The sequence below is a fragment of the Yersinia sp. J1 genome (assembly GCF_050586585.1).
Taxonomy (GTDB): Bacteria; Pseudomonadota; Gammaproteobacteria; order Enterobacterales; family Enterobacteriaceae; genus Yersinia; species Yersinia entomophaga.
The window spans coordinates 115,343-172,789 of record NZ_JBOBDP010000006.1 but is presented as its reverse complement, the minus strand read 5'-3'; the positions used below and the strand labels follow the sequence as shown (position 1 = coordinate 172,789).

The following is a 57,447-nucleotide window of genomic DNA, read 5'->3' as shown; positions in this document are numbered from 1 at the left end:
TGCAGGGTTGCGGCGACGGCCAACCCTGCTCGGAAGCCTCCACGGCGAGTGAGGAGAAACCGAACTATTCGGCTTGCGAAACCTGATCCAATTTTGACTTTGGAAAACTCAGCGCTGATTCTGAGATTAAAAAACAATCAAAAACCCTTCCTTACAAACAACCCAACCCTACTCCATCCCCTTTATGACCTTCACCGCTTCTTCGATTTTCATCACCAACTTTTCATCACTTATATTGCTCGTGCCCTGAATCAAAAACGGTGGCAGGAAATCCATCCCGGTCAGATTGGCCGTAGCGTGGAAAGGTAACAATAGGTTTTCAATCGGATAGCGATTGTATCCATTAGCGCTATAATCCTGAGCTCGGCTACCGGTCGAAACCACCAATTTCAGCGGTTTACCTTGCAGCCGCGTGCCCTCACTGCCATAGGCGAAACCGTAAGTTAATACCGCATCCTGCCATTCGCTTAAAATCGCCGGCGAGCTGTACCAGTAAAATGGAAACATCATCACCACAACATCGTGCGCATCCAATAACGCCTGCTCACGAGCGACATCAATCTTAAAATCTGGATAAGCACGAATCAGCTCGTGAACGGTGACATTCGGCAGCGGACGCAAAGCGTCAATCAACTGACGGTTGATACGAGACTCATCCGGATTACGGTGTGCCGCTAATACTAAAATACGAGACATAATGATTCCTTCTGCGGTTTTATTACGTCATTTTTTCATTTCTCCCGATGTTGGTGTAGTCTGTAATCGGCAACATCAATTTAAACTAAAGGTATCAACCATTATGTCGCTGCCTTCGGATCTCCATCGTTTACTCCCCGCCTTTCTCAGCGCCGCTCAAAGCGATAATTTCTCCGCCGCAGCCCGCAAGCTAGGGGTCACGCCTGCGGCTATCAGTAAAAACGTTCGCGTACTGGAAGCAAAACTTGGCGTCAGGCTGTTTCAACGCAATACCCATAACGTAGTACTAACCGATGAAGGCGAAGCGATGCTCGCCCGCGTAGCGCCACTGTGGCAAGCATTATCCACCGCGCTGGAAAGTGTCCAAAGTCAGGAACAGCAGCCCAGCGGCACCGTACGTATTAGCGTGATCCCCGGATTTGCCCACCAGCTGCTTATGCCGCTGATTCCGACTTTTTTAGCCCGTTATCCGCAAATCGATTTAGATATTTCGCTGGATGCCAGAGTGGTTAACCTGGTGGGGGAAGGGTTTGATGTGGCCATTGGTAATCGTAACGATCCCGACAGCCGCTTGATTGCCCGCGAGTTCTCTCCGGTGCAAATGGTGCTGGCCGCCTCTCCCGATTATCTTGCCGAGAATGGAACGCCGCAAACCATAGAAGATTTATATCAGCATCAGGCGCTGTTGCATCGCAATCCAGCAACCGGCCGCGTAGTAAAATGGCAATTACAACAAGATCACCGCGTCAAATTCGTTGAACCCGCCGGACGTTTGATCGTTTCTCAGCCCGCCATGATGCTGGATGCCACTCTGGCGAATATGGGTATTGCCTATCTGGCAAAGTGGCACACTGCCGCCCATTTCTCTGCTGGTCGTTTACAACCGGTATTGGAGAAACACTGGCCAGCCTCCGTTCCGCTATGGCTGTATTATGCTTCGGCAAATCTGCCTCCCCGTGTGCGGGTTTGGGTCGATTTTCTGCTAGAGCATTTTCGCGATTCGACAAAAAATCCACTAAAAATTTCAAATTTGTGATCGACTGTACAGGGAATAAACCTAAAGAATATTTCCTTGTCCTAAGTCAAATAAGTTGGCTGTCACTTCCGATTAAACCCATATATAGTGTCTATCAAAAGCAAAACACCTATATATAGTAGTTATCCACAGTGTCATCCACATTCCTCCGCAGCCCTTTCCAGCTGTGGGATTGCCTTGTGGATAACCCTGCATAACGGGAAACAGGAGTCACATCGTGAAACCAGTAGTGATTAAGCGGGACGGTTGTCAGGTACCTTTTGACGAGGTGCGCATTAAAGAAGCCGTGGAGCGTGCAGCTCTGGCTGTCGGCGTGGTAGACGCGGATTATTGTGCCACCGTCGCCCGCGTGGTCGCTCAAAAAATGGAAAACCAAACGCAGGTCGATATCCGCGAAATTCAAAACGCGGTCGAAAATCAGCTGATGGCCGGTGATTATAAACAGCTGGCGCGCGCCTATATTGAATACCGCCACGATCGCGATGTGTCACGAGAATTACGCGGTCGCCTGAATCAGGAAATTCGTGGTTTAGTAGAGCAAAGCAATATGGCGCTGCTCAACGAAAACGCCAATAAAGACAGTAAAGTGATTCCGACTCAGCGGGATCTGCTCGCCGGTATTGTGGCGAAACACTACGCTAAACAGCATATTTTACCGCGAGATGTGGTGCTGGCTCACGAACGCGGCGAAATTCATTATCACGATCTGGATTACTCGCCTTTCTTCCCAATGTTCAACTGTATGTTGATCGATTTGGACGGCATGCTGACCCAAGGCTTTAAAATGGGTAACGCTGAAATCGAGCCACCAAAATCAATTTCTACCGCGACGGCGGTGACCGCCCAAATCATCGCTCAGGTTGCCAGCCATATTTATGGCGGTACAACCATCAACCGAATTGATGAAATTCTGGCTCCCTTTGTGACCGCCAGTTACAACAAACACCAGCGTATAGCCGAAGAATGGGCAATTCCAGATGCGAAAGGCTACGCCATGGCGCGTACCGAAAAAGAGTGTCACGACGCTTTCCAATCACTGGAATACGAAGTGAATACTCTGCATACCGCCAACGGACAAACCCCGTTTGTGACCTTCGGTTTTGGTCTGGGAACCAGTTGGGAATCCCGAATGATCCAGCAGGCAATCTTGCGTAATCGCATTGCCGGCCTGGGTAAAAACCGGAAAACCGCCGTGTTCCCTAAACTGGTGTTTGCCATCCGCGACGGCCTGAACTATAAGTTTGGCGATCCAAATTACGATATTAAACAACTGGCTTTGGAATGCGCGACCAAACGTATGTACCCAGACATTCTTAATTACGATCAGGTAGTTAAAGTTACAGGTTCATTTAAGACGCCAATGGGTTGCCGCAGCTTCCTCGGCGTTTATGAAGAGAATGGCAAAGAAATCCACGATGGCCGCAACAATTTGGGCGTTATCAGCCTGAACCTGCCGCGTATCGCTCTGGAATCCCGAGGCGATGAAGCTCGCTTCTGGCAGTTACTGGATGAGCGTCTGTCGCTGGCGAAAAAAGCCCTGATGACACGTATTGCTCGTCTGGAAGGTATCAAAGCTCGGGTTGCGCCTATTTTATATATGGAAGGAGCCTGCGGCGTTAGACTACAAGCCGATGATAATATTGCAGAAATATTTAAAAATGGCCGAGCTTCCATTTCTTTGGGCTATATAGGTATTCACGAAACGGTTAACGCGCTATTTGGCAATCAAACCCACGTCTTTGACGATCAGCAACTGCGTGACAAAGCTATCGCCATCGTTTCCCATCTGAAAGATGCAACCGATAGCTGGAAAGATGAAACCGGCTACGCCTTTAGCCTTTACAGTACGCCGAGTGAAAACCTGTGTGACCGCTTCTGCCGTTTGGATACTGCCGAATTCGGCATTGTTCCAGGCGTTACTGACAAAGGTTATTACACCAACAGCTTCCATCTGGACGTGGAAAAGAAGGTTAATCCTTACGATAAACTGGATTTTGAAGCCCCTTATCCACCGTTGGCGAACGGCGGTTTTATTTGCTACGGCGAATATCCAAACCTACAGCACAACCTGAAAGCGCTAGAAGACGTATGGGATTACAGCTATCACCGCGTGCCTTATTACGGCACCAACACACCTATTGATGAATGCTACGAATGCGGTTTTACCGGTGAGTTTTCCTGCACCAGCAAAGGTTTTACCTGCCCGAAATGCGGTAATCACGAGCCGTCCAAAGTCTCGGTGACGCGCCGGGTGTGTGGCTATTTGGGAAGTCCGGATGCGCGTCCGTTCAACGCCGGGAAGCAGGAAGAAGTGAAGCGCCGGGTTAAACATCTGGCCAATGGCCAGTTGGGTTAATCCAGTCAGTATTTAAGAGTATTCGGGCGGCCAATAGGTCGCCCTGAAAATCTAACCAACTAACGTCGGACAAAGATCATCAATTATCATCAATACTATCCTGTCGATGTGATTAATGGCCCCGGAACCCGCTGTACGCTGTTTGTTTCCGGCTGTGTACACCAATGCCCCGGCTGCTATAACAAGAGCACCTGGCGGCTCAATTCCGGCAAGCCATTCACAATACAGATGGAAGACCAGATCATTGCGGATCTGAATGACACCCGCATCCGCCGCCAAGGGTTATCCCTGTCCGGAGGCGATCCGCTGCATCCAGAAAATCTCTCCGCTATTTTGTCACTGGTTAAGCGTGTGCATGCCGAATGCGATAATAAAGATATCTGGTTATGGACTGGCTACGAATTGGCTGAGTTAAGCAATGAACAGCGCGAAGTGGTGGATTTGATAAATGTATTGATCGACGGGAAATTTGTGCAGGGTCTCAAAGATCCCTCGCTAATTTGGCGTGGCAGCAGTAATCAAATCGTGCATAAACTGCGTTAAACCTCGATAAAACTGTGCCTCCGCTGACACTACGCGGAAGCATTCCTCACACCATCATAATGTAAAAATCAGTTAGCAAAGTTATAGGTGAAGGTGGCGTTAAAACGCCAGTCACGGCGAGTACTATCGCTTGGGACATCGCCGATTGGCCGCGCGCCTTCCAGTGAGAAAGAATAATGTTTGTTATCGCCAAAAGTGACGCCCACGGCATAAGACGCCAATTTCTTCGCCGGTAGCTGCGGCGTATTGAAGAAGGTTCTGGCCGTATCCACCAGCATATAAGGCTGAATGGTTTTCAGCCATTGCCCCTCCCGATTATGGATATAGCGCATTTCCACCTGCCCGCCGTAGCCATAGTCACCGGTGGCCTCACTATCAGGATAACCGCGGCCATAACGCAGCCCGCCAAAAGTTGCCTGTTCCGCTTCCGGTAACACATTATCCGACCAATCCCCTTCTGCCGACGCGCTTAAACGCCATTTCTCCGCGAACAAATAGGCGGTATCTCCACTCACTTTCCAGCGAGTGAATCCTAAATCCCCCCAAGGCGTAGAGCTGCTTGCCAGCGCGCCGTTAATCCCTTGTCGAACGCTAAAGCGGGTACTCCAATAAGCCTGGGTATATTCCCGATAGCCCAACAACGCCACTTCTGCCGCCGGGTAATGCATACTCTGATTTTGATCCGGCAAATCCCGTAATTGATTATTGAAGTTATTGAATCGGGCGCGGGATTTCAGATCGTAGCTTTTATCCACATAATCCAGACCGCCGCTAACCGTCCATTGTTTCTTCTGCGTTAGATACAGTGGATAACTGAAAACTACCCCGCCGTTATATTGGGTCTGCTCCGCGCGCGCTGACAGGGTAATATTGTCCGGCTGCAAAGTCAGAACATCGGTGTAGTCTTTAGGATTCTGTTTATAGTAACTGCCTTTCAACTGCATCAGCAGGCCGTTATCACCCAAATATTGTTGGTAGTTCAGCCCTAGATAACGATCGTTATCTTTATTATTGATAGGCAATAGTGTCGCGACGCCCAACTGTTCGCCATAACCGGTAAAACCGCTAAAAGTGGCATTGAGTACACCGGTATATACGCCTTTACGACTATCCAGCGCGGTGCTGACATTCCAGCTACGCGGATGATCGGCCTTAACTTCCAAAACCGTAGCGCCGTAGATATTGTTAGGATTTTTCGCCGTGGCGGTAACCTTCGCGTCCGGCGTTCTGCTCATTAAAATGGTATAGCGTTCGAAAACCTCTTTGGTGAGAGGCTTATCAGCCATAATGCGCTTGGATAATTTGGTTAGCCAACGCCCCAATGCGGCGTTATCACTTTTAATTAGCGTATTGCCAATATATCCCTCAACCAATCCTATTTTTAATGTACCGTTATTAAAATTATCTGCCGGTAAATAGGCGTAGGATAATACATAACCATCCTGTTGATATAATTTGGTAATAGCCTGAGTAGCAACCATCAAATTCTTTAGCGGCACCTTCTTCCCAATATAAGGAGCAAAAGGGGCCAGCAATGTTTTAGCATCGTAGCGAGTGCCGCCAATAAAATCCAAATGGCGAACGTCTATGAGTGTATCTAGCGTTAACGCATGAGAAGGGGCTGGCGTGTTTAACGCGGGAGGCTGCGGTCTGGCCGGTTGGGGTTTGGGTATTTCACGCGCGAGTCTTGAAGGGTTATTTTGATCGATTAACATCGGGACGGTATTTGCTAAGGTATTTTCTGCCACGGCAATGAATAAAAAAAACAGCCAAATTCTGTTCTTCATCGTCCATTTCCTTATTTGCATTTGCGCATAAATTTATTATGGAGCAAAAGAAGCGCTCCCCAATGCTTCAGGGGAGCGTAATAGGTTATGTTATTTATTAAGTATTGTTGTTCCTAATAACCCACCGTTTGTGGCGGTGTTAGTGCTTGCCCCTGCGTTACCCGTTAGCGTATTAGTGACGCCGCCGAGTAATCCGCCGTTAGTTGCCGTACCGCTGGTAACACCCGCGCCTGCGGTCAGGCCACCTAGGGTATTAGTTACCGGAGCTAATACGTTAGTATTGGCGCTACCGCTCACCGTAGCTCCGGCGGTCACGCCTCCTAACAATCCACCTCCGGTCGTCGTGGTGGGTGTCACCACCCCACCAGAACTGGCAACGGCCTGGCCGGTACTTTGTAGCGTTTGACCTACGCCAGCCAGCGTTGGTGATGCTGCTCCAACTTGAGTCCCCGTTGCCGACACAGTGTTACCTACACTATTCAGTAAACCACCGACAGGTGCACCCAGCCCCGTTGCACCACCCACGCTTTGTGTTATGCCTTGGGTATCTGCAACCACTGGCGTAACCAGACCCGTTGCCGCCGTGGTGACTTTAGAAGTCGCGCCGGTTTGCAAATCCTGCGATAAACCATTGCCAATGCTGGTGACTGCACCACCGGCCCCTGCAACCAGACCACCCGCAGTGTTAGTTACGCCACCCAGCGGCGTATTATTACCCACCCCGCTGACGGTACTACCCAAGCCGGAAACCCCGGTGCCGACATCCGCCACGGCTTTCGGTACACCCGCAGCCGTCACACCTAATGCATTAGGATTATTACCTAATTGTCCAACGCCGTTCTGGATACCACTTCCGATATCGGTAACCGCATTACCTGCGCTATCCACCACTGTGACCACGCCGCTACCAGCAATAGGAATGCTGCCAACCGGAGTCTGGCTAACCACATCTTTTACTTCGGAACCCACGCCACTGACCGCACCACCGACGCCGCCTAATACGCTTCCGACGACTAAAGGAGGCGTAGAAGTGCCTGTTCCGGTTCCACCGCCGGACCCCGTTCCACCTGAGCCACTGCCAGCCCCACCACCAGTACCAGTACCAGTACCTGTTCCACTGCCGCCAGCGCCGGAGCCTGACCCAGAACCGCTACCGCTGTTTGCCGTCGTGCCGTCACCCGTTCCGCTGGCGGTACTACCCGTTGTCTGACCACTACTACCTTTCGCGGTGTTGCTGGAGCCACCACCGCTCCCACTACATGCCGCCAATGAGCAAGCCAGGAGGATCGCCAGGCTTATTTTGCTCAAACGGCCGAGATTTTTAGGGCACATAATGCAACCCCCTACGTTGATAACGCCAAGGCGGCGCTAATTAATTGTAAGAGGCACTTATATTTCATTCCAGTTAACAGAGTGTTTATTTTTAATCTATTTGATGTTTTTTCATACAGAAAAAGTATGCGTATGAAATCACTCATCTTCCTCTCAGCGTTGACAAACTTCCTCTTTTGTCTCCTTCCTTCTTCCCGTAACTAAAAAGATTCATCGTTATGCCATCTGAGCATAACCGAACTGTCATTAAAGCTTGCCAGCATAGTTGGCAGATCGTTGATGAGTAAATTCCATGAAGCCAACCCATGATTCGCTTACCCATCTTCCACTACATTGTTCAGCAAAGGGGATTGGGCTTATTACATTGATGGAGGTTATACCCGCCATGCAGTTATCTAGACAACCGACCAGTTTTCCCACCCGCTATCAGCAAATTGCCGCCCAGTTGGAGCAAGAACTGCGCGGTAACTATCGCTGCGGCGATTATCTGCCCTCTGAGCAACAGTTAGCGGATCGCTATCAGGTTAACCGCCATACTCTGCGTCGGGCGGTAGATGAGCTGGTGCAGCGCGGCTGGCTACAGCGCCGTCAGGGTATTGGCATTTTGGTGCTCATGCGCCCTTACGATTACCCGCTGCACGCTCAGGCCAGATTCAGCCAAAACCTGCTACAACAGGGCAGCGATCCCACCAGCGAGCGGTTGCTGGCGGTGCTACGTCCTTGCACCGATCACATCGCCAAAGCGCTGTCGCTGCTCGAAGGGGAACATGTGATTCACCTACGCACTTTGCGTCGGGTTAACGGCGTGCCGGTGTGCGTAATCGATCACTATCTGCCCGATCTCACCTGGTGGCCAGTGCTACAGCAGTTTTCCTCCGGCTCTTTGCATCAGTTCATTAGCCAGCAATTGGGCCAATCCCTCAACCGAAGTCAGACCCGTATCAGCGCTCGTCGCGCGCAGGCGAAAGAAAGCCGTCTGCTGGAAATAGCCACCCACGCGCCTCTGCTGTGTGTGCGTACTCTGAATATTCATGCCGGTAGCAATAAGGTTGCGGAGTACTCCGTCAGCCTGACCCGTGCCGACATGATCGAACTGACCATGGAGCATTAAATGGAAAGTAACTCTACCCGGCAGGGCTGGATGTCAGTATTGGCTCACAGCCAACCGGAAGATCTGCTCGCTCACTGGCAGACGCTGAATCTCAGCCCGCGCTATCAGGTTATCCGCGCGCCAGAAATCGGCCTAAACCAGCTACAGGCCAGAATGGGCGCTACCGGGAAACGCTTTATTCTCGGAGACATGACCATCACTCGCGCGGTAGTCAGGCTGGAAGAAAACGATGAAATTTATGGTTATAGCTACATTGCCGGACGCAATAAACCCCATGCCGAACGCTGCGCGCTGTTGGATGCCCTGCTACAGCAAACTGCGCTGCACGAATTGCTGCAAAAAACGGTGATTACCCCACTGGCAGCATTGCAGCAAGAGCGCCACCAGCAGCGGGCTCGCGCCATTGCCACCAGCCGGGTGGACTTCTTCACTTTAGTGCGAGGAGAAGACTGATGACACTGCTTAATCATTTTGATCAACCCATTGACGATTCCCAACGCGCCTTTCGCCAAATCCTCAAAGCGCTCAGCGAACCGGGTATACAGGTCACTCTGCCGCATCGTCAGGGCTGGAAAGAACTTAACCCAGCGGCAACCAGCGTGTTGCTGACGCTGGCAGATCAGGAAACCGCCGTTTATCTGGATGGCGATTTAAATAACGATTTGATTCGGCAAAACCTACGTTTTCATACCGGCGCGCCGGAAGCTATCGCCACTCAGCAGGCGGTTTTCGCGGTATTTCGTCACCACATAGCCGCTGAGCAGTTGGAGATCTGCCCGACGGGCGATGAAGTGTCGCCGGAGCTTTCCGTTACGCTGATTATTCAGGTCGATAACCTGCAACAAGGCACGCCATTACACCTGCGTGGGCCCGGCATTGAAGAACAGCGTCAAATCGCTCCTCACCTACCTGCGGCGATACTGAACTATCTGATTAATCGGCCAAATACTTTCCCCACCGGAATGGATGTCCTATTGGCCTGTGGAGAAGATCTGATGGCCATTCCCCGAACAACCCAAGTAGAGGTGCGCTGATGTACGTAGCCGTAAAAGGGGGCGAAAAAGCCATCGAGGCCGCCCATCAACTCTTGGCTCACCAGCGACGCGGTGATCCAAAAATCCCGGCGATCGACTGCGAGCAGATCGAGCAACAACTGGGTCTGGCGGTGGATCGGGTAATGACAGAAGGCGGAATTTACGATCCTGAACTGGCCGCGCTGGCGATCAAACAGGCCGGAGGCGATCTGGTGGAAGCGATCTTCCTGCTGCGCGCCTACCGTACGACGTTGCCTCGCCTTGCCGTCAGCCAGCCGCTGAATACTGCCAATATGCGTCTGGAGCGGCGGATCTCGGCAATTTACAAAGATCTGCCCGGCGGACAAGTTCTTGGCCCGACTTACGATTACACCCATCGCCTGCTGGATTTCGCCCTGCTGGCCTCAGGCGATGTGCCTGCTGCGCCCAAAGGTGGAGAAGCGCTACCGGAGAACTGCGCCCATGTGTTTAATTTATTAGTACAGGAACAGCTTGCATTAATGGAACAAGACGACGGGCAACAGCCCGACGATATCACCCGCAATCCGCCGGTTTTCCCTTGCAATCGCTCTGCGCGTTTGCAGCAATTGGTACGCGGCGACGAAGGTTTTTTGCTGGCGCTGAGCTATTCCACCCAGCGCGGCTATGGCCGTACGCATCCCTTTGCCGGCGAGATCCGCAGCGGTTATTTGACGGTGTCGATCGCGCCAGAGGAGCTGGGGTTTACCATTGATATTGGCGAAATCCTGCTGACCGAGTGCGAAATGGTTAACGGGTTTGTCGATCCCGAAGATCGTCCACCGCATTTTACCCGCGGTTACGGCCTGGTGTTTGGTCGAGCGGAGCGGAAAGCCATGTCGATGGCCTTGGTGGATCGCGCCCTGCAAACCCAGCAATACGGGGAAAGCATCGCCAGCCCGGCGCAGGACGAAGAATTTGTACTGTCTCACGCTGATAACGTCGAAGCCGCTGGCTTTGTTTCCCATCTTAAATTACCTCATTACGTTGATTTTCAGGCCGAACTTGAACTGCTGAAACGCCTGCGCAGCGAGTATCGGGCCGAACATCAGGAGCCGCACCATGACTGAGGTTCTCACCGGTTACAATCTGGGTTATCTGGACGAACAAACCAAGCGCATGATTCGCAGAGCCATTCTGAAAGCCGTAGCCATTCCCGGTTATCAAGTGCCGTTCGGCGGCAGAGAAATGCCGATGCCTTATGGCTGGGGCACCGGCGGTATTCAGCTCACCGCCAGCGTGATTGGCCGCTGCGACGTCCTGAAAGTGATCGATCAGGGAGCCGATGACACCACAAACGCGGTTTCTATCCGCCACTTCTTCCAGCGGGTCTGCGGCGTAGCCACCACGGAAAAAACTACCGATGCCACTTTGATCCAGACTCGCCACCGCATTCCGGAAACCTTGCTGGCGGAGGATCAAATTCTGATCTTTCAGGTTCCCATTCCTGAACCACTGCGCTTTATCGAGCCGCGGGAAACCGAAACCCGCAAAATGCATGCGCTGGAAGAATACGGCGTGATGCAGGTGAAATTGTATGAAGATATCGCCCGTTACGGCCATATTGCCACTACCTACGCCTATCCGGTGAAGGTGAACGATCGCTACGTTATGGACCCATCTCCTATTCCCAAATTTGATAATCCGAAGATGCATATGATGCCAGCATTACAGCTATTTGGCGCAGGCAGGGAAAAGCGTATTTATGCCCTTCCGCCGTTTACCAAAGTGGAAAGCCTCGATTTTGACGATCATCCCTTTACCGTTCAGCAATGGGACGAACCCTGTGCCCTATGCGGCTCTCACCACAGTTATCTGGATGAAGTGGTGTTGGATGATCTCGGCAATCGTATGTTTGTATGTTCCGATACCGATTATTGCCAACAACAGCTTAGCGATACCGCTGCGGCCAGCCAATCCGAGGTGAATGCCTGATGAAACCTGCACAACTGGCCGCGACTCCGTTACTTTCAGTGGAAAATCTGACCCATTTATATGCGCCGGGCAAAGGTTTTAGCGATGTGTCTTTTCAGCTCTATCCCGGTGAGGTTCTGGGGATTGTCGGTGAATCCGGATCGGGGAAAACCACGCTGCTAAAATCCATTTCCGCGCGACTGGCTCCCCAACAGGGACAAATCATTTATCGACCCGACGGGCAGCAAGAACAAGATCTGTACGCGATGGCAGAAAGCCAGCGTCGCCGCCTGTTACGTACCGATTGGGGCGTGGTTCACCAGCATCCTCTCGACGGTCTGCGCCCGCAGGTATCCGCGGGCGGCAACATTGGCGAGCGTTTAATGGCTATTGGCCAGCGTCATTACGGCGAGATTCGCCAACAGGCCGGACGCTGGCTGGAAGACGTCGAAATTCCGATTTCTCGCCTCGACGATCTACCGACGACGTTTTCCGGTGGCATGCAGCAACGGCTGCAAATCGCCCGAAATTTAGTGACTCATCCAAAATTGGTGTTTATGGATGAACCGACTGGCGGGTTGGACGTTTCAGTTCAGGCGCGATTGCTGGATTTACTGCGCAGTCTGGTCGTGGAAATGCAGTTGGCGGTGGTTATTGTGACCCATGATTTGGGCGTCGCGCGCCTGCTGGCACATCGTCTGCTGGTGATGAAAGAAGGGAAAGTCATTGAGAGTGGCTTAACCGATCGGGTGCTGGACGACCCGCATCACGCCTATACCCAACTGTTAGTGTCATCGGTGCTGCAAAACTGATGCACACCTCGACGCGACACCCTTCGGCCTTTGCGGGAATAGAAAATGAATCAGCAATTACGGGTTGAAAACCTCAGTAAAACCTTTGTATTACATCAGCAACAGGGCATTCGCTTACCGGTACTCCATCGGGCAGAACTGGCGGTAAACAGCGGTGAATGCGTCGTACTGCACGGCCATTCAGGCAGCGGAAAATCAACGTTGCTTCGCTCTCTTTACGCCAACTATTTGCCAGACAGCGGCCATATTTGGATAAAACACCAGGGCGAATGGATCGATATGGTGCATGCCGAAGCCCGTCAGATTTTAGCGGTTCGCCGTCACACCCTGGGCTGGGTCAGCCAGTTTTTACGTGTGATTCCGCGTATCAGTGCGCTGAATGTCGTGATGCAGCCGCTGCTGGAATTAGGCGTTGAACGCCACATTTGTCAGGAACGGGCGGCATCATTACTTACTCGCTTAAATGTGCCGGAACGTCTGTGGCATCTGGCTCCTTCGACCTTTTCCGGCGGTGAACAACAGCGTGTGAATATTGCCCGCGGTTTTATCGTCGATTACCCCATTTTGCTGCTGGATGAACCAACGGCTTCACTGGATAACGTCAACAGCGCTGCGGTGGTCAGCCTGATCGATGAAGCCAAACAGCGAGGCGCGGCTATCGTTGGTATTTTCCATGATGAGGCCGTACGCCAGCACGTCAGCGATCGCTTGCAGATCATGACGCCACCCCAGTTCGACACCCTTCAGGAGATCCCAGCATGATCCTCAATAATGTGAAACTGGTTCTGCAAGATCGCACGATAGCCGGATCGCTGGAGATCCAGGACGGAATGATTCGCAGTTTTACCGATCGCCCCAGCCAACTGCCTCAAGCCATTGACGGTGACAATGGCTGGCTATTACCTGGGTTGATCGAGCTACATACCGATAATCTGGACAAATTCTTCACCCCGCGCCCCAACGTAGACTGGCCCGCACATTCTGCCATGAGCAGCCACGATGCGCTCATGGTTGCCAGCGGTATGACCACGGTGCTGGATGCGGTGGCCGTGGGCGATGTGCGCGACGGCGGTCATCGGCTGGAGAATTTACAGAAAATGATTAATGCGGTGGTGAATAGTCAGCGTGCTGGTTTAAATCGGGCAGAACATCGCATTCATTTACGCTGTGAATTGCCTCACCACACCACGCTGCCATTATTTGAAAAACTGATGGATCAACCCGAGCTATCTTTAGTTTCCCTGATGGATCATTCGCCGGGTCAGCGTCAATTCGCCTCCCGTGAAAAATATCGGGAATACTATCAGGGCAAATATCATCTTAATGATGAAAAAATGGCGCAGTTTGAAGAAGAACAAATCAATCTATCTGCTCGCTGGGCGGCGCCAAACCGCAGTGCCATTGCAGCCCATTGCCGCCAGCGCAATATTTCTCTCGCCAGCCACGATGATGCCACCGCCGAGCACGTTGCTGAATCTCAGGCGCTAGGCAGCGTTATTGCCGAATTTCCCACAACGGAAGCGGCGGCGCGAGCCTCTCATCAGCACGGTATGCAAGTTCTGATGGGCGCGCCCAATATCGTGCGCGGCGGCTCGCATTCCGGCAATGTTGCCGCCCATAAGCTGGCCTCATTAGGCGTGTTGGATATACTCTCTTCCGATTACTATCCGGCCAGTTTGCTGGATGCCGCTTTCCGTATTGCTCAGGATGCAAGCAACGATTTCTCTCTGCCACAGGCGGTAGCGTTGGTGACCTGCAATCCGGCTCGCGCATTAGGATTAACCGATCGCGGCGTCATTGAAGAAGGTAAGCGAGCGGATCTGGTTTTGGCGAGAAATCAGGGCGAACACGTCTACGTGCAAAACGTCTGGCGTCAAGGCATTCGGGTGTTCTGATGGCGCACTTAATCTATCTGATGGGGCCATCCGGCGCTGGCAAGGATTGCCTGCTTTCCGCGCTACGCAAAGACCAGCAACATAAAATTCTGGTAGCGCACCGCTATATCACTCGCCCAGCAGATGCCGGTGCTGAAAATCATATTGCACTGAGCGAGGAGGAATTCTTGCAGCGCCAGGCGCAGGGGCTGTTTGCTTTAAGCTGGCAGGCACATCAGCATCATTATGCCTTAGGCGCGGAAATAGACCTGTGGCTGGAAAAAGGGCTGGATGTGGTAGCCAATGGCTCAAGGGCGCATCTTTCCCACGCTCAGCGACGCTATGGGCACCGACTGCTGCCGGTCTGCCTGGCGGTGTCTCCGGCAATTCTGCGGCAGCGTTTACTACAGCGTGGGCGCGAAGATGAGGCTCAAATCGCTCAACGTCTGGCAAGAGCTGCGCATTATCAGCAACGTTTACCCGCCCATTGTGTACGGCTAGATAATGATGGTTCGCTAACCGATACCTTACACCGGCTGAAAAATCTGATTCAACTGGTGGTAAATACGCATTCGCAGGAGCTTATGAGTGGAAAATAAAATGCAGCTAACCCTTCTGGGAACCGGCGGAGCACAGCAGGTTCCGGCATTCGGCTGCGATTGCCCAGCCTGCCAGCGCGCCTGTCAGCAGCCCAGATTTCGGCGTGGTCCATGCAGCGCCATGCTGCGTTATCAGGGAGAATCGCATTTTATTGATGCCGGTTTACCGACGTTAGGAGAGCGTTTTTCTGCGGACGAAATTCAGCGTTTTTGGCTTACACATTATCACATCGATCACGTTCAGGGGTTATTTCCGTTACGTTGGGGCTATTCCAGCCCAATTCCCGTCTACGGCCCGCCGGATGCCGACGGCTGCGACGACCTGTTCAAACACTCTGGAATACTGGATTTCCAACCGCCGTTAACTCCTTTTCAACCGCTGGACATCGCCGGTTTACAGATAACGCCCCTGCCGCTCAACCACTCAAAACCAACCTTTGGTTATCTCTACCAAAGTCCGCGCCGAACGCTGGCCTATCTGACCGATACCGCCGGTCTGCCAGAGTCTACCACCGCTTTTCTGGCTCGGCTGCCGTTAGATCTTCTGGTGATGGATTGCAGTCATCCGCCGCAAACCAATGCTCCACGCAACCATAATGATGTGAGCATGGCCTTGGAGATCCACCGGCAATTACGCCCGGTAAACACCCTGCTCACCCATGTCAGCCACCAGTTGGATTGCTGGCTGATGAATAACTTGCTGCCCGCCGGCGTTGCCGCAGCCTACGATAATCAGGTGATCATACTCTAGGAAGCAGATCGGTTATCCGAAATTTTTCCCGCCGGCTGCATGGCATCCGATTCGATAATCACGGTGCCGCTGTGAGCAACCGTAAAAGCCTGCTGCAACATCGCCTGCGCCACATTTTTTGCGGAAATTGAACGCCATTTCTTCGGTAGCACTGCAAACAGCGGCGCGGTCAAACGTTCGGTCAGACGCGGTACCGGACGTTTACCGGTCAGCATAGAAGGCCGGAATATGCTGAGTTGCGGCCAGCCTTGCTGACTCAACGCTCGTTCCGCTTCACCTTTGGTTCTGCTGTAAAGCAGCCAGGAATGCGGATTGGCCCCCATGGCGCTTACCACCAACAAATGGCGCGCACCCAGTCGCAGGCCGGTTTCCCCCGATTCTACCACTAAACGATAATCTATTGCGCGAAACGCCGCCTGAGTCCCCGCCTGCTTACGGGTAGTACCCAGACAGCAAAAAACTGCATCTACCGGAGCGCTTAAGGTTTTCAGCAAAGTACTCATATCGTCAGCCTGTGGATTGGTCAATTTATTCATTACCGACAAAGGCTTACGCGTAGGAGCAATGATGTGGCTAATTCTGGCATCTAGCCGCAATAATCTTAATAGTTCCCCACCGACCAGACCGCTCGCGCCCAATAATAAAACCTTCACGATTAAATCTCCTTAACCCCATGAATAAGATAAGAATAGCCGGATCGAAGAAACCGCGCAGGGAAAACATCGTGCCAGAACAACGGGGATACTTTTCCACCACAATACCCAAATGAAAACACGATTCGGATAAAGATAATATTTGGATGGAGACAACGCTCCCGTGAAGACAATACGCGAATGAAATAAATGGCACTATGGCATAAGCCAGCAAGATGTTTGGTGGTTCACGCGGAGTCGCGTACCCAGTACAACTTTTTGCCAAATCCCAAGGTATTATTCGTCATTTTGATATCTTGCAAACTTAGCCGCCAGATCGGCGCAGAGGCCACTTTTGCGATAGGAAAGCGCCGACAGTAACGCTGACGCGCCAACTTATCGTCATCATCGCTTAGCAAACTAATCTCTCCTCGGTACTGCACCCCCTTAATCAAGGCTACACTGCGAGGCTGCGTAGCAATAGTGCCGACCACCTGAGGGTTTTTCTGCATCAGTTCACCGTGGCGAGTATGGCCTTCCGTCATTAGAAATAACGCCATTTGCTGCGGTTCAAAAACATAAAAACAGTTGGCACACCACATATCGCCCGCGTGGCTTGCGCACAGCGTCAACACATGCTGCTTCAGTAAAAACTGGCTAATCACCTGTAAATCATCTGGATTATTCACTGCGAGCTCCTCTGTATTATCATTGCAGTGTAACCGAACCCGATCACAAAACGCGAAATGAGCCAGACAAGATTTCCCTTCAGGCAGGACTAATTGTTCTGTTATCCGGTGGATGAAATAGCAGAAAGACATAACTAAATTGTATCTAATAGTGATTTAGCTATCATTTCTTATATAAACCCATTTTGCATTTATATGCATAAAAACGGGATAAATCTCGATTAAGATTTAATTAATCAGAATTAACAAATAGAAAACAATTTACGGGTGAGTGCGCTCTCAATTCTATTAATAAACCTATTAGGATATTTCTATGTGTCAGGTATGTTAAATATAACTTACTGCGCTCTCGTGAAAATAATCATAAAAACGCATAAAAACCGAAATAGATGAATAAAGAAGTAAATATATTCATGATTTAGTCAAAACACATTTTAAAATCCGAACAAAATGTGACGCACATCACGGAATGAATGAGTGTTATCGCTAGAATAGCCCGCATCAACCCATTGTTCAAAAACAAAGAGACGTTACGAAAATGGAAAATAACAACAAGAAGATGGCGCATATAAGGCGGACAACTCATCTTATGATGCCGGCTCATCGTAGCTATTTTAACTTCTCTTATTTCCATTACAGATAATATCCCTCCTGCGATGACATCCGTACTTATTGGATCGTCATTGTCATAAACACAATATTTAGCTTGTGCGAAAATTGCGAATGCATTTGGCGTCGGTTAACTATTGTCTGTTTCAAAAATGATGCTTAATTATCGATTTACTTAACCTACAGATTTACATTTTTCATCTGTCGGAATAAATCGTTCGTTAACTTATCCAATTAATTCGTGATGTGAACTTTTGCCGTAATTTAATGGCTTAAGAAATTCTTTGCCTATTTTTTAGGTGAGAAACAGTGCAGGCGAAAATTAGCATTTCAAATAATTAATGTCTCAACGTCATTGATGTGGATTGCTATACAAAAAAATTAATGAAACGAAATCCAACGCACCTACAAGTTGGACGGGTTGATACACCCTAAATAAAAGAGAGCAAAAATGAAAAAATTAAATATTGCGGCAAGTGCTTCAGCAATCTCTTGTTTTGAAACCCAGCGGGAAATTGTTGATGTTTTACATACTGATTTTACCGATGTTTCAGCGGTGGTTTTATCAGTTCAAGATATAAATAATGGCGTTATTGATTCCATTCATAAATTAGGGTTTAACATTCCTATTTTCGCTGCCGTATGCTGCGAAGAAGAGCTAAATAATGATGTATTGCCTTCCCTCAATGGCGTATTTGAATTGTGCGGTGACAACACCGGATTCTACGGTAAACAATTAGAATCTGCTGCCGAAAAATACGAAAATGAGCTATTACCACCATTTTTCAACACACTAACAAAATACGTTGAAATGGGTAATTCTACTTTCGCCTGTCCGGGTCATCAGGGCGGCCAATTCTTCCGCAAACATCCGGTAGGTCGCCAATTCTTCGATTTTTATGGCGAAACAATTTTCCGTTCAGATATGTGTAACGCTGATGTCAAATTAGGTGATTTGCTGATTCATGAAGGCGCGCCTTGCGATGCACAGAAACACGCGGCAAAAGTATTTAATGCCGATAAAACCTATTTCGTTCTTAACGGGACTTCAGCCTCTAATAAAGTCGCAACCAATGCGATTCTGGCCCGTGGCGATCTGGTTCTGTTTGACCGTAATAACCATAAATCTAACCATCACGGTGCCTTAATTCAAGCTGGCGCAACGCCAGTTTATCTGGAAACGGCTCGTAACCCGTTTGGCTTTATCGGCGGTATCGATGCCCACTGTTTTGAAGAAAAATACCTGCGTGAACAAATACGTAGCGTATCGCCTGACCGTGCTGATGCACCTCGTCCTTTCCGATTGGCAATTATTCAATTGGGAACTTACGACGGCACCATTTATAACGCTCGTCAGGTTGTCGATAAAATTGGTCATTTATGCGATTACATTCTGTTCGACTCCGCCTGGGTTGGCTACGAACAATTTATTCCAATGATGAAGGATTGTTCACCATTATTACTGGAGCTGAACGAAAACGATCCGGGTATTATTGTGACCCAGTCAGTACATAAACAACAGGCTGGCTTCTCTCAAACGTCGCAAATTCATAAAAAAGATAAACATATTAAAGGTCAGGATCGTTACTGTAATCATAAACGCTTTAATAACGCCTTTATGCTTCATGCATCCACCAGCCCATTCTATCCATTATTCGCCGCTCTGGATGTCAATGCGAAAATGCATGAAGGGGAAAGCGGCCGCCGTATGTGGTTGGAATGTGTTAAAAACGGGATTGAAGCCCGTAAAATGCTGTTAAATACCTGTTCTATGATTAAGCCTTTCGTTCCGGTTAGCGTAGACGGAAAACCGTGGCAAGAATATGACACTGAAACCATGGCGCAAGACTTGCGTTTCTTTAACTTTATTCCCGGTGAGAAATGGCATGCTTTCGAAGGGTATGAAGCTTCCCAATATTTTGTTGACCCTTGCAAGCTATTATTAACCACGCCAGGAATTGATACCAATACTGGTGAATATACTCAATCAGGTATTCCAGCTACTATTTTGGCTAATTTCCTGCGGGAAAATGGCATTGTGCCAGAAAAATGTGACCTCAATTCAATTCTGTTCTTATTAACACCTGCAGAAGACCTGGCAAAAATGCAGCATCTGGTTGCGCAAATCGCCCGATTCGAGCGTTTCATTGAAGAAGATGCTTTGTTGTGCGACGTATTACCAACGGTCTATCGCAATAATGAAGCCCGTTATAAAGGTTACACCATTGGCCGCCTGTGTCAGGAAATGCACGACCTTTACGTCAGCTACGACGTAAAACAATTGCAGAAAGAAATGTTCCGTAAACAATATTTCCCGAAAGTTATGATGAATCCGCAAGATGCCAATATTGAATTTGTTCGTGGCAACGTAGAGCTGGTTCCATTATGTAAAGCAGAAGGTCGTATTGCCGCAGAAGGCGCGCTTCCTTACCCACCGGGAGTATTGTGTGTCGTTCCTGGGGAAGTTTGGGGTGGCGCAGCGCAACGTTATTTCCTGGCATTAGAAGAAAGCATCAATTTATTGCCTGGCTTTGCACCAGAATTACAAGGCGTGTATTTACAAGTAGACGAAGACGGCTGGAATCGCGCCTACGGCTACATGATGAAAAAATAATAAATATTTTATTTATACAACACCAAAAATGACACTCAAACCTGCGGGGATATTTATCTCCGCAGTCTCTGAAAGATAAAAAGAGAAAATAATATGAGTAAATCTAATAATAAGATGGGCGTAGTACAGTTAACCATTCTGACGGCGGTTAACATGATGGGTTCTGGCATAATTATGCTACCAACTAAACTCGCCGAAGTCGGCACCATTTCTATCGTATCTTGGCTTGTCACCGCCGTAGGTTCCATGGCGCTGGCCTATGCTTTCGCCCAATGCGGCATGTTCAGCCGTAAATCTGGCGGTATGGGCGGCTACGCCGAATATGCCTTTGGTAAATCCGGCAACTTTATGGCGAACTATACCTACGGTGCATCGTTGCTGATCGCCAATATCGCCATCGCTATTTCTGCCGTTGGCTATGGTACTGAATTGCTGGGCAGCACTCTCAGCCCGCTGGGGATCTGTCTGGCGACCATTGGCGTCCTCTGGTTAGCAACAGTCGCTAACTTTGGCGGCGCACGCATTACCGGCCAAATCAGTAGTGTAACCATTTGGGGCGTTATCATTCCTGTGCTGGGTATTTCAGTTATCGGTTGGTGGTGGTTTAGCGCCGATGCCTATGTCGCCTCCTGGAACCCACACGGTTTCCCAACCTTTGAAGCTATCGGTTCATCCATCTCCATGACTCTATGGGCCTTCCTGGGTCTGGAATCCGCCTGTGCCAATACCGATGCGGTAGAAAATCCTGAGCGTAATGTTCCTATCGCCGTGCTGGGCGGTACTTTAGGCGCGGCCTTTATCTACATTATTTCGACCAACGTGATTGCCGGTATCGTACCAAACATGGATCTGGCTAATTCCACTGCGCCTTTCGGTCTGGCATTTGCCTATATGTTTACCCCTGCCGTGGGTAAAATAATTATGGCGCTAATGATTATGTCCTGCGTAGGTTCCCTACTCGGCTGGCAGTTCACCATCGCACAGGTATTCAAATCCTCTGCGGACGAAGGTTTCTTCCCGAAAATCTTCTCTAAAGTGAGTAAAGCCAATGCGCCGATCAAAGGCATGTTGACCATCGTCATTATTCAGAGCGTCCTGTCTCTGATGACTATCAGCCCATCGCTGAATAAACAGTTCAATGTGCTGGTCAATCTGGCGGTCGTAACCAACATCATTCCATATATTTTGTCTATGGCTGCTTTGGTTATCATTCAAAAAGCCGCTAACGTACCGGCAGCTAAGGCTCGTCGAGCCAATATCATTGCCTTTATCGGTGCCATGTATAGCTTCTACGCCCTGTATAGCTCAGGTCAGGAAGCCATGATGTGGGGCGCGATTGTGACCTTCCTGGGCTGGACGCTCTACGGCCTGGTTTCACCTCGCTTTGCTCTGGCAGATAAAACCAAATAAGCAGCAGCTTCACGGGCGGCAAGCCCTTTGCCGTCCGCGTTGTTTCCTCCGGTTTTTCATACCGGATAAAAAAACCGTGCTTCAGTCCTGATTCCGACGATAATATTCCCGCCCCTCATTCAACAGAGAGCGTTATGTCGGAAAGCATCTGGTCTATTTATCTGATTCGTACCGCCGCAGGCAGTTTATATACCGGTATAACTACCGATGTTTCACGCCGTCTGGCACAGCATCAGTCGGGTAAAGGCGCTAAATCTTTGCGAGGAAAAGGAGAATTGAACCTGGTTTTTCACTGCGTGGCGGGCGATCGCTCCACCGCGCTAAAACTGGAATATCGCCTGAAACAGCTGACAAAAAAGCAAAAAGAAAGGCTGGTACGCGACCAGCCTTCTTGTGTAGCAGATTTACTGTTACCTGAAAAATCAGCAATAATTACAGCTGATTAAAGGCTTCGGCGTAATTTACCTGGCCAGTGACTCCATCCAAAGCATCGGGAGCCAGTGAGTAAACCTGAAATGCCGCTTCGCAACCTGGCCAACGGCAATATAGCTGAGCGTCAGCCGCAGGTTTGAAACCAAAACGCTGATAGTATGCCGGATCGCCCAGTACCACCACGGCGGAATAGCCGAATTCATTCAGCGCGTCCAAACCTTCATATACCAGTTTTTCGCCCAACCCCTGACGGCGTAAATCTTCTTTCACGGCCAGAGGACCCAAACCGACCCACTGACGATCTTCCCCTTCAATATCTACCGGGCTGAATGCTGCATAGCCCACCACGCCACCTTCATCATCGGTCGCGACGATACCTAGCGTCAGTAAACCGTCTTCACGCAGTTGTTGCACCAGCTTTGCTTCCCCATCGCTGGGAAAAGACTCACGCAGCAGTTTATCGATCCCCGGTGCGTCTACTGGGATCTCGGTACGGATCAACACGATACCACGGCACGGGAAGTCTGCTCCGCGCCCTCTTGTTGCCCTGCTTCAATAAAATCGGCCAGTTGTTGCAGACCCACTCGTAGCAATGTTGGCATGGATTCCAACTCGATGGCATCCATCAAATTTTTTACATACAGGCCCAATTCGGTATCCCCTTCAATACGCAGTCGACGCTGGAAAAACAGCGTGTCCGGATCTTCTTTACGGGCAGCGATCAATACAAGATCGTTGGCATCACCACTGAAGCTGACATCAGCGTCCGCCTGTTGGCTCACCACCAGCCTACCGTTTTCCACTGTCATAAACCATTGTAATGCGAGATCCCGCACTTCAATCTTCAGCCAGCGACCAGCAAGAAACTTCAGATCGCCCTCTTCAAGCGCCTGGCGGAACTGCCAGCTTAGTACCTGTTCCAGTACCTGACGCTGCACAGCAAAAGGCGTAATTTTCAGCGGGGCCCGCAGCAGCGCAGGCCCTTGGCGCACAAGGTGTGCTCGTAGTTTTCCCAACACAGGCTGACTCCTTTGAATTCATCGGTTTCTATTTTGCCACACGGATAGACGACCCACGCGGACTAAATCAATAAATTCTGCACCAGATTACCGATGCTTTCTTTGCTAAATATCAGAACACTATCAGCAATGCGGAAGAAACTGCCCCAAATCAAGATATGTCTGCAGCAGGTTAACTAAAATTGCTCCTCGTTAAAATTATCCATGTCACCACGATCATCTACGGATGAGGATTATTTACTACCTCTGGTAATGCCGAGGTATTGCCGCTGACTCATTCAGGAAATTTCTATGGAGCTGCTTTGTCCTGCCGGTAATTTGCCCGCGCTAAAAGCTGCGGTGGATAACGGCGCTGATGCTGTGTACATCGGCTTGAAAGATGATACTAACGCCCGCCATTTTGCCGGACTGAATTTTACCGATAAAAAGCTGCAAGAGGCGGTGAATTACGTTCACAGCCGGAAACGTAAGCTGCACATTGCCATCAACACTTTTGCCCATCCGGACGGTTTTTCCCGCTGGCAACGCGCCGTCGATATGGCGGCTCAACTGGGTGCAGATGCGTTGATACTGGCAGATTTGGCGATGCTGGAATATGCCGCCGAGCGCTATCCCGAGGTGGAACGCCACGTTTCGGTTCAGGCTTCGGCTACAAACGACGAGGCCATCCGTTTTTACCAACGCAACTTTGATGTAGCAAGGGTAGTTTTACCGCGGGTGCTGTCTATGCATCAGGTAAAACAGCTTTCCCGCACCAGCCCGGTGCCGCTGGAAGTTTTTGCTTTCGGTAGCCTGTGCATTATGGCTGAAGGCCGCTGTTACCTTTCCTCCTATCTTACCGGTGAATCTCCCAATACCGTCGGTGCCTGTTCTCCGGCCCGCTATGTGCGCTGGCAACAGACGCCGCAGGGCATGGAATCCCGCCTGAACGAAGTGCTGATCGACCGCTATCAGGACGATGAAAACGCCGGTTACCCCACGTTGTGCAAAGGTCGCTACCTGGTTGACGGGCAGCGTTACCACGCGCTGGAAGAACCCACCAGCCTCAATACGCTGGAGCTGTTGCCGGAACTTTTCGCGGCCAATATCGCTTCGGTCAAAATTGAAGGCCGCCAACGTAGCCCGGCTTACGTCAGCCAGGTTGCTAAAGTCTGGCGTCAGGCCATCGACCTCTATCAGAAAGAACCGGCAAAATTCGCAGCAAAAACCGAATGGATGGAGCAACTAGGTTCGATGTCAGAAGGCACCCAAACAACGCTGGGCGCTTATCATCGCAAGTGGCAGTAGGGTGGAAAAAGCATGAAATACTCATTGGGCGCAGTGCTTTATTACTGGCCAAAAACAGATATTGAGGCTTTCTATCAGAAAGCCTGTGAAAGCAGTGCCGATATTATTTATCTTGGTGAAAACGTTTGTACCAAACGACGTGAAATGAAAGTAGGCGACTGGCTGGAACTGGCGAAACAAGTCGCTTCCAGCGGAAAGCAGGTAGCGATTTCTACCCTTGCATTGCTACAGGCCCCTTCAGAACTGACTGAACTCAAACGTTATGTAGAAAACGGCGATTTTCTGTTAGAAGCCAATGACTTTGGTACGGTGAATATGGCCGCTGAGCGAGGACTGCCCTTCGTAGCAGGCCACGCGCTCAACTGCTATAACGCCTATACCCTGCGTATTCTACATCGTCAGGGCATGATGCGTTGGTGTATGCCGGTAGAGCTCTCGCGAGACTGGTTGGAAAACATGCTGATTCAGTGTGATGAGCTGGGATTCCGTAATAAATTCGAAGTAGAAGTGCTGGCTTACGGCTATCTGCCGTTAGCTTATTCGGCTCGCTGCTTTACCGCTCGTTCCGAGGATCGAGCTAAAGACGAGTGCGAGACCTGCTGCATCAAGTACCCTCAGGGGCGCAGTATTCTCTCACAGGAAAATCAGCAAGTATTTGTTCTCAATGGCATTCAGACGCAAAGTGGTTACTGCTATAACCTAGGTAATGACCTAATTTCTATGCAAGGATTGGTGGATATCGTGCGTTTATCGCCACACAGTACCGAAGCGCTCACCATGATCGATAAATTCCGTGCCAATGAAAAAGGTCTGGCTCCGCTGACCCTGACGGATAAAGCCGACTGCAATGGTTACTGGCGTCGGGTAGCCGGTTTGGAACTGGTTTCTTAAGGTTCGATAAGTTGGAAATAAACAGGGAGAGGTATTTCTACCTCTCCCATTTTTTTGCCTAATTTAGCGTGATTTCAGACACATGCCTTATGAGCCATAATATCGATAATCTGGCTATCGGTTTGCCTCATCGCGCCACAAGCCAGAGCGCACAGATTGGAAATGGAGCTATCGACATCCCCCGCGACTATGCCTTCGTTGCCGGTTACGCCGCTGTGATCCAACGCCATAAGCACCGCTTTATAAGCTGCCGTTACGCTGGTTGAGACTTTCATCGCGCAGCTATTGGCCGCGCCGTCGCAGATAATGCCGCTAATGTCGCCGATCATGCTGCTAATCGCCATAGCTACAGCGTCATAACCCGGTTCAATTAGCCATGCCATTCCCGCCGCGGCCCCCATAGAAGCGGTGGTTGCGGCACACAAAGCCGACAATGACGGGAGCTGGCTATGGATATAAATCGCCATCAGATGAGATAGCATCAACGCCCGCGCCAGCTGTTCCTCACTGGCTCCCAGATGCTCCGCCACCACCACGACCGGCATAGTGGCCGCAATCCCCTGATTTCCCGATCCTGAATTACTCATCGCCGGCAACGTTGCCCCGCCCATGCGCGCATCTGAAGCGGCAGCGGTGCGAATCATAATATTCGACAATAAGTCTTGCGCCAGTAATCCACGCTGCCGCTGGCGAGCCAGCGTTGCACCAATATGCAGGCCATAATTGCCGCTCAACCCCTCATCAGACAGCGCACCATTTAGTCGCGCCGCCTGTAGAATAAAGGCGATACGCTCAAATGGAACCTCTGTGGCGAACTGATAAACAGAACGAGCATCGGCCTGCTTCAAGCAATAACCCAGTGTAGGTTCATTCCCATCATGAATTTCATGGCCAGAATCACCGAATGCAAACAGTACTTCACCATTTCTTACAATGTTAACCAACCTCGTATGCCCACCGGCAATAGTGGCAGTCACCCATTCATCACCGCTATATAACGTCGCTTCGGAAAACAGGATATATTTACTTTCCTGCATCGTGACCCGAACGCTTCCCTGAGACAGCATAGCTTTCGCGGCTGCCAGTTTCTCCGCGCTAATGTGCTTCAGCACTTCCAAACCCGCCTGAGCATCGCCAGCCAGCGCCCCCACGGCGGCAGCTATTGTTAACCCGACCATGCCGGTTCCCGGCACAGTAACGCCCATCCCGTTCTTCATCAAATTGGGGGAAACACGTGCTTCAATACGTTCGATGGCTCCTGACAAATGAGATGCGGCTATAGCCGCGGCCAATGCCAACGAAACAGGTTCGGTGCAGCCGATAGCGGGTTGAACTTCCTGTTTTACCGCGCGGATGAATTCATCCCATAACTCTGAATGACTACAGTGACTCATAATGAATACCTTCAACCTTTACAGCAGGTAATATCAGATGCCGTTAACTTATGAAAACGCCAGGAAAGGTGAAATACACAGTAAAATGCCGGTGATGATAATAATCATCAAAGACACACCTTTATATTTATGCAGTGCTGGAACTTTATAAACCAGATAGGCAGGAATCAAACAACCAACCAGACCAAATATCGGGCTACAAATAGAGGTGAAACTTAATACTGGCGCATTTAAAATAATGGCGCCCCATGCCAATAATACGGCAAAGACCATAATTCCATTTTGCACCCATTTCTGATTTATTTTCTCCGCAGGCATTATGCGACGTAATATATTCATCACAATGCCCTGAGTTGCTTCGCGGAATCCTAAATACACGCCAAAGAATGCGGTCATCACGGCGAATATATTTAAAATAACGCTAACGACCGTTGCCCAGCCACCAGGGAAAAATTTAGCTGCAATTGCCAAAGCAGAAATATTTTGCTCGTAAGCTTTTACCGCTTCGTCATGCCCCATTGCTAAGGTAAATGAAACCGCATAGAAAAATACGGTACAGAATAGAATTCCGAATGCGATATTCATGGCTCTGAGCGCTTTGTGCCGTGCAACTTCCAGCGACTTTTCTTTTGCCCGATAAGAAATAACCATTGGGCTTAGCGTCTGGATAAACAGAATGGAAGTCAGAGTGAATGGCAGAGTGATAATGGCATTTTTGATCAGCAAACCCACCGGTGGCAGTAGGCCTACGTTGTAAAGATGCCACATGCCAACCATAGAGACGCCTAAGGCCGCAACCACTAACAGTTTTGTTATCACCATAAAGCTGGATAACTTAAACAGCAGTTTTTCCCCTCGGGAGGAAATAGCGACCAAGACACAAATCAGCACCAAACCATAGAACGGATTATCGGATAATAATCCTTCCGTCACGCCAAAAGTTTGCAGATAAGAGGCACTATCATTCGTGATGGCGGTGGAATAAACAAACATCCAGATCACCAACATAATAAAATACAGTGCACCTAATATTATTCCCCAGTTTTTTCCTAAATACCCGCTAATCACACTGGGATAGTCTTTACACTCTGGAGATTCAGCCAGCGTATTAATAAATAAACGCTGAAATAAATACATCGCAGGATAACCAATAATTGATGATAACAAAAATACCCAAAGCCCCATCAATCCTACCTGAACCGGTAAAAACACAATCCCGGCTCCGATAGCCATCCCGATGCTCATAATGACCCAGCCAAAATCTGTACTATCAAATTTAATTGCTTCACGCCATTGGCTTTCAGACATATTTGCACGCTGTGCCGCCGGAGAGTCAATTAAAATGATGCTCTTATTAGAACTTGCCGTTTCCATAATAGCTCTCGCCTTTATTCTCTGGTTAGTAGGTTTTATCGTTATTAAAATGTACAGAGTCAGTTATCCGATCATCGCCCTGAAAATAGGCGTTATCAGACAGGCAGGTGTTTTTATTTTTTGGCTATATTACGCTTGCGTACAGAGAATATTGTTTTAACATCCATGTCTTCCGCTGGCCTCAATAGAAAATAATTCTACCTCAAGAGGGTTATTCTGAAGATCTATCTCCCTCTGAGCGCTGTCCCTGCTACTTTATGCTGTCATTATCGACGCAGCATTCTAATCAATTGATTATTAATAAGATAGACTGAAAGAACTCATTGAAGTGCAGATGAAACCGAAGATAATCACGGTAACATTTGTGATGCCTATCAAAAATGATTAACCACAATTAATTAATGGTTAATCGGCATTCTGCTGTTACCGTCACAATAAAACCAGCCCGCAGCCATTGAAACAGCATAAAATATTTTATGTTCACTTCTTAACGCAGCATTTCAGCATTATCAACTACCACTTTCACCATCTTATTCCAACGAGAAAGCCAAAGCCGAAATAAAATACTCAACAGCACTTTAATTGAACAAAATTCGGATAAAAATGAGACAAAGGCCCCAATCAGGCGAAGCATTTATTTCCCCTTGTGGGCAAGCAATTTCATTTATGCTTTAAAGGTAAATTCCCAGCTCTGGTAATAAATCACCCGCTATTTACCAGAGCTTTCACAGCAGCAGGTTAATTCATGCGCTCGCCCTTCAAGCGAACCGACATAAGGTAAGATGGACGATTCTATGACTGATAAACGCCTTATCCCCCTTTCCGTTTTGGATCTTTCCCCGATAGCCAAGGGAAAAACCCCTCGCGATGCTTTCCATGCGTCATTGGATCTGGCTCAACGCGCTGAAGACTGGGGATATCAACGCTACTGGCTGGCTGAACACCACAATATGACTGGCATTGCCAGCGCAGCGACTTCGGTATTAATTGGCTATATCGCCTCTGGAACCAAAAAAATCCGTCTTGGCTCCGGTGGCGTGATGCTGCCAAACCACTCTCCGTTAGTGATTGCCGAGCAGTTTGGTACCCTAGCCTCTCTGTATCCTAATCGAATAGATTTGGGGTTGGGCCGAGCACCGGGAAGCGATCAGCGCACTATGATGGCACTTCGCCGCCATTTGTCCGGTGAAGATAATTTCCCTGCGGACGTGCGTGAATTACAGCGTTATTTCGCCGAAGCACAGCCCGAGCAAGCAGTGCAGGCCGTTCCGGGACAAGGCTTGCATGTTCCGCTATGGTTACTCGGTTCTAGCTTGTACAGCGCTCAGCTGGCCGCCGCTATGGGCCTGCCTTTCGCTTTTGCCTCTCACTTTGCACCAGACATGCTGCTTCAGGCACTGAAACTCTATCGGGAGAACTTCAAACCCTCTGCCGAATGGTCGCAGCCTTACGCCATTGTTTGCGTTAACGTCGTCGCTGCCGATAGCGTACAGGATGCTCGCTTCCTGTTTACTTCCATGCAGCAGCAGTTTGTTAATCTACGTCGTGGCACACCAGGGCAACTTCCTCCTCCGGTGCAGGATATGTCCAGCATCTGTTCACCGGCGGAACAGTTTGGCGTGGATCAGGCGCTACGGTTATCGATAATTGGCGATGAAAGTAAAGTCCGCCACGGACTGCAATCTTTGCTGCGTGAGACTCAGGCGGATGAAATCATGATTAACGGACAGATTTTTGATCATCAGGCTCGCCTGCGTTCCTTCGAAATTGTCGCCGGTTTACAGCAAGATATGCTTAACCCCACGCAGATTTAAGCTAATCCTTTAATTACAGACATAAAAAAAACCAGCCCTAAGGCTGGTTTTTGTTTTCATCATTCAGATGATTATGACTTATGCGTCACCGAAACGACGACGGGCTGGTGCTGCTGCCGGAGCGGCTGCATCATCACGACGTGGTGCGGCAGCTGGACGTTGAGCGTCACGGTTGCCACGACGTTCGCCGCCATTGCCGCCTTCGCGACGCTCACCGCCGAATGAACGACGTGGAGCACCGTTGCCGCCTTCACGACGTTCGCCGCCGAATGAACGACCACCGCCACGACGCTCTGCGCCAGCACCTGGAGCACGCTCACGACGTTCGTGAGGCTGTGCATCACCCAACAGCTGCATGTTCAGCGGCTTGTTCAGGATACGAGTACGGGTGAAATGAGACAGCATATCGCCCGGCATGCCTTTTGGCAGCTCAATGGTTGAGTGGGAAGCGAACAGCTTGATATTCCCGATATAACGGCTACTGATGTCGCCTTCGTTAGCAATAGCGCCAACGATATGACGAACTTCAACACCATCATCACGGCCCACTTCAATGCGGTACAGTTCCATCTCGCCAACGTCACGACGTTCGCGACGCGCAGGACGCTCGCCACCGTCACGGCTTTCCGGACGACGCTCACGGCGATCGCCACGATCGTTGCCACGGTCTTCACGCGGGCTGAACTCACGCTGCGGACGACGTACTGGCTCTGGTGGCAGAATCAGAGGACGTTCGCCCTGTGCCATTTTCAGCAGCGCAGCGGCCAGAGTTTCGATATCGAACTCATCTTCTGGTTGCAGTTTAGTCAACAGACCACGGTATACGTCCAGATCGCTACTTTCCAGCTGCTGGCTAACTTTAGCCGCGAATTTAGCCAGACGACGTTCGCCCAGTAATTCTGCATTTGGTAACATCACTTCTGGAATGGTCAGCTTCATCGTACGTTCGATGTTCTGCAACAGACGACGTTCACGGTTCTCAACGAACAGCAACGCACGGCCCGCACGACCTGCACGACCGGTACGGCCGATACGGTGAACGTAAGACTCTGAATCCATAGGGATATCATAGTTTACAACCAGGCTGATACGCTCAACGTCCAGGCCACGAGCAGCCACGTCAGTTGCAATCAGGATATCCAAACGACCATCGCGCAGACGTTCCAGAGTCTGCTCACGCAGGGACTGGTTCATATCGCCGTTCAGTGCTGCACTGCTGTAGCCACTGCGCTCCAGAGTTTCAGCCACTTCCAACGTTGCGTTTTTGGTACGCACGAAGATGATTGCCGCGTCGAAATCTTCAGATTCCAAGAAACGCACCAACGCTTCGTTTTTACGGTAACCGCCGCCGACTTTCCAGTAGCTCTGACTGATGTCAGGACGAGTAGTATTGCTAGACTGAATGCGTACTTCCTGTGGCTCTTTCATGAAGCGACGGGTAATACGACGAATAGCTTCTGGCATAGTTGCAGAGAACAGAGCGGTCTGATGTTCAGCCGGGATCTGCGCCATGATGGTCTCTACGTCTTCGATAAAGCCCATACGCAGCATTTCATCTGCTTCATCCAACACTAAACCGCTCAGGTTGGACAGGTTCAGGGTACCGCGTTTCAGGTGGTCTAACAGACGACCTGGGGTGCCAACAACAACTTGTGGCCCTTGGCGCAAAGCGCGTAATTGAACGTCATAACGCTGGCCGCCGTACAGGGCCACCACGTTAACGCCGCTAATATGTTTAGAGAAGCTAGATAATGCTTCCGCAACCTGAACTGCCAGCTCACGAGTTGGAGCCAGTACCAGCACCTGTGGTGCTTTCAGCGTTGGGTCAATGTTGTGCAACAGCGGAAGCCCGAAAGCAGCTGTTTTACCACTACCGGTCTGCGCCATGCCGAGAACATCACGGCCGTTCAGCAGGTGTGGAATACATTCCAATTGAATTGGAGATGGTTTTTCGTAGCCCAGATCAGTAAGGGCAGAAAGAATAGGAGCGGACAGCCCCAAATCAGCAAAAGAGGTTTCAAGCTCAGTAGTCATGTACACGTGCCTCATTAATAATGGCAGCCAGTCTACATAACTCGTCGAGAAAATTTTCAGTCATTTTCATTGAAAAGTGTGAACCGGCTCAAATTAGATTATAAAACGAACAAAAAGGCCATCACCCGCGAAGGTGATAAACATTGGTTAAAACCAAGGTATATCAGGCTAATAGTTGTCCGTCAGCTATTGCTGGTCCGATTCCGATAGGTCGTCTTGTTCTTGGCCCAAAAGCGCCAATTCCAACAATGCATAGCGGTGCTCAACAAAGTTATGAACGTTGTTAGCTACCGTCAGTTTGAACAGCGCCGAAGCGGTGTTCTTGTCCCCCAGACTTAGGTAATGCTTACCTAAATAGAAGTCAGTTTCACTGAGATGCTCAGCGAGCGAAGTGTTATCCGTTGCATCCGCCTTGAGGCGTTCCATCAGCGTTTTTTCGCTGATATTCCCCAAGTAGAATTCGACAATATTCCATCCCCATTGCCCTCTGTTCGACTTTTCATAGCGTTGTTTCAACGCTACTTCGGCAGCCTTGGGATCAATTTCTTTTTCCACCAGGTACAGCCATAACGAACGGAAGGGATCATTTGGATCGTCTTGATAAAACGCCTGCAGATCATCCTGCGCTAACGGGAAGCGACCGCCATAATAAAGTGCGATGCCCCGATTTAAACGCGCGTAATTGTAAGTTGGATCAAGCTCTAGTACAGAATCAAACGCTTCATAGGCAGCATCAAAATTGCCTGCCTGCGTTAAATAAATGCCCAGATAGTTAAAAACTTCTGGCATATCAGGACGAATAGCTAACGCTTGCGAAAAATCATTTCGCGCTAGTGCCCGTAGCCCGAGGCTATCATACAGCACTCCGCGCTCATATAAAAGCTGCGCGCGCTCATCATCCGTTAGTGCCCGGCTTGCAAGGATCTGTTCCATGCGAGCTAGAATCACTTCCTGCTGCAGCGTAGGCTGCAACGGGATAGCCAAAACCTCATCCTTACGCCAATCATTGTTGCTGCATCCTGCCAGCATGAGTGCTGTCGCAACGTAACACCAGCGCAAGAAAGGCTTCATTTCCTACTCCCGAAGACAAACATTGGATAAACGTCCTTTCATCCGCTTGTTTAACACAAGAGCGTCCTGCCCTCGAGATAAGAACAACTCCCTGCCTCTTGGCAAGGAGTTGAAAACGGACTTAATTACTCTGCTGCTTCAGGCGCTGGAGCTTCTGCATCAGGCGTAGTCGCTTCTTTGATGCTCAGGCGAATACGACCCTGACGGTCAACTTCCATTACCTTAACTGGCACTTCCTGGCCCATTTGCAGGTAATCAGTCACTTTCTCTACGCGCTTGTCAGCGATTTGAGAAATATGAACCAAACCTTCTTTACCGCCACCGATAGCAACGAACGCACCGAAATCAACGATACGAGTTACTTTACCAGCGTAGATGCGACCCACTTCGATTTCAGCAGTGATTTCTTCGATGCGACGAATAGCGTGTTTCGCTTTTTCGCCGTCAGTTGCTGCAATCTTGATGGTGCCATCATCTTCGATTTCGATGGTAGTACCTGTTTCTTCCGTCAGCGCACGAATCACAGAACCACCTTTACCGATCACATCTTTGATTTTGTCAGAGTTGATCTTCATGGTGTAGATACGTGGAGCGAACTCGGAGATATCACCACGTGGTGTGCTGATAGCCTGTTCCATTACGCCCAGAATGTGCAGACGCGCACCCTTGGCCTGGCTCAGTGCTTCCTGCATGATTTCGCGGGTAATACCTTCGATTTTAATATCCATTTGCAGCGCGGTAATACCTTCACGGCTACCCGCTACTTTGAAGTCCATGTCGCCCAAGTGATCTTCGTCACCCAAGATATCGGACAGAACCACAAAGTTTTCTTCATCTTTAACCAGACCCATTGCGATACCCGCAACGGCGGCTTTGATTGGCACGCCAGCGTCCATCAGGGCCAGAGAAGCACCACAAACGGAAGCCATTGAGGAAGAACCGTTAGATTCGGTGATTTCAGAAACCACACGAATGGTATAGGGGAATTCGCTCGGGCTTGGCATAACGGCCAACACACCGCGTTTCGCCAGACGGCCATGGCCAATCTCACGACGCTTAGGTGAACCAACCATACCTGTTTCACCAACAGAGTAAGGAGGGAAGTTATAGTGTAGCAGGAATGAGTCAGTACGCTCACCCATCAGTTCATCAATATTTTGCGCGTCACGTGCGGTACCCAGAGTCGCGGTTACCAGCGCCTGAGTTTCGCCACGGGTGAACAGTGCTGAACCGTGAGTACGTGGCAATACGCCAGTACGAACGTCCAGACCACGGATCATGTCTTTTTCGCGGCCATCGATACGCGGCTCGCCACGCAGAACACGGCTACGAACCACGTCTTTCTCTACGCTGCCCAGGATGTCCTGAATTTCTGAAGCATCCAGAGTCTCGTCTGCCGCCAGCAGAGATTCGGTCACTTCAGCTTTGATTGCATCAACCTGAGTGTAACGCTCTTGTTTCTCGGTAATACGGTATGCATCGCCCAGACGTGCGCTGGCCAATTCAGCAACGCGCGCATACAGCGCTTCGTTAACCGCTTCTGGCTGCCAATCCCACTTAGGTTTGCCCGCTTCAGCAACCAGTGCGTTGATGTTTTCAATCACAACCTGTTGTTGTTCGTGACCGAATACCACTGCGCCCAGCATTTGATCTTCGCTCAGGATGTCTGCTTCGGATTCAACCATCAATACTGCGGCAGCTGTACCGGCAACAACCAGATCCAGACGACTTTCTTTCAGCTCATCGGTCGTCGGGTTCAGAACGTATTGGTCATTGATAAAACCAACGCGTGCAGCACCGATTGGGCCGTTGAATGGAATACCTGACAGGCTCAGAGCCGCAGATGCACCGATCAGAGCAACGATGTCCGGGTTAACCTGTGGGTTAACGGAAACAACGGTCGCGATAACCTGAACTTCATTCAGAAAGCCTTCTGGGAACAGAGGGCGAATCGGACGGTCAATCAGGCGAGAGGTCAGGGTTTCGCCTTCGCTTGGACGGCCTTCACGACGGAAGAAACTGCCTGGGATACGACCAGCAGCGTAAGTACGCTCCTGATAGTTAACGGTCAGTGGGAAGAAGCTTTGGCCTGGCTTGGCTTTTTTCTGGCCAACAACAGTAACGAATACTGCGGTGTCGTCCATGCTTACCATAACGGCAGCAGTTGCCTGGCGAGCCATCATACCGGTTTCAATGGTCACGGTATGTTGACCGTACTGGAACTTACGAATAATCGGAGTCAGCAAAATAATATCCTTTAGCTTGATCGGCGCTCGATCGTATTGACGACCTGATCCACCGGTTACTTACCGATCTTCACACTACATCCTCGCGACTAATGACAACCCTTAACTCACCATTGAGCTAAAGTCTCTCATTAGCCGCGCGAAATGCTGTAACGGAAGATCCTATTTTAGAAACAATAACAATACGTTAACGTTTTCTGTCATCGGTTCTTAGAAGAAAGGGGCCAAATTAGGCCCCTTTCTACTCGAAACTCGCAGACTTAGCGACGCAGACCCAGACGCTCGATCAGGGAAGCATAACGCGCTACATCTTCACGCTTCAGGTAGTCCAGCAGCTTACGACGCGTGGATACCATACGCAGCAGACCACGACGGCTGTGGTGATCTTTTTTGTGCTCGGAGAAGTGACTTTGCAAATGGTTAATTTGTGCAGTCAACAGAGCAACCTGAACTTCGCTAGAACCGGTGTCGTTAGCACCACGACCGAAGTCAGCAACAATTTTAGCTTTCGCTTCAACACTTAGAGACATAATACAACTCCAAATAATAGATTAAATTAGACAGGCGCCGATCTCTAATTCAGCAACCCAATATGTAAGCCGGACTATTCTACTCTTTGATGTGTGGGATCGCAAGATAGGCCGATTGCGCCTATTCTACGTGTTCCACAACCAAACGTTTCGGTGCGACTCTGCCATCATCAGCAATAATACCGATGCCGATGAAATTGCGCTCTTCGCCTTCGGTCATGCGGACCATGCCTTCAGTTGGCGCACCCGCCACCTGAACCGGTTGACCCTGTTTCACATAAGCTGCAACGATTGGCAGCAAATTCACTTCCGGGAAATTCAACACTGCGCTATCCATTGGGAGCAACAGTTTATCCAGTTCCGGGTTAGGTGAACGCTCTTCGGCCTGAGCCGTTTCAACCATGGCGCTTAGTTGCTCCAGTGTCACCATCCGATCGCTCGGATAAGTTGCAACCTGCAAACGACGCAGATAGCTGACATGGGCACCGCAGCCTAACATTTCGCCCAAATCATCAATGATGGTGCGAATGTAGGTACCTTTTGAGCAATGAATTTCCAGCTCCAGCTCATAACCTTCCCAACGAATGAATTGCAGCTCATAGACCGTGATATCACGGGCTTCTCGCTCCACTTCGATTCCCTGACGAGCATACTCGTACAGCGGTTTGCCCTGATGTTTCAGCGCAGAATACATGGAAGGCACTTGCTGGGTGTCACCGCGGAAACTATCCAACGCGGCATCCAGCTGTTCCTGAGTGAAATTGACGTCACGCTCGCTAATCAACGCACCCTCTGCATCAGAGGTATCGGTACGTTGGCCCAGACGGGCAATCACGCGATAGCGTTTATCAGAATCCAGCAGGAATTGAGAAAACTTGGTCGCTTCGCCCAGACAGATAGGCAGCATACCGGTAGCTAATGGGTCCAATGCACCGGTATGACCTGCACGGTTAGCACTGAAAAGACGCTTCACTTTCTGCAAAACGTCATTTGATGAGAGGCCTAACGGTTTGTCCAATAACAGAACACCGTTAATGTCACGGCCACGACGACGTGGTCGACCCATTACTTCTCCTCGTCAGTGCCTGTAGAGGTCTGACGCTCAACGTCATTTTTGATGACGTTTGTGACCAGGTTAGACATACGCATCCCTTCAATCAGGGAGTTGTCATAGGCAAATGTCAGCTCGGGCACAATGCGCAAACGCATGGCTTTACCCAGCAAAGTACGGATATAACCGGAAGCGTCTTGCAGTGCCTTGATACCGTTTTTGACCGTATCAGGATCGGCATTGTCGGTTAATACATTCAGGAAAGTGACAAAAACCTTGGCGTAGGCCAGATCGCGAGAAAGTTCGATACCCGATACCGTCGCCATACCGACACGAGGATCTTTGATTTCACGCTGTAGAATGATTGCGATCTCTTTTTGCATTTCCTGAGAAACGCGCTGAGAGCGGCTAAATTCTTTTGCCATTAGGATTCTCCAGACAAGTAGGGGGGCCAAGGCCCCCCAAATGGATATAAGCAGATCAGAGGTCGTTAAGCGATGGTACGTTTGATTTCAATGATTTCGAATACTTCGATCATATCGCCAGTACGCACGTCGTTGTAGTTCTTAACGCCGATACCACATTCCATACCGTTACGGACTTCGTTTACGTCATCTTTGAAGCGGCGCAGAGATTCCAGCTCGCCTTCGTAGATAACCACGTTGTCACGCAGAACGCGGATTGGGTTGTTACGCTTAATCACACCTTCGGTAACCATACAACCAGCAATGGCGCCGAATTTCGGTGATTTAAATACATCACGAACTTCAGCCAGACCAATGATTTGCTGTTTGTACTCTGGTGCCAACATACCGCTCATTGCCTGCTTGACTTCGTCAATCAGGCTATAGATAACGGAGTAGTAACGCAGATCCAGGCCTTCAGTCTCAACTACGCGACGGGCTGAAGCATCAGCACGGACGTTAAAGCCAAGAATGATTGCGCCAGAAGCAGCGGCCAGAGTTGCATCAGTTTCGGTGATACCACCAACGCCTGAACCCACAATGCGCACTTTCACTTCGTCGGTAGACAGTTTTTCCAGTGAATCACAGATAGCTTCACAAGAACCCTGTACGTCAGACTTGATTACGATGTTCAGTTCAGAAACTTCGCCTTCGGTCATGTTCGCAAACATGTTTTCCAGTTTAGATTTCTGCTGACGAGCCAGTTTAACTTCGCGGAATTTACCCTGACGATACAGTGCAACTTCACGCGCTTTTTTCTCATCACGAACAACGGTAACTTCGTCACCGGCAGCAGGAACGCTGGACAGACCCAGAATTTCAACCGGAATAGACGGACCAGCGGAGGTGATGTCGCGACCTAATTCGTCACGCATCGCACGCACACGGCCATACTCGAAGCCACACAGTACGATATCGCCCTTGTTCAGCGTTCCTTCTTGAACCAGCACGGTAGCAACTGGGCCACGGCCTTTATCCAGGAAGGATTCGATAACCACACCGCTTGCCATGCCGCTACGAACCGCTTTCAGTTCCAGCACTTCAGCTTGCAGCAGGATTGCGTTCAACAGTTCGTCAATACCTGTACCCGCTTTAGCAGACACGTTGATGAACTGAGACTCGCCGCCCCACTCTTCCGGCTGGATGCCGTACTGAGACAGTTCGGTTTTAACGCGGTCTGGATCGGCTTCTGGCTTATCCATTTTGTTCACTGCAACGACAACCGGCACGTTCGCCGCTTTCGCATGCTGGATAGCTTCGATAGTCTGTGGCATCACGCCATCGTCTGCCGCAACAACCAGAACAACGATATCTGTCGCCTGAGCACCACGAGCACGCATTGAAGTAAACGCTGCGTGTCCTGGGGTATCCAGGAAGGTGATCATGCCGTTGTCAGTTTCAACGTGATAAGCACCGATGTGCTGAGTAATGCCGCCTGCTTCGCCCGACGCCACTTTAGTGGAGCGGATGTAGTCCAGCAGAGAGGTTTTACCGTGGTCAACGTGGCCCATGATGGTGACAACTGGAGCGCGTGACTCAGCTGCAATACCAGTACCTGTATCACGGTCGCTCATCAGCGCTTCTTCCAGCTCGTTTTCACGACGCAGGATAACTTTGTGGCCCATCTCTTCAGCAACCAGCTGAGCTGTTTCCTGATCGATAACCTGGTTGATGGTTGCCATTGCACCCAGTTTCATCATCGCTTTGATGACCTGAGAACCTTTAACAGCCATTTTGTTAGCCAGTTCGGCAACGGTAACAGTTTCGCCAATCACTACGTCACGGTTTACCGCAACCACTGGCTTGTTGAAGCTCTGCTGCAAAGTGCTTGGCTTACGTTTACCCTTACGGCCAACGGCACGCGCTTCTTCGCGATCGGCTTTAGACTCGGAAAGTTTATTGCCTTTTTTCTGTTTAGTCGCTTTGCCACCACGAGTGCGGCTACGGCGATCGCCTTCAACTTTCGCGTCGTTTTCATCTTCTGCGGCGCGAGCATGTTGAGAGGTCGTTACATGGTAGTCAGCAGACTCGGTCTGCTCAGCCACAGGTTCTGGCCATTTACCTTCGTTTTCAGCCGCCATTTTACGGGCCTCTTCAGCAACGCGTTTCGCGTCTTCTTCGACCTTACGGCGTGTTTCTTCTTCTACAGAGCGTTTCAGCTCGGCAGCTTCAGCTTCACGGCGTGCTTTATCGGTCTGAGCTGGCTTGGTTTTTTCGTCGGTTTGTTGATTCGTCACTTTTTCTTTTTCCGCTGCTTGGCGTTTAGCTTTTTCAGCGGCCTCACGTTTGGCTTGTTCTTCGGCCGCACGTTTAGCATTTTCTTCAGCGATTTTCTGCGCTGCCGCTGCTGCTTCACGTTGTGCCTGCTCTTCCGCTTCACGCTGTGCCTGCTCTTCCGCTTTCGCTTGTTCAGCTTCCGGCGTATTTACATAAGTGCGTTTCTTGCGGACCTCGATTTGCACCGATTTACTTTTTCCGCCGGTGCTCGGAATATTCAAGGTGCTACGCGTTTTGCGTTGCAACGTGAGTTTATTTGGCGCGCTGCCGTGTTCACGGTTCAGGTGCGCCAGCAATGTTTCTTTTTCTTGCTGGGTAACGGAGTCTACTTCAGACTTCTTGATCCCTGCATCAGCAAACTGCTGTACCAGGCGATCAACCGGGGTCTGAATCTCTGCTGCCAGCGATTTAACGGTTACATCTGTCATGCTGTTCCTTCCTGCTACAGTTTATTACGCATTATCGCCAAACCAACAGATATTACGTGCGGCCATAATCAGCTCGCCGGCTTGCTCATCGCTCAACCCTTCAATATCTGCCAGATCGTCGATACCCTGCTCGGCAAGATCTTCCAGCGTACACACACCGCGCGCAGCCAATTTAAATGCCATGCTACGTTCCAGACCTTCCAAATTCAGTAGGTCATCTGCGGGTTTTTGATCGCCAAGACTTTCTTCTTGTGCCAGGGCCAGCGTGGTCAATGCAGCTTTAGCGCGCTCACGCAGCGCTTCTACCATATCTTCATCAAGGCCATCTATTTCCAACAGTTCGTTGATTGGCACATAAGCCAACTCTTCCAGAGAAGAGAAACCTTCTTCAACCAACACAGTGGCGAAATCTTCATCAATATCAAGATGTTTGGTGAAGGTATCGATCGCCGCATGAGCTTCAGCCTGATGTTTCGCCTGAAGATCATCTGCTGTCATCACGTTCAGCTCCCAGCCGCTAAGCTGTGAAGCCAAACGGACGTTTTGACCGTTACGGCCAATCGCCTGAGCCAGATTGCTGGCTTCAACAGCGACATCCATCGTGTGTCGGTCTTCATCAACAACGATTGACGCAACATCAGCCGGAGCCATGGCATTGATAACAAACTGAGCCGGATTATCATCCCACAACACGATATCGATACGCTCGCCGCCAAGCTCGCTGGAAACGGCCTGAACTCGCGCACCGCGCATACCTACACAGGCACCCACAGGATCGATACGCTTATCGTTGGTTTTGACCGCAATCTTAGCACGAGAACCCGGATCACGGGCTGCGGCTTTAATTTCGATCAACTCTTCACCAATTTCTGGTACTTCAATACGGAACAATTCAATCAGCATTTCTGAACGGGAGCGGCTGACAAACAGCTGCGCGCCGCGAGCTTCAGGACGCACGTCGTACAGAACACCACGGATGCGGTCGCCCGGACGGAAGTTTTCACGTGGCAACATATCTTCACGGCCAATCACCGCTTCAGCGTTGTTACCCAAGTCCAGCGCGATACTATCGCGGTTAACTTTTTTCACTGTACCCGTGACAATCTCGCCTAAATACTGACGGAATTGCTCGACCACCATCGCACGCTCAGCTTCACGTACTTTTTGTACGATAACCTGCTTCGCGGTTTGCGTAGTAATGCGGTCGAAAGTTACGGATTCAATCTGATCTTCGACATAATCGCCCAACTGAATGCTTGGGTCTTCATATTGAGCGGCTTCCAGCGTGATTTCACGCGTTGGCATCGTCACTTCATCAACAGCGACCCAACGACGGAAGGTGTCGAAATCGCCGGTTTTACGATCGATGCTGACACGGACTTCAATTTCTTGTTCGTATTTTTTCTTGGTCGCTGTCGCTAGAGCGGTTTCCAACGCTTCAAAAATCTTCTCGCGCGGAAGGGATTTCTCATTGGAAACTGCTTCTACAACAGCCAGAATCTCTTTGTTCATCCTAGTTGCCTCATCCAAACTTTAAAAGTGGGGTACCAGGTTCGCTTTCTGGATGTTGCTCAGCGCGAACACTTCATCTTTTCCATCCACAGTAACCGTGATCATTTCACCATCAACAGCTTTAATAATACCCTGCCATTTCCGGCGGTTTTGCATTGCCATACGCAAAACCAGGATGACTGTTTCACCAAGGTAACGACTATAGTGTTCGGCGGTGAACATAGGGCGATCAAGGCCCGGAGAGGAAACTTCCAAGTTGTAAGCGACTGTGATTGGATCTTCTACGTCCAATACAGCGCTGACCTGGTGGCTGACATCAGCACAAGCATCAACAGTGATACCATCGTCACTATCAATATAGATTCGTAGCGTCGATTGGCGCCCCCGGATGAACTCGATGCCGACTAATTCGTAGCCTAACGCTTCGACCGGTGCTGAAATAATCTCTGTTAACTTTTGTTCTAATGTGGACAAGCCCACCCCCAAGACATAAAAAAAGGGCTTAATAGCCCAGTGATTCTGCTGTCAAATAACAAAAAACCCCGAAATTCGGGGCTTTATGCAACTGGACCCTGTTTGCCGCTAAGCGGCTTCGGTACAACTTTCTGACAAGTATTTTTTTCAAATTGAAATCGAAAGTATTGAGGACTGCGAATACTACTATTTGAAAAAAAACACTTTAGGAAAGTGGTTGCGGGGGCCGGATTTGAACCGACGACCTTCGGGTTATGAGCCCGACGAGCTACCAGGCTGCTCCACCCCGCGTCCGAAAACGTGGCAAATACTACGTCGATAACGATAAAAAAGCAAGTTATCTATCTGTTTGGTACCGAGGACGGGACTTGAACCCGTAAGCCCAATCGGGCACTACCACCTCAAGGTAGCGTGTCTACCAATTCCACCACCACGGCACTGATATTAATGGTCTGCTTTACTGTCCAAGCGCCACAACCATTCTTCAACTTTCTTTCTGTACTATCTTACGACGTTACAACAACTTACTATTTCTTACTGCGGGATATCGCTGCTCGGCTTAGCTGGTGCTACCGGCGCTGTAGTCTGCTCAGCTTTAACTGGCTGACCCAGGTTTTCCCACTCGCTGCCTTTACGGCCCTGGTTGGTGCTCATATTGCCCAAAATCAGACTGATGACGAAAAATAAAGTCGCCAAGACAGCCGTCATACGGGTCATGAAGTTACCGGAACCATTCGAACCGAACAGAGTGGCAGAAGCACCTGCTCCGAATGAGGCTCCCATATCCGCGCCTTTACCTTGCTGCAACATGATCAGAGCCACAAGCCCGATCGAAATCAGCAAGAAAATTACCAGAAGAGCTTCGTACATAGTTGTACCTGTATCCTTGCGGGTTCACCGCATGCCAAATGCTTTTCACCCATAACAGCGGGAATTCATTCACCCACTTAAGCGGGTGTGAATACTAACCAAAGCGGTTAATACACGCAAGGGCAATTTCATTAACCGGGCTCATTTGCAGAAAAAACAGCCAGGTTACTCAACTTGCGGACAATTCTACGGGGAAGAGCGGCGTCCTCCCCCCTAAAATAAAGCCATTAACCTGCTGCTTTTACCGCATCGGCAATACGATGAGCCAGAGACTTAATTAGCTCTTCCTCTTCATCGCCTTCAACCATTACGCGTATCAATGGTTCAGTGCCAGATTTACGTAACAGCACGCGGCCACGCCCCGCCAGTTCAGCCTCGACCTGCTGAGTCACGGCAACAACGGCTTCGGACTCTAGCGGATTGTGATTACCGGAGAAACGAACGTTAACCAGTATCTGAGGCAATAACTTCATGCCGCTGCACAGATCATGCAGGCTCATGTCGTTACGCACCATCGCAGTTAGCACTTGCAAACCTGCTACGATACCGTCACCGGTGGTGGTTTTATCCAATAGAATCACATGGCCGGAGTTTTCAGCCCCGATACGCCAGCCGTTTTCCTGCATTTTTTCCAACACGTAGCGGTCGCCCACTTTTGCGCGAGCGAAAGGAATGCCGAGTTGCTTCAGCGCTAGCTCCAGACCCATATTGCTCATCAGCGTACCAACAGCGCCACCTTTCAGCTGACCCTGACGCAGGCCTTCACGCGCAATAATATAAAGAATCTGGTCGCCATCCACTTTATTGCCCAAATGGTCAACCATCATTAGGCGGTCGCCGTCGCCGTCAAAGGCCAGACCAACGTGTGCTTTTTCAGCCAATACGCGCTCTTGCAGCATACGAACATCGGTAGCACCACATTCTTCATTGATGTTCATACCGTCAGGCTCACAGCCTATGGCAATCACGGTAGCGCCCAGTTCACGTAATACGCTTGGCGCAATGTGATAGGTTGCACCGTTGGCACAGTCCACAACGATTTTCAAACCGTTCAGATTTAATTCGTTCGGGAAGGTACCTTTACAAAATTCGATATAACGGCCGGCTGCATCAACAATACGGCTGGCTTTACCCAATTCTGATGACTCAACGCAAGTCAGTGGCTTTTCCATCTCCGCTTCAATGGCTTCTTCTACTTCGTCAGGCAGTTTTGCACCATCAATATCGAAGAATTTAATGCCGTTGTCATAGAAAGGATTATGAGAGGCGGAAATAACGATGCCCGCTTCCGCTCGGAAAGCGCGAGTCAGGTAAGCCACAGCAGGAGTTGGCATTGGGCCAGTGAATGACGCAGATAAACCAGCGGCAGCCAGACCGGCCTCCAACGCTGATTCCAGCATGTAACCGGAAATACGCGTATCTTTACCAATGATGATCTTGCGCGAGCCATGACGAGCCAGAACCTTCCCTGCGGCCCAACCGAGCTTCAATACAAACTCAGGCGTAATCGGGTTGTCACCTACTTTTCCGCGAATGCCATCTGTACCAAAGTATTTACGGTCACTCATAATTTCTCTCTATTCCTTCGCTGAAAGTGTTGCCTCGACGATACGCATCGCCTCGACGGTTTCTTTAACATCATGCACTCTGACGATCTGCGAGCCCTGCATTGCCGCAATGACTGCACAGGCAACGCTGCCAATAACTCGCTGTTGAGGTGGTACATTAAGTAACTGACCCACCATAGATTTTCGCGACATTCCGACCAAAAGCGGAAGCTCAAAATGGTGAAGTTCTGCCAACCGAGCCAATAACTGGTAATTATGCGCTAAATTTTTACCAAAACCGAATCCCGGATCGAGTAACAATTTACTTTTTGCGATACCTGCCGCAACACAACGTTCAATGTGATGTTCAAAAAACTGGTTCACATCCGCCAGTAAATCATCGTAGTGAGGGGATTGCTGCATGCTCTGCGGTTGCCCTTGCATATGCATCAGGCAGACAGGCAGGCCCGTCGCGGCCGCGGCATCCAGAGCGCCCGGCTCTTGCAAAGAACGAACGTCATTGATCAGATGCGCGCCGACTTTGGCTGATTCGGTTATCACTGCCGCTTTTGAAGTATCAACCGAAATAAAGATCTCAAAACGTTTCGCCAACGCTTCAACGACCGGAATCACTCGATCCAATTCTTCCTGCTCGCTAATTTCAGCGGCTCCAGGCCGGGTAGACTCGCCGCCCACATCAATCAGAGTTGCACCTGCGGCAATCATTGCCTGCGCGTGATGAAGGGCATTATCGAGATCGTTGTGGCGTCCGCCATCGGAAAACGAATCGGGGGTGACGTTCAAAATCCCCATAACCTGAGGGTGTGAGAGATCAAGAGTCAGATCCCTGGCAGTCAAATACATCGTTATTTACCTTAAAAATGGTTAAGCACTTCAATTTATCCCGGCCAGAAAAAGAAAAACCCCGAGCAAGCCCGGGGTTATATTAATCACTACGCATTTAGATGCCAACAATCCGCTTACTTATCACCTAACTGTTCTGACATGGTGTTGCCAGGAGTTGGGGTACGCGGTTCGTCAACAGGCGTTGGTGCCTGAGGCGTATTGTCACTATCAGATGATTTATTCTTCGTAGCGTCGTCCCAGCCAGCCGGCGGGCGAACTTCTTTACGATTCATCAAATCATCAATTTGCGGCGCATCAATAGTTTCATATTTCATCAGCGCGTCTTTCATGGAATGAAGAACATCCATGTTTTCCATCAGCAACTTACGTGCACGCTGATAGTTACGCTCAACCAGCAATTTCACTTCCTGATCGATGATACGCGCGGTTTCATCGGACATATGCTTAGCTTTTGCCACTGAGCGACCGAGGAACACTTCGCCTTCTTCTTCAGCATAAAGCAGCGGACCCAGTTTTTCTGAGAAGCCCCATTGCGTAACCATGTTACGTGCAATTGAGGTAGCTACTTTAATGTCATTTGAAGCACCGGTAGACACTTTTTCCGGGCCATAAATGATTTCTTCAGCAAGACGACCGCCGTACAACGTAGAAATCTGGCTTTCCAGTTTCTGACGGCTAGCGCTGATTGCATCGCCCTCCGGCAGGAAGAAAGTCACACCCAACGCACGGCCACGAGGAATAATTGTCACTTTATGCACCGGATCGTGCTCCGGCACTAAGCGACCGATAATCGCATGGCCAGCTTCGTGATATGCCGTAGATTCCTTCTGCGCTTCGGTCATCACCATGGAGCGACGTTCCGCACCCATCATGATTTTGTCTTTAGCTTTCTCAAACTCGACCATTGAAACAACGCGTTTGTTACCGCGAGCGGCAAATAACGCAGCTTCGTTGACCAGGTTAGCCAAATCAGCACCGGAGAAGCCTGGAGTACCACGGGCAATCACTGACGCATCGATATCGATATCCAGCGGTACGCGACGCATATGGACTTTCAGAATCTGTTCACGACCACGCACGTCTGGCAGACCAACTACAACCTGACGGTCGAAACGACCCGGACGCAGCAATGCTGGATCCAGAACATCTGGACGGTTAGTTGCCGCAATCACGATGATGCCTTCATTACCTTCGAAGCCATCCATCTCAACCAGCATCTGGTTCAGGGTTTGCTCACGTTCATCGTGACCACCGCCCAAACCTGCGCCACGTTGGCGACCTACTGCATCAATTTCATCGATAAAGATGATACATGGAGCAGCTTTCTTAGCTTGCTCGAACATATCGCGAACGCGGGATGCACCCACACCAACGAACATTTCGACGAAGTCAGAACCGGAAATAGTAAAGAATGGCACTTTAGCTTCCCCTGCAATGGCTTTCGCCAGCAAGGTTTTACCGGTCCCTGGAGGACCCACCATCAATACGCCTTTCGGAATTTTACCGCCCAGCTTCTGGAAACGGCTCGGCTCACGCAGGTATTCAACCAGTTCGCTAACTTCTTCTTTCGCTTCGTCACAGCCTGCAACGTCGGCAAAAGAGGTTTTAATCTGATCTTCAGTCAACATGCGCGCCTTGCTCTTGCCAAAGGACATTGCCCCTTTGCCGCCGCCGCCCTGCATTTGACGCATAAAGAAGATCCAGACCCCAATTAACAACAACATTGGGAACCAGGAGATAAAGATAGAAGCCAGCAAGCTCGGTTCTTCCGGTGGCTCACCAACAACTTTCACATTTTTAGTCAACAGGTTATCAAGCAGTTTCGGGTCATTAACCGGAATAAAGGTCGTGTATTTGCTGTTATCTTTCTTGCTAACATTAATTTCACGCCCGTTGATACGTGCTTCACGAACCTGATCTTGGGATACGTCAGAGATGAAAGTAGAGTAATCCACTCTACGACCATTCGATTCGCTGGGACCAAAGCTCTGGAATACAGACATCAGTACGACTGCAATAACTAACCAGAGAATTAGGTTTTTCGCCATGTCACTCAAGGGATTAACCTCATATTACAACTGTGTTAACAAACAGCGTTAGGGTACTACAGTTTCCGCCCTGTCGCTACAATGTACACTTCTCGCGATCGCGCACGAGAAGCGTCTGGCTTACGAATCTTAACTTTCGTAAACAGGGAGCGAATTTCCCGTAGGTATTCATCAAAGCCATCTCCCTGGAACACTTTCACCAGGAAACTTCCGCCTGGTGCCAATACATCACGACACATATCCAGCGCTAATTCAACCAGATACATCGATTTAGGGATATCGACTGCCGGAGTACCGCTCATATTCGGGGCCATGTCAGACATAACCACCTGAACTTTTTTCTCACCTACCCGCTCAAGCAGTGCTTTCAGCACCATTTCATCACGGAAGTCGCCTTGAAGGAAATCGACTCCAACGATAGGATCCATTGGTAAAAGATCGCAAGCGATGATTCGACCTTTACCACCGATCTGAGTAACTACATACTGAGACCAGCCGCCCGGAGCTGCACCTAAATCCACAACTGTCATACCGGGTTTAAAGAGTTTATCGCTCTGTTGTATTTCATCAAGTTTAAACCAGGCGCGCGAACGTAACCCTTTTTTCTGCGCCTGAATCACATATTTATCGCTAAAGTGTTCTTGTAACCAGCGACTGGAGCTAGCTGAACGCTTTTTATTGGCCATCTCTTTTTCCAACTATCCTAATTAAGAGCCCGCGCATCTATTGCTTAGCTCGCGTAGACTCCCTAACCGGTAAAAGACCGATTTGGTGATACACATGAGATGGCGGTAGAATGAACCGTTTTCAATCCCAACTTAAGCAAAAAAGACGATGAATCTGAATAACAAACAAAAACAGCACCTGAAAAGCCTGGCCCATCCGTTAAAACCAGTAGTCATGCTGGGCAATAACGGCTTGACCGAAGGGGTGCTGGCTGAGATCGAACAAACACTGGAACATCATGAACTTATCAAGGTAAAAATCACTGCTGAAGAGCGTGAAACCAAAACCTTGATCGCTGATGCTATCGTGCGTGAAACCGGTGCAGTTAACGTGCAAATTATCGGTAATATTTTAGTACTCTACCGCCCGGCGAAAGAGCGCAAGATTATTTTACCGCGTTAATGACGTTCGTTTTAAAGAAAAGGTGCCATGCACTTAGTTCTGATAAAAGGCCGCTTGCGGCCTTTTTTCTTTTCTTTACAAATATCTGCTTACTTATTGCTCAAATCAGCCATATTACAGATATTCGACTTTAAGAATTTCGAATTCTACATCACCGCCCGGAGTACGAATAACCACCACATCATCAACTTCTTTACCGATGAGGCCGCGGGCAATCGGTGAATTTACTGAAATAAGATTTTGTTTAAAATCTGCTTCATCATCACCAACAATACGGTAGGTCTGCTCTTCTTCCGTGTCCAGATTTAACACTGTAACCGTAGAAGCGAAAATAACCCGCCCATTATTCGGCATTTTGGTGATATCAATCACCTGAGCGTTAGATAACTTCGCTTCAATTTCCTGAATACGGCCTTCGCAGAACCCCTGTTGTTCACGAGCCGCATGGTATTCAGCATTTTCTTTTAAATCGCCGTGTTCGCGAGCATCCGCAATATCAGCGATAATCTTTGGGCGACGCACGCCCTTCAAATATTCGAGCTCTTCGCGCAGTTGATCTGCACCACGTACCGTCATCGGAATCTGTTTCATCTGTTAAATACCTCTAAATCTATCCTGTTCAAATAATCGTCATCCTGACGTTTTCGAATGAAAATACGGCTAGCCTAAAATCCTACCCGCCTCCAGGCGATTAACAAAAAAAACCCTCCCGGAGCTAAAACTCCAAGTTAGGATCGATTTTGCATTTTGATAAACATTTTAACGTAGAGTTCCTTTAGGGTCATCGTTTACTTTCGCCCTCGTTGCACCGTAGTATGGCTGTACGTTACCCAGCAGTTATACCGAAATTATGCATTTTTCACGAATAGTCAGTAAATTGGCCTGCGTTTTTGCGATCAACATCAGCGTATTCAATGCCAATGCGGCGCAGGTAGAAAATTACACGCAGTATCTGCCCGATGGGGCGAATCTTGCTTTAGTGGTGCAAAAAATCGGGGCGACAACTCCGGTGATAGACTATCACGCCCAGCAAATGGCACTCCCGGCCAGTACTCAGAAAGTACTGACAGCGCTAGCCGCCCTGTTGCAGCTAGGGCCTGATTTTCGTTTCGTTACCACGCTGGAAAGTCATGCGCCGATAACTGACGGCGTTCTGCGCGGTAATCTGATTGCCCGTTTCGATGGCGATCCGACCTTAACCCGCCAGCAACTGCGAAATATGGTAACAACGTTGAAAAAATCGGGTCTACGCCAAATTGCCGGGGATTTGATTATCGATACCTCGGTTTTTGCCAGCCATGATAAAGCGCCCGGCTGGCCGTGGAACGATATGACCCAGTGCTTCAGCGCACCGCCAGCGGCCGCAATTGTCGATCGCAACTGTTTCTCGGTATCGCTGTACAGCGCACCGAATCCCGGCGATATGGCCTTTATTCGCGTCGCTTCTTACTATCCCGTACAAATGTTTAGCGAAGTTCGCACTCTGGCAAAAGGCTCGCCGGATGCCCAATATTGCGAACTAGATGTGGTTCCCGGCGAACTCAACCGCTTTACCCTTACCGGCTGCCTGACTCAACGCAGCGAACCCCTGCCCTTAGCCTTTGCGGTGCAAAACGGCGCTAGCTATGCCGGTGCTATTTTGAAAGACGAGCTAAAAAAAGCCGATATTCAGATTGACGGTAATCTAAGACGCCAAACTACGCCGAGCGCGGCTGGCAGCGTGTTGGCGCAGGCACAATCCGCTCCGTTGCATGACTTGCTAAAAATCATGCTGAAAAAATCCGACAATATGATCGCCGATACAGTTTTCCGAACTATTGGCCATCAGCGTTTCGGCGTACCGGGCACCTGGCGAGCCGGCGCTGACGCAGTACGTCAGGTTTTACGTCAGAAAGCTGGAGTTGACCTCGGAAATAGCATCGTGGTGGATGGTTCGGGCTTATCGCGCCATAATCTTATTGCTCCTGCGACCATGATGCAGGCATTGCAATATATTGCCCAGCACGATCAAGAACTTAACTTCATCTCCATGCTGCCATTATCGGGTTATGACGGCACATTGCGCTATCGCGGTGGTCTGCACGAAGCCGGGGTTGATGGCAAAGTGTCAGCCAAAACCGGGGCGCTGCAAGGGGTCTACAATCTGGCAGGCTTTATTACTACCGCCAGCGGTCAGCGCATGGCGTTTGTCCAGTTCCTGTCTGGCTATGCCGTTCCACCGGAAGATCAAAAAAACCGCCGGGCGCCGCTGGTTCGATTTGAAAGCCGCCTGTACAAAGATATTTATCAGAATAACTGAAAACCATGAAACTACTGATTGTCGAAGATGATGAGTTGTTACAAAAAGGCATTGCCATGGCCCTCACCAGTGAGGGTTACGCCTGCGATTGCGCCAGTACCGCGGCTGAAGCCAACGGTCTGATTATCACCAGTCAGTACAGCATGGTTATTCTCGATCTGGGATTGCCAGATCAGGATGGTGCCGTGTTGCTCCGCCAATGGCGCCGCCAGAGTATTAGCCTGCCAGTGCTGATATTAACAGCTCGCGATGCGTTGGAAGACCGCGTCGATGGGCTGGATGCTGGCGCTGATGATTATTTGATTAAACCTTTCGCGCTGGCAGAATTATTGGCTCGCGTGCGTGCTCTGATTCGCCGCTATCAGGGGCAAAGTGATAATTTGCTTCAACAAGGGAATTTGAGCCTCAATCTGGCAACTCAACAGGTTTATCTACAGGAACAGCCGCTGGAAATCACGCCGAAGGAGTTTGCCATTCTTTCCCGCCTGATTATGCGCGCCGGGCACACCGTCAATCGGGAGCTGTTACAGCAAGATCTCTATACTTGGCAGGACGATCTTGGCTCGAATACTCTCGAAGTGCACGTTCATAATCTACGAAGAAAATTGGGTAAAGATCGAATCCGAACGGTTCGGGGCATTGGTTATCGTCTGGAAGTCTTATCATGATTAGCATGCGTCGTCGTCTGATTCTGATGCTAGCGCTGATTCTATTAGTCACTCAGTTAATTAGCGCGCTGTGGCTGTGGCATGAGAGCCAGGAACAAATTCAGTTTTTAGTAGATGAAACTCTCACCGCCAAAGTCAGAAATGAAAAAGTCGACACAGAAATTGCGGAGGCCATCGCTTCACTGCTGGCCCCTTCTCTGATTATGATGATCATCACTCTCCTCGCCTCTTTTTGGGCTATCAGTTGGATCATACGCCCGTTGGATCAACTTCAGAGCAAGCTTTCTGAACGCTCCGCGGACAACCTTAGCCCGCTGGTTATCAAAAGTGATATGCAGGAAATCGTCGCCGTTACCGGCACGCTAAATCAGCTGTTTTCCCGCCTTTCCAATACCATTCAGCAAGAACGTCGTTTCACTGCCGATGCCGCCCACGAACTACGCACACCGCTGGCGGGCATTCGCCTTCATCTGGAATTGATGGAAAAAAATGGCATAGCGGAAAGCAAAGTGCTAATTAATCGCCTCGATTTATTGATGCATACCATCGAACAACTGTTGATGCTGTCACGCGCAGGGCAGAATTTTGCCAGCGGACAATATCAGACTTTTGACTGGATTCAGGATGTGGTGCAACCGTTGCGGGAAGAACTGGCCGAAATGGCGGCGCAGCGTAAACAGCGTCTCCAATGGATTTTACCAGAACGTTCCTGTATTCAAGGTGAAGCCGCCCTGCTGCGTTTAATGCTGCGTAATCTGGTGGAGAACGCTCACCGCTATAGCCCCTCAGACAGCCTGATTATCGTTAAACTGACATCGCAGGATAGCGGTGTACTGTTGCAGGTTTTGGACGAAGGCCCAGGGATTAAGGAGAACCAGATTGGCGAGCTGACGCAGGCTTTTCGCCGTATGGATCAACGCTATGGTGGAAGCGGATTGGGGCTGAATATCGTATTGAGAATCGCACAGTTGCATCAGGGAAAACTGTCGCTGGAGAACCGCAGCGATCGACAGGGATTGAACGCCCAGTGCTGGTTGCCAAATCAGCAATAAGCCCAAAAAACGAAAGGCTGCCCGCAGGCAGCCTCTTTTAGCTCAAAACTGATGTCTGAGATTAACGCTCGTAAATGAACTCAACGCCATCGTCGTCTTCTTCATTCCAATCGTCATCCCATTCGTCTTTCGCTTCATCTTCCACTTCTGCCAGCTGTTCACGGTGATAATCATCCCACATGAACTCGACTTTCTCAGGGGCAGTCTCAGCAATTGCCATAGCTTTAGGTTGGGTATTCAGGAAGTTCATAACGTCCCAGCACAGCGCGTTAACGCCTTCGCGGTTGGCGGCCGAGATCATATAATACTTATCCTCCCATCCCAGAGCGTCTGCAATCGCCTTAGCGCGTTCTTCCGCTTCAGCCTGGTCTAACAGGTCAACCTTGTTAAATACCAACCAGCGTGGCTTCTCGGCCAGATTTTCACTGTATTGCTGCAATTCATTGATAATGATTTTGGCATTCTCAATAGGATTGGATTCATCAATAGGTGCGATGTCGATCAGATGCAACAGTACGCGGCAACGTTCCAAATGTTTCAGGAAGCGAATACCTAAACCAGCGCCTTCCGAAGCCCCTTCAATCAAACCAGGGATGTCGGCAACGACGAAGCTTTGCTCATGATCCATACGCACCACGCCCAGACTTGGGATCAAGGTGGTAAATGGATAGTCGGCAACTTTCGGTTTTGCCGCAGATACCGCACGGATAAAGGTAGATTTACCTGCGTTTGGCAGACCCAGCATACCGACATCAGCCAGCAGCAATAGCTCAAGCATCAGTTCGCGAGTTTCCCCTTCAGTACCCATGGTTTTCTGACGCGGTGCGCGGTTAACCGAAGATTTGAAACGGGAGTTACCCAAACCGTGGAACCCGCCTTTGGCAACCATCAGGCGCTGCCCGTGACGAGTCATATCACCGATAACTTCACCGGTATCCTGATCCAGTACACGCGTACCGACCGGCACTTTGATGGTAATATCTTTACCACGTTTACCGGTACAATCACGGCTCTGGCCATTCTGTCCACGTTCAGCGCGGAAAGATTTCACAAAGCGGTAATCGATCAGGGTATTCAGGTTTTCATCAGCCAGCAGGTAGATATCACCGCCGTCGCCGCCATCGCCGCCGTCCGGGCCGCCGTTAGGAATATATTTTTCACGACGGAAGCTTACACAACCGTTACCACCATCACCGGCTACAACCAGAATCGCCGCTTCATCTACAAACTTCATGTCTCTCTCCGTAAATCATTCACCGGGCTGCTTCAACGGAGCAACCAGGGTTGTTTCTGTCCGCCGTGGCCACCATCGATGACCAATTGCGGAAAACATTGCACCTGCCACCACCACAAACGCCCCTACGTAGCCCACGGCATTGAGGGGAGGTGCGGCAAACATATCTGGCCACGCCAGCGCTAATAAATTTGAAAAAATCAGTGTAAACAACGGAGTCAGCGTCACTAAAGCGCTTACCTGCGCCGCCTGCCAACGCGCCATGGCCTCAGCCAAAGCTCCGTATCCAACCAGGGTGTTAACCCCGCAGAACAGCAGACACGCCAGTTGCCATCCACTTAACTGAAAAATAACGCCGGGTTTGGCCAGCGGAAACAGAACCAGTGCACATAAAGTGTACAACAAGACGAGGATCTGTTGCGATGCCATGCGTCTTAATAGCACCTTCTGAGCGACACCGTAGCTCACCCAAACCATAGCGGCGCACACGCCTAATGCCACGCCGAGGGTGTAATCCGTCAGTCTGGTAAAGATTTCCAGCAGGCTGGTGTTAAAAAAGAGCATCAAACCGCAAATCAGCATCGCTGCGCCGATAACCTGCGTAATTCGCATGCGCTCTTTTAAAATCAGCACACTGGCGATCATCATCCCAACCGGTGACAACTGTCCGATAACCTGAGACGCCGTCGGGCTAAGATACTGTAGCGATGAGCTGAAAAAGAGAAAGTTCCCCAGCAAACCGCAGGTGGCAATAACCAATAACAACAACCACCGAGGTTGACGAAATAACGTGAGAGAAGGCAATTGCCGTCTGGAGGCCAAAATCAATCCCAGGCCCAAAGACGCAAGCGTAAAGCGGTACCAGACGATGGTAAAAGGGTCCATCACTTCAAGTACTTGCTTCATTGCTATCGGCAGAATACCCCAGAATACGGCAGTCGTTAACGCAAGAAGAATGCCTAAACCGGCCTGCTGTTTCGTATTCATGACTTCACTCAGGTAAGGTCAACCCAGAAATGTAAAAAGCCCCGCAACAAAATTGCAGGGCTTACATCTATTAGCAGGACGCGAAAAACTTATTCAGCTTCGATGCTGATAAATTTACGGTTTTTCGGGCCTTTAACTTCGAACTTGACTTTACCGTCAGCCAAAGCAAACAGAGTGTGGTCTTTACCGCAACCTACGTTGATGCCAGCGTGGAATTTAGTACCACGTTGACGAACGATGATGCTGCCTGCCAATACTGCTTCGCCGCCAAAACGCTTAACGCCTAGACGTTTACTTTCGGAGTCACGACCGTTACGAGTCGAGCCACCAGCCTTTTTATGTGCCATTTGTCCGCTCTCCTAAAACTTAAGCGCTGATACCGGTGATTTTAACATCAGTGAACCACTGACGGTGACCTTGCTGCTTACGGTAGTGCTTACGACGACGGAATTTAACAATCTTAATTTTGTCGCCACGACCGTGAGCAACTACTTCAGCTTTGACCAGACCGCCATTGACTAAAGGAGCGCCGATATTGATTTCTTCACCGTTAGCGATCATCAGAACTTGGTCAAACTCAATTGTTTCACCAGTTGCGATGTCCAGCTTTTCCAAGCGAACGGTTTGACCTTCGCTTACTCGGTGTTGTTTACCACCACTTTGGAAAACCGCGTACATATAAAACTCCGCTTTCCGTGCACCCTACTTAAGTAGTCCAGAGCGCACTATAAATATTCATATTAGGGCGCGAATTCTACGCAAAAACGGATCGGATGACAAGCGCAGAATAGCTGCAAACGAAGAAAAAAAGCGCAGTTTCTTACATGTCATTTATTTAACGCGTTTTTCAAGTACAATCATGGTCTCAGGGAACGTCATGTAATAATGTTAGCGGCGATGTCATCGTAGTTAAAGAGAAAAACAGCTGAATAAAACAATGAACCTAGAAAAGATTATCGAGTTAACCGCGCAGGATATGGCGGCCGTGAACGCAACAATTCTCGACCAGTTGAACTCCGATGTAACGCTCATCAATCAATTGGGTTACTACATTATCAGCGGTGGCGGGAAACGTATTCGCCCCATGATTGCGGTGCTGGTTGCCCGAGCGCTGGGTTATCAGGGCGATAAACATGTCACTATCGCCGCATTAATTGAATTTATTCATACTGCAACATTATTACACGATGACGTTGTTGATGAATCCGATATGCGTCGCGGTAAAGCGACGGCTAATGCCGCCTTTGGTAACGCCGCCAGCGTGCTGGTTGGTGATTTCATTTACACCCGCTCTTTCCAGATGATGACCAGTCTGGGTTCTCTACGCGTGCTGCAATTGATGTCAGAGGCCACCAACGTGATTGCTGAGGGTGAAGTTCTGCAATTAATGAATTGTAATAACCCAGATATTACCGAAGAAAGCTATATGCGGGTGATTTACAGTAAAACGGCCCGCCTGTTTGAAGCAGCCTCTCAATCTTCCGCCATTCTTGCCGACGCAACCCCAGAGCAGGAAATTGCCCTGCAGGATTATGGCCGCTATCTTGGCACTGCATTCCAGCTTATCGACGATTTGTTAGATTACAGCTCCGATGGCTCCACTCTCGGTAAAAATACCGGTGACGACCTAAATGAAGGTAAACCGACTTTGCCGCTGCTGCATGCCATGAATAACGGGAATCCCGAGCAGTCTGCCCTGATCCGCAAAGCGATTGAAGAAGGAAATGGTCGCCATTTGCTGGAACCCGTTCTGGAAACCATGCGCCAATGTGGCTCTCTGGATTATACGCGTCAGCGTGCGGAAGAAGAGGCTGACAAGGCAATTGCCGCATTGCAGATATTGCCAGAAACTCCGCATCGATTAGCGCTGGAAGGTTTAGCGCATATAGCCGTACAGCGAGATTTTTGAGAAACTTAAAGAAACAACCCGGAAGTTAAATAACGACTGGGTTGTTTTCCTGATTTATCGCTAACGATTAACCAAACGCGCCATTAATGTTGCGACGCCCTCACGGAAAATAAACGCAATAATTTGATCGCGTTCTTCCTCCGTCAACTGGTAATAAGCTTCAATCCAAACCTGCAAAGGGTCCTGTCTGGCAACGATATATTCCGCAGGTTCCTCCCTCATCCTTATCATATCCAGCACTTGCCCAGGCAAGCTATCAACATGATATTCAATAGCTTTACCTTGAACTCCACGTCGGCGGCGTAGTTCCCAGCCTTCGCGTCTGGCCATCTGGTTGATTCCTTGTGGCGAGGAGGGTAATCCTGCGATGCCTGTTAATTCCCTGGCTGAAAACCACTGTTTCTTCATGGATGATCTACTCTCGGATTTACTCAACAATTCGGGCATCCGAACAGCGCAATAAAATAGATGCCCCGCTCAGCATTAATCAGGTAATGGCTAAACGCGTCATTAACGAACCAATCCCTTCACGCAAAATAAAACTGATGATTTTGTCGCGCTCCGCTTCGGTTAACTGATAGTAGGCCTCTACCCATACCGCTATCGGTTCCTGTCGCGTGACGACATAATCTACCGGGTCCTCTTTGAGTCGTAGCAGACTAAGCACGCTTACCGGCAAACTATCTATATGATATTCAACCGCTTTACCCTGAACTCCCCGGC

Annotated in this window: 57 protein-coding genes and 2 tRNA genes (1 of these 59 running past the window's edge); 25 read left to right on the top strand and 34 right to left on the bottom strand. The window is 49.7% G+C overall.

Translation table 11 applies throughout. From position 1 onward, the window contains the following. Positions 1-168: 168 nt before the first annotated feature. Positions 169-696, bottom strand: a complete 528-nt coding sequence (locus tag ACQ4OC_RS11700) for an NAD(P)H-dependent oxidoreductase (RefSeq protein ID WP_064516191.1) — start codon at positions 694-696, stop codon at positions 169-171. 103 nt (positions 697-799) lie between these two features. On the opposite strand from ACQ4OC_RS11700, the gene ACQ4OC_RS11695 reads away from it, so the two are divergent. The 3 genes from ACQ4OC_RS11695 (at position 800) to nrdG (ending at position 4,631) form a co-directional block, all read left to right on the top strand. Beyond that, on the top strand, positions 800-1,732 hold the full coding sequence (locus tag ACQ4OC_RS11695; protein ID WP_120806364.1) for a LysR family transcriptional regulator: 933 nt from the start codon (positions 800-802) through the stop codon (positions 1,730-1,732). Between the two features lie 217 nt (positions 1,733-1,949). Continuing rightward, positions 1,950-4,088: an anaerobic ribonucleoside-triphosphate reductase gene (gene nrdD, locus ACQ4OC_RS11690; protein WP_064516189.1), complete on the top strand. Its 2,139-nt coding sequence runs from the start codon at positions 1,950-1,952 to the stop codon at positions 4,086-4,088. A 78-nt stretch (positions 4,089-4,166) separates the two neighbouring features. Next, a complete protein-coding gene (gene nrdG / locus ACQ4OC_RS11685; protein WP_064516186.1) occupies positions 4,167-4,631 on the top strand; it encodes an anaerobic ribonucleoside-triphosphate reductase-activating protein in 465 nt (154 codons plus the stop codon). A 68-nt stretch (positions 4,632-4,699) separates the two neighbouring features. Here nrdG and ACQ4OC_RS11680 read toward each other — a convergent pair whose 3' ends face one another. After that, positions 4,700-6,418, bottom strand: a complete 1,719-nt coding sequence (locus ACQ4OC_RS11680; protein WP_430971184.1) for a ShlB/FhaC/HecB family hemolysin secretion/activation protein — start codon at positions 6,416-6,418, stop codon at positions 4,700-4,702. A 90-nt stretch (positions 6,419-6,508) separates the two neighbouring features. Further along, positions 6,509-7,750: a collagen-like triple helix repeat-containing protein gene (locus ACQ4OC_RS11675; protein ID WP_064516182.1), complete on the bottom strand. Its 1,242-nt coding sequence runs from the start codon at positions 7,748-7,750 to the stop codon at positions 6,509-6,511. A 385-nt stretch (positions 7,751-8,135) separates the two neighbouring features. Between ACQ4OC_RS11675 and phnF the strand changes: the two genes are divergently transcribed. The 10 genes from phnF to phnP are packed head-to-tail and all read left to right on the top strand — an operon-like array spanning position 8,136 to position 15,863. Further along, entirely contained in the window at positions 8,136-8,861 is a 726-nt protein-coding gene (gene phnF / locus ACQ4OC_RS11670; RefSeq protein WP_064516180.1) for a phosphonate metabolism transcriptional regulator PhnF, read from the top strand. Beyond that, positions 8,862-9,314 (top strand): phosphonate C-P lyase system protein PhnG, encoded by a 453-nt coding sequence (phnG, locus tag ACQ4OC_RS11665; RefSeq protein ID WP_064516178.1) that lies wholly within the window; start codon positions 8,862-8,864, stop codon positions 9,312-9,314. Continuing rightward, positions 9,314-9,895 carry a phosphonate C-P lyase system protein PhnH gene (phnH, locus tag ACQ4OC_RS11660; RefSeq protein ID WP_064516176.1) on the top strand — a complete coding sequence of 194 codons (582 nt, stop codon included), beginning with the start codon at positions 9,314-9,316 and terminating at the stop codon, positions 9,893-9,895. The genes phnG and phnH overlap by 1 nt, the downstream gene beginning before the upstream one ends. Next, the gene (locus tag ACQ4OC_RS11655) at positions 9,895-10,983 is read left to right on the top strand and encodes a carbon-phosphorus lyase complex subunit PhnI (RefSeq protein ID WP_430971183.1); all 1,089 of its coding nucleotides are present in this window, start codon (positions 9,895-9,897) and stop codon (positions 10,981-10,983) included. The genes phnH and ACQ4OC_RS11655 overlap by 1 nt, the downstream gene beginning before the upstream one ends. Next, complete coding sequence (locus ACQ4OC_RS11650) at positions 10,976-11,848, top strand: alpha-D-ribose 1-methylphosphonate 5-phosphate C-P-lyase PhnJ (protein ID WP_430971182.1); 873 nt, start codon at positions 10,976-10,978, stop codon at positions 11,846-11,848. Before ACQ4OC_RS11655 ends, ACQ4OC_RS11650 begins: the two co-directional genes overlap by 8 nt. After that, positions 11,848-12,639, top strand: coding sequence for a phosphonate C-P lyase system protein PhnK (gene phnK / locus ACQ4OC_RS11645; protein ID WP_064516170.1), 792 nt, complete (start codon positions 11,848-11,850; stop codon positions 12,637-12,639). Before ACQ4OC_RS11650 ends, phnK begins: the two co-directional genes overlap by 1 nt. 45 nt (positions 12,640-12,684) lie before the next feature. Next, positions 12,685-13,401, top strand: coding sequence for a phosphonate C-P lyase system protein PhnL (gene phnL / locus ACQ4OC_RS11640; protein WP_064516168.1), 717 nt, complete (start codon positions 12,685-12,687; stop codon positions 13,399-13,401). Next, positions 13,398-14,534, top strand: coding sequence for an alpha-D-ribose 1-methylphosphonate 5-triphosphate diphosphatase (gene phnM / locus ACQ4OC_RS11635; RefSeq protein WP_064516166.1), 1,137 nt, complete (start codon positions 13,398-13,400; stop codon positions 14,532-14,534). Before phnL ends, phnM begins: the two co-directional genes overlap by 4 nt. Next, entirely contained in the window at positions 14,534-15,112 is a 579-nt protein-coding gene (phnN, locus tag ACQ4OC_RS11630) for a ribose 1,5-bisphosphokinase (protein ID WP_064516164.1), read from the top strand. Before phnM ends, phnN begins: the two co-directional genes overlap by 1 nt. A gap of 1 nt (position 15,113) precedes the next feature. Beyond that, on the top strand, positions 15,114-15,863 hold the full coding sequence (gene phnP, locus ACQ4OC_RS11625; protein ID WP_430971181.1) for a phosphonate metabolism protein PhnP: 750 nt from the start codon (positions 15,114-15,116) through the stop codon (positions 15,861-15,863). Here the strand turns inward: phnP and ACQ4OC_RS11620 are convergent. Both ACQ4OC_RS11620 and ACQ4OC_RS11615 read right to left on the bottom strand, forming a co-directional pair. Next, a complete protein-coding gene (locus ACQ4OC_RS11620; RefSeq protein WP_430971188.1) occupies positions 15,860-16,519 on the bottom strand; it encodes an NAD(P)H-binding protein in 660 nt (219 codons plus the stop codon). The genes phnP and ACQ4OC_RS11620 overlap by 4 nt on opposite strands. Positions 16,520-16,743: 224 nt before the next feature. Beyond that, entirely contained in the window at positions 16,744-17,184 is a 441-nt protein-coding gene (locus tag ACQ4OC_RS11615; protein ID WP_430971180.1) for a YhbP family protein, read from the bottom strand. A gap of 538 nt (positions 17,185-17,722) precedes the next feature. Between ACQ4OC_RS11615 and speFL the strand changes: the two genes are divergently transcribed. From speFL to ACQ4OC_RS11595, 4 genes are all read left to right on the top strand, one after another. Beyond that, complete coding sequence (gene speFL, locus ACQ4OC_RS11610) at positions 17,723-17,827, top strand: leader peptide SpeFL (protein ID WP_115175270.1); 105 nt, start codon at positions 17,723-17,725, stop codon at positions 17,825-17,827. Between the two features lie 417 nt (positions 17,828-18,244). Then, positions 18,245-20,407 (top strand): ornithine decarboxylase SpeF, encoded by a 2,163-nt coding sequence (gene speF / locus ACQ4OC_RS11605; RefSeq protein ID WP_064516158.1) that lies wholly within the window; start codon positions 18,245-18,247, stop codon positions 20,405-20,407. A gap of 93 nt (positions 20,408-20,500) precedes the next feature. Beyond that, on the top strand, positions 20,501-21,817 hold the full coding sequence (gene potE / locus ACQ4OC_RS11600) for a putrescine-ornithine antiporter (protein WP_064516155.1): 1,317 nt from the start codon (positions 20,501-20,503) through the stop codon (positions 21,815-21,817). 134 nt (positions 21,818-21,951) lie between these two features. Beyond that, positions 21,952-22,263, top strand: a complete 312-nt coding sequence (locus ACQ4OC_RS11595; protein WP_064516153.1) for a GIY-YIG nuclease family protein — start codon at positions 21,952-21,954, stop codon at positions 22,261-22,263. Here the strand turns inward: ACQ4OC_RS11595 and ACQ4OC_RS11590 are convergent. Beyond that, on the bottom strand, positions 22,250-22,753 hold the full coding sequence (locus ACQ4OC_RS11590; RefSeq protein WP_120806335.1) for a GNAT family N-acetyltransferase: 504 nt from the start codon (positions 22,751-22,753) through the stop codon (positions 22,250-22,252). The genes ACQ4OC_RS11595 and ACQ4OC_RS11590 overlap by 14 nt on opposite strands. Then, the gene (gene ubiT, locus ACQ4OC_RS11585) at positions 22,747-23,268 is read right to left on the bottom strand and encodes a ubiquinone anaerobic biosynthesis accessory factor UbiT (RefSeq protein ID WP_064516149.1); all 522 of its coding nucleotides are present in this window, start codon (positions 23,266-23,268) and stop codon (positions 22,747-22,749) included. Before ubiT ends, ACQ4OC_RS11590 begins: the two co-directional genes overlap by 7 nt. Before the next feature lie 291 nt (positions 23,269-23,559). On the opposite strand from ubiT, the gene ubiU reads away from it, so the two are divergent. Then, positions 23,560-24,555, top strand: a complete 996-nt coding sequence (ubiU, locus tag ACQ4OC_RS11580; protein ID WP_064516147.1) for a ubiquinone anaerobic biosynthesis protein UbiU — start codon at positions 23,560-23,562, stop codon at positions 24,553-24,555. Between the two features lie 12 nt (positions 24,556-24,567). After that, positions 24,568-25,446, top strand: a complete 879-nt coding sequence (locus ACQ4OC_RS11575; RefSeq protein ID WP_064516145.1) for a U32 family peptidase — start codon at positions 24,568-24,570, stop codon at positions 25,444-25,446. A gap of 74 nt (positions 25,447-25,520) precedes the next feature. On the opposite strand, the gene ACQ4OC_RS11570 is transcribed toward ACQ4OC_RS11575, so the two are convergent. The 3 genes from ACQ4OC_RS11570 to ACQ4OC_RS11560 all read right to left on the bottom strand — a co-directional run bounded on the left by ACQ4OC_RS11570 (position 25,521) and on the right by ACQ4OC_RS11560 (position 28,848). After that, positions 25,521-26,840 carry a serine dehydratase subunit alpha family protein gene (locus ACQ4OC_RS11570; protein ID WP_064516143.1) on the bottom strand — a complete coding sequence of 440 codons (1,320 nt, stop codon included), beginning with the start codon at positions 26,838-26,840 and terminating at the stop codon, positions 25,521-25,523. 48 nt (positions 26,841-26,888) lie between these two features. Then, the gene (locus tag ACQ4OC_RS11565; RefSeq protein WP_049599453.1) at positions 26,889-28,214 is read right to left on the bottom strand and encodes an amino acid permease; all 1,326 of its coding nucleotides are present in this window, start codon (positions 28,212-28,214) and stop codon (positions 26,889-26,891) included. 487 nt (positions 28,215-28,701) lie between these two features. Beyond that, positions 28,702-28,848, bottom strand: coding sequence for a hypothetical protein (locus ACQ4OC_RS11560; RefSeq protein WP_158513765.1), 147 nt, complete (start codon positions 28,846-28,848; stop codon positions 28,702-28,704). Between the two features lie 160 nt (positions 28,849-29,008). On the opposite strand from ACQ4OC_RS11560, the gene ACQ4OC_RS11555 reads away from it, so the two are divergent. Next, positions 29,009-30,028 (top strand): luciferase-like monooxygenase, encoded by a 1,020-nt coding sequence (locus ACQ4OC_RS11555; protein ID WP_120806338.1) that lies wholly within the window; start codon positions 29,009-29,011, stop codon positions 30,026-30,028. 78 nt (positions 30,029-30,106) lie between these two features. Here the strand turns inward: ACQ4OC_RS11555 and ACQ4OC_RS11550 are convergent, their stop codons facing one another. The 17 genes from ACQ4OC_RS11550 to rlmE form a co-directional block, all read right to left on the bottom strand. Continuing rightward, positions 30,107-32,062 (bottom strand): DEAD/DEAH family ATP-dependent RNA helicase, encoded by a 1,956-nt coding sequence (locus ACQ4OC_RS11550; RefSeq protein ID WP_064516136.1) that lies wholly within the window; start codon positions 32,060-32,062, stop codon positions 30,107-30,109. Beyond that, positions 32,052-32,126 (bottom strand): protein YrbN, encoded by a 75-nt coding sequence (gene yrbN / locus ACQ4OC_RS11545; protein WP_223499600.1) that lies wholly within the window; start codon positions 32,124-32,126, stop codon positions 32,052-32,054. The genes ACQ4OC_RS11550 and yrbN overlap by 11 nt, the downstream gene beginning before the upstream one ends. Before the next feature lie 122 nt (positions 32,127-32,248). Further along, positions 32,249-33,133 carry a lipoprotein NlpI gene (gene nlpI, locus ACQ4OC_RS11540; RefSeq protein WP_049599443.1) on the bottom strand — a complete coding sequence of 295 codons (885 nt, stop codon included), beginning with the start codon at positions 33,131-33,133 and terminating at the stop codon, positions 32,249-32,251. A gap of 125 nt (positions 33,134-33,258) precedes the next feature. Further along, positions 33,259-35,379: a polyribonucleotide nucleotidyltransferase gene (pnp, locus tag ACQ4OC_RS11535; protein ID WP_064516133.1), complete on the bottom strand. Its 2,121-nt coding sequence runs from the start codon at positions 35,377-35,379 to the stop codon at positions 33,259-33,261. Positions 35,380-35,639: 260 nt separating this feature from the next. Further along, complete coding sequence (gene rpsO / locus ACQ4OC_RS11530; RefSeq protein ID WP_049599438.1) at positions 35,640-35,909, bottom strand: 30S ribosomal protein S15; 270 nt, start codon at positions 35,907-35,909, stop codon at positions 35,640-35,642. A 121-nt stretch (positions 35,910-36,030) separates the two neighbouring features. After that, on the bottom strand, positions 36,031-36,975 hold the full coding sequence (truB, locus tag ACQ4OC_RS11525; RefSeq protein ID WP_064516130.1) for a tRNA pseudouridine(55) synthase TruB: 945 nt from the start codon (positions 36,973-36,975) through the stop codon (positions 36,031-36,033). Then, positions 36,975-37,385: a 30S ribosome-binding factor RbfA gene (gene rbfA / locus ACQ4OC_RS11520; RefSeq protein WP_049599431.1), complete on the bottom strand. Its 411-nt coding sequence runs from the start codon at positions 37,383-37,385 to the stop codon at positions 36,975-36,977. Before rbfA ends, truB begins: the two co-directional genes overlap by 1 nt. Positions 37,386-37,450: 65 nt before the next feature. After that, the gene (infB, locus tag ACQ4OC_RS11515; protein ID WP_064516128.1) at positions 37,451-40,129 is read right to left on the bottom strand and encodes a translation initiation factor IF-2; all 2,679 of its coding nucleotides are present in this window, start codon (positions 40,127-40,129) and stop codon (positions 37,451-37,453) included. 24 nt (positions 40,130-40,153) lie between these two features. After that, positions 40,154-41,641 carry a transcription termination factor NusA gene (nusA, locus tag ACQ4OC_RS11510; protein WP_064516126.1) on the bottom strand — a complete coding sequence of 496 codons (1,488 nt, stop codon included), beginning with the start codon at positions 41,639-41,641 and terminating at the stop codon, positions 40,154-40,156. A 21-nt stretch (positions 41,642-41,662) separates the two neighbouring features. Then, the gene (gene rimP, locus ACQ4OC_RS11505; protein WP_064516124.1) at positions 41,663-42,115 is read right to left on the bottom strand and encodes a ribosome maturation factor RimP; all 453 of its coding nucleotides are present in this window, start codon (positions 42,113-42,115) and stop codon (positions 41,663-41,665) included. A gap of 214 nt (positions 42,116-42,329) precedes the next feature. After that, positions 42,330-42,406 (bottom strand) — tRNA-Met (locus tag ACQ4OC_RS11500). Positions 42,407-42,465: 59 nt separating this feature from the next. Then, positions 42,466-42,552 (bottom strand) — tRNA-Leu (locus tag ACQ4OC_RS11495). Positions 42,553-42,649: 97 nt separating this feature from the next. Continuing rightward, entirely contained in the window at positions 42,650-42,985 is a 336-nt protein-coding gene (gene secG / locus ACQ4OC_RS11490) for a preprotein translocase subunit SecG (RefSeq protein WP_064516122.1), read from the bottom strand. Positions 42,986-43,212: 227 nt separating this feature from the next. Beyond that, positions 43,213-44,553, bottom strand: a complete 1,341-nt coding sequence (gene glmM, locus ACQ4OC_RS11485) for a phosphoglucosamine mutase (RefSeq protein ID WP_064516120.1) — start codon at positions 44,551-44,553, stop codon at positions 43,213-43,215. Positions 44,554-44,562: 9 nt separating this feature from the next. Then, complete coding sequence (gene folP / locus ACQ4OC_RS11480) at positions 44,563-45,396, bottom strand: dihydropteroate synthase (RefSeq protein WP_430971179.1); 834 nt, start codon at positions 45,394-45,396, stop codon at positions 44,563-44,565. Positions 45,397-45,512: 116 nt separating this feature from the next. Next, positions 45,513-47,447 carry an ATP-dependent zinc metalloprotease FtsH gene (gene ftsH / locus ACQ4OC_RS11475; RefSeq protein ID WP_064516116.1) on the bottom strand — a complete coding sequence of 645 codons (1,935 nt, stop codon included), beginning with the start codon at positions 47,445-47,447 and terminating at the stop codon, positions 45,513-45,515. 56 nt (positions 47,448-47,503) lie between these two features. Further along, positions 47,504-48,133: a 23S rRNA (uridine(2552)-2'-O)-methyltransferase RlmE gene (gene rlmE / locus ACQ4OC_RS11470; protein WP_064516113.1), complete on the bottom strand. Its 630-nt coding sequence runs from the start codon at positions 48,131-48,133 to the stop codon at positions 47,504-47,506. A 148-nt stretch (positions 48,134-48,281) separates the two neighbouring features. Between rlmE and yhbY the strand changes: the two genes are divergently transcribed. Then, positions 48,282-48,575 carry a ribosome assembly RNA-binding protein YhbY gene (yhbY, locus tag ACQ4OC_RS11465; protein WP_049599408.1) on the top strand — a complete coding sequence of 98 codons (294 nt, stop codon included), beginning with the start codon at positions 48,282-48,284 and terminating at the stop codon, positions 48,573-48,575. 114 nt (positions 48,576-48,689) lie between these two features. Here the strand turns inward: yhbY and greA are convergent, their stop codons facing one another. Beyond that, positions 48,690-49,166 carry a transcription elongation factor GreA gene (greA, locus tag ACQ4OC_RS11460; RefSeq protein ID WP_064516111.1) on the bottom strand — a complete coding sequence of 159 codons (477 nt, stop codon included), beginning with the start codon at positions 49,164-49,166 and terminating at the stop codon, positions 48,690-48,692. A gap of 259 nt (positions 49,167-49,425) precedes the next feature. On the opposite strand from greA, the gene dacB reads away from it, so the two are divergent. The 3 genes from dacB to pmrB are packed head-to-tail and all read left to right on the top strand — an operon-like array spanning position 49,426 to position 52,594. Continuing rightward, positions 49,426-50,874 (top strand): serine-type D-Ala-D-Ala carboxypeptidase, encoded by a 1,449-nt coding sequence (gene dacB / locus ACQ4OC_RS11455; RefSeq protein ID WP_064516109.1) that lies wholly within the window; start codon positions 49,426-49,428, stop codon positions 50,872-50,874. A 5-nt stretch (positions 50,875-50,879) separates the two neighbouring features. Beyond that, positions 50,880-51,542, top strand: coding sequence for a two-component system response regulator PmrA (gene pmrA / locus ACQ4OC_RS11450; protein ID WP_064516107.1), 663 nt, complete (start codon positions 50,880-50,882; stop codon positions 51,540-51,542). Next, positions 51,539-52,594, top strand: a complete 1,056-nt coding sequence (gene pmrB, locus ACQ4OC_RS11445) for a two-component system sensor histidine kinase PmrB (RefSeq protein WP_064516105.1) — start codon at positions 51,539-51,541, stop codon at positions 52,592-52,594. Before pmrA ends, pmrB begins: the two co-directional genes overlap by 4 nt. Positions 52,595-52,655: 61 nt before the next feature. Here the strand turns inward: pmrB and cgtA are convergent, their stop codons facing one another. The 4 genes from cgtA to rplU all read right to left on the bottom strand — a co-directional run bounded on the left by cgtA (position 52,656) and on the right by rplU (position 55,493). Continuing rightward, the gene (cgtA, locus tag ACQ4OC_RS11440) at positions 52,656-53,828 is read right to left on the bottom strand and encodes an Obg family GTPase CgtA (protein WP_064516103.1); all 1,173 of its coding nucleotides are present in this window, start codon (positions 53,826-53,828) and stop codon (positions 52,656-52,658) included. Positions 53,829-53,843: 15 nt separating this feature from the next. Further along, a complete protein-coding gene (locus tag ACQ4OC_RS11435) occupies positions 53,844-54,815 on the bottom strand; it encodes a DMT family transporter (protein ID WP_064516101.1) in 972 nt (323 codons plus the stop codon). A gap of 89 nt (positions 54,816-54,904) precedes the next feature. Next, positions 54,905-55,162, bottom strand: a complete 258-nt coding sequence (gene rpmA, locus ACQ4OC_RS11430) for a 50S ribosomal protein L27 (protein ID WP_002210179.1) — start codon at positions 55,160-55,162, stop codon at positions 54,905-54,907. Between the two features lie 19 nt (positions 55,163-55,181). After that, entirely contained in the window at positions 55,182-55,493 is a 312-nt protein-coding gene (gene rplU, locus ACQ4OC_RS11425) for a 50S ribosomal protein L21 (protein ID WP_004722998.1), read from the bottom strand. A 259-nt stretch (positions 55,494-55,752) separates the two neighbouring features. On the opposite strand from rplU, the gene ispB reads away from it, so the two are divergent. Next, positions 55,753-56,724 (top strand): octaprenyl diphosphate synthase, encoded by a 972-nt coding sequence (gene ispB / locus ACQ4OC_RS11420; protein WP_064516099.1) that lies wholly within the window; start codon positions 55,753-55,755, stop codon positions 56,722-56,724. Positions 56,725-56,784: 60 nt separating this feature from the next. Here the strand turns inward: ispB and ACQ4OC_RS11415 are convergent, their stop codons facing one another. Next, positions 56,785-57,132 carry a DNA-binding protein gene (locus ACQ4OC_RS11415; RefSeq protein ID WP_064516097.1) on the bottom strand — a complete coding sequence of 116 codons (348 nt, stop codon included), beginning with the start codon at positions 57,130-57,132 and terminating at the stop codon, positions 56,785-56,787. 79 nt (positions 57,133-57,211) lie between these two features. Beyond that, positions 57,212-57,447 carry the 3' portion of a DNA-binding protein gene (locus tag ACQ4OC_RS11410; protein ID WP_049599381.1) on the bottom strand. Its footprint extends 112 nt past the window's final position, so only the last 236 of its 348 coding nucleotides appear in the window; its start codon lies beyond the right edge, outside the window; the stop codon is at positions 57,212-57,214.

Excerpts from the sequence above, each read along its gene's own strand:
- ACQ4OC_RS11700 (WP_064516191.1), bottom strand. The coding sequence starts at position 696 with ATGTCTCGTATTTTAGTATTAGCGGCACACCGTAATCCGGATGAGTCT.
- ACQ4OC_RS11695 (WP_120806364.1), top strand. The coding sequence starts at position 800 with ATGTCGCTGCCTTCGGATCTCCATCGTTTACTCCCCGCCTTTCTCAGC.
- ACQ4OC_RS11680 (WP_430971184.1), bottom strand. The coding sequence starts at position 6,418 with ATGAAGAACAGAATTTGGCTGTTTTTTTTATTCATTGCCGTGGCAGAA.
- ACQ4OC_RS11675 (WP_064516182.1), bottom strand. The coding sequence starts at position 7,750 with ATGTGCCCTAAAAATCTCGGCCGTTTGAGCAAAATAAGCCTGGCGATC.
- phnF (WP_064516180.1), top strand. The coding sequence starts at position 8,136 with ATGCAGTTATCTAGACAACCGACCAGTTTTCCCACCCGCTATCAGCAA.
- phnG (WP_064516178.1), top strand. The coding sequence starts at position 8,862 with ATGGAAAGTAACTCTACCCGGCAGGGCTGGATGTCAGTATTGGCTCAC.
- phnH (WP_064516176.1), top strand. The coding sequence starts at position 9,314 with ATGACACTGCTTAATCATTTTGATCAACCCATTGACGATTCCCAACGC.
- ACQ4OC_RS11655 (WP_430971183.1), top strand. The coding sequence starts at position 9,895 with ATGTACGTAGCCGTAAAAGGGGGCGAAAAAGCCATCGAGGCCGCCCAT.
- ACQ4OC_RS11650 (WP_430971182.1), top strand. The coding sequence starts at position 10,976 with ATGACTGAGGTTCTCACCGGTTACAATCTGGGTTATCTGGACGAACAA.
- phnK (WP_064516170.1), top strand. The coding sequence starts at position 11,848 with ATGAAACCTGCACAACTGGCCGCGACTCCGTTACTTTCAGTGGAAAAT.
- phnL (WP_064516168.1), top strand. The coding sequence starts at position 12,685 with ATGAATCAGCAATTACGGGTTGAAAACCTCAGTAAAACCTTTGTATTA.
- phnM (WP_064516166.1), top strand. The coding sequence starts at position 13,398 with ATGATCCTCAATAATGTGAAACTGGTTCTGCAAGATCGCACGATAGCC.
- phnN (WP_064516164.1), top strand. The coding sequence starts at position 14,534 with ATGGCGCACTTAATCTATCTGATGGGGCCATCCGGCGCTGGCAAGGAT.
- phnP (WP_430971181.1), top strand. The coding sequence starts at position 15,114 with ATGCAGCTAACCCTTCTGGGAACCGGCGGAGCACAGCAGGTTCCGGCA.
- speFL (WP_115175270.1), top strand. The coding sequence starts at position 17,723 with ATGGAAAATAACAACAAGAAGATGGCGCATATAAGGCGGACAACTCAT.
- speF (WP_064516158.1), top strand. The coding sequence starts at position 18,245 with ATGAAAAAATTAAATATTGCGGCAAGTGCTTCAGCAATCTCTTGTTTT.
- potE (WP_064516155.1), top strand. The coding sequence starts at position 20,501 with ATGAGTAAATCTAATAATAAGATGGGCGTAGTACAGTTAACCATTCTG.
- ACQ4OC_RS11595 (WP_064516153.1), top strand. The coding sequence starts at position 21,952 with ATGTCGGAAAGCATCTGGTCTATTTATCTGATTCGTACCGCCGCAGGC.
- ubiU (WP_064516147.1), top strand. The coding sequence starts at position 23,560 with ATGGAGCTGCTTTGTCCTGCCGGTAATTTGCCCGCGCTAAAAGCTGCG.
- ACQ4OC_RS11575 (WP_064516145.1), top strand. The coding sequence starts at position 24,568 with ATGAAATACTCATTGGGCGCAGTGCTTTATTACTGGCCAAAAACAGAT.
- ACQ4OC_RS11570 (WP_064516143.1), bottom strand. The coding sequence starts at position 26,840 with ATGAGTCACTGTAGTCATTCAGAGTTATGGGATGAATTCATCCGCGCG.
- ACQ4OC_RS11565 (WP_049599453.1), bottom strand. The coding sequence starts at position 28,214 with ATGGAAACGGCAAGTTCTAATAAGAGCATCATTTTAATTGACTCTCCG.
- ACQ4OC_RS11560 (WP_158513765.1), bottom strand. The coding sequence starts at position 28,848 with ATGCTTCGCCTGATTGGGGCCTTTGTCTCATTTTTATCCGAATTTTGT.
- ACQ4OC_RS11555 (WP_120806338.1), top strand. The coding sequence starts at position 29,009 with ATGACTGATAAACGCCTTATCCCCCTTTCCGTTTTGGATCTTTCCCCG.
- ACQ4OC_RS11550 (WP_064516136.1), bottom strand. The coding sequence starts at position 32,062 with ATGACTACTGAGCTTGAAACCTCTTTTGCTGATTTGGGGCTGTCCGCT.
- nlpI (WP_049599443.1), bottom strand. The coding sequence starts at position 33,133 with ATGAAGCCTTTCTTGCGCTGGTGTTACGTTGCGACAGCACTCATGCTG.
- rpsO (WP_049599438.1), bottom strand. The coding sequence starts at position 35,909 with ATGTCTCTAAGTGTTGAAGCGAAAGCTAAAATTGTTGCTGACTTCGGT.
- truB (WP_064516130.1), bottom strand. The coding sequence starts at position 36,975 with ATGGGTCGACCACGTCGTCGTGGCCGTGACATTAACGGTGTTCTGTTA.
- rbfA (WP_049599431.1), bottom strand. The coding sequence starts at position 37,385 with ATGGCAAAAGAATTTAGCCGCTCTCAGCGCGTTTCTCAGGAAATGCAA.
- infB (WP_064516128.1), bottom strand. The coding sequence starts at position 40,129 with ATGACAGATGTAACCGTTAAATCGCTGGCAGCAGAGATTCAGACCCCG.
- nusA (WP_064516126.1), bottom strand. The coding sequence starts at position 41,641 with ATGAACAAAGAGATTCTGGCTGTTGTAGAAGCAGTTTCCAATGAGAAA.
- secG (WP_064516122.1), bottom strand. The coding sequence starts at position 42,985 with ATGTACGAAGCTCTTCTGGTAATTTTCTTGCTGATTTCGATCGGGCTT.
- glmM (WP_064516120.1), bottom strand. The coding sequence starts at position 44,553 with ATGAGTGACCGTAAATACTTTGGTACAGATGGCATTCGCGGAAAAGTA.
- folP (WP_430971179.1), bottom strand. The coding sequence starts at position 45,396 with ATGTATTTGACTGCCAGGGATCTGACTCTTGATCTCTCACACCCTCAG.
- ftsH (WP_064516116.1), bottom strand. The coding sequence starts at position 47,447 with ATGGCGAAAAACCTAATTCTCTGGTTAGTTATTGCAGTCGTACTGATG.
- rlmE (WP_064516113.1), bottom strand. The coding sequence starts at position 48,133 with ATGGCCAATAAAAAGCGTTCAGCTAGCTCCAGTCGCTGGTTACAAGAA.
- yhbY (WP_049599408.1), top strand. The coding sequence starts at position 48,282 with ATGAATCTGAATAACAAACAAAAACAGCACCTGAAAAGCCTGGCCCAT.
- greA (WP_064516111.1), bottom strand. The coding sequence starts at position 49,166 with ATGAAACAGATTCCGATGACGGTACGTGGTGCAGATCAACTGCGCGAA.
- dacB (WP_064516109.1), top strand. The coding sequence starts at position 49,426 with ATGCATTTTTCACGAATAGTCAGTAAATTGGCCTGCGTTTTTGCGATC.
- pmrA (WP_064516107.1), top strand. The coding sequence starts at position 50,880 with ATGAAACTACTGATTGTCGAAGATGATGAGTTGTTACAAAAAGGCATT.
- pmrB (WP_064516105.1), top strand. The coding sequence starts at position 51,539 with ATGATTAGCATGCGTCGTCGTCTGATTCTGATGCTAGCGCTGATTCTA.
- cgtA (WP_064516103.1), bottom strand. The coding sequence starts at position 53,828 with ATGAAGTTTGTAGATGAAGCGGCGATTCTGGTTGTAGCCGGTGATGGT.
- ACQ4OC_RS11435 (WP_064516101.1), bottom strand. The coding sequence starts at position 54,815 with ATGAATACGAAACAGCAGGCCGGTTTAGGCATTCTTCTTGCGTTAACG.
- rpmA (WP_002210179.1), bottom strand. The coding sequence starts at position 55,162 with ATGGCACATAAAAAGGCTGGTGGCTCGACTCGTAACGGTCGTGACTCC.
- rplU (WP_004722998.1), bottom strand. The coding sequence starts at position 55,493 with ATGTACGCGGTTTTCCAAAGTGGTGGTAAACAACACCGAGTAAGCGAA.
- ispB (WP_064516099.1), top strand. The coding sequence starts at position 55,753 with ATGAACCTAGAAAAGATTATCGAGTTAACCGCGCAGGATATGGCGGCC.
- ACQ4OC_RS11415 (WP_064516097.1), bottom strand. The coding sequence starts at position 57,132 with ATGAAGAAACAGTGGTTTTCAGCCAGGGAATTAACAGGCATCGCAGGA.